Genomic DNA, 49,906 nt, shown 5'->3' with positions numbered 1-49,906 from the left:
TCCAGAGCTTCCAGGCGGATGCCGCTCGCGAAGCGGGTATCTTCCACCACCTGATCACCCTGCCGACTTACCACACCGCTGCGCTGTCGACTGACAACCTGGCGAAAGAGTACTTCGGTGAGCAGGGTATGCTGGGTTACGTGGCTGGCGTACAGCGCAAAGAGATTCGTCAGGGTATCGCCTGCGTTAAGCACCAGAACATGGCCGGTTCCGATATGGGCGATGATCACAAAGAATACTTCGCCGGTGAAGCGGCACTGAAAGCGGCGGGTGAAGACAACACCATGAACCAGTTCGGTTAATATCTGACCTGACCAGGTGATAAAAAGGGACGCTTCGGCGTCCTTTTTTTCGTCTGTTAATAGCGATTCTGGCGGCATCATTAAGTGATTATCAGAACAGTATTAATCCGCTACGCAGTTGAGTAAGCATCAGAGGATGCCTGTCTGGAATTAACCACACAGAATGAACTGCCTGGAATAAAGAGAGGGCTACAGTCCCCGTTGATCTGGATTAAACCGTCCTTAAACATTCTAAGCCAACTGCTTGTTGCAGCAACCTGAATGATGCTTTTGATGCGACAGCTATTCGCTTTTCAAATAAAAAAGCTCAGACATATTGCTGCCTGAGCTTGCTTCCTGGCACTGAAGCAGTACCGATTATTAACTCAGATTACCCGATGCTGAACAGAAACAGTTTCAACTGTTACTCTGTTGCCCGAGAATATAATCGCGGTATTTCATATCCTCCTCGAGAATATGCTGCCGCAGCCAGCGCTGAAGATAACCATTAACAGAATCACCGATAATGAATGGACTCTGGGGAAAGCGGGCATAGGTTGAGCGTATGGTTTCCAGCCACTCAACAAAGCTTTCATGCTGTTTCAGATGCTCCTCTAAACCGGGAAAGCCTGCGTTTTTCATATACACCTCCTCCCGGCTAAAATGACCACGGGTATAGGCCTTCAGACGATCCAGGATAGAGTTGATATAATCATGACTCATATCCGCTGAATCAAGCTCATCTATCAGCGCAAACAACCCTTTATGATCATCATCAATATTGTGATCCCCAACACTGAGATCACTGGTCCAGTTAACATTCATAGCTGATAACTCCTAAAGCAGGCCGAGAGCCAGCATGGGGAAAGCGATAATCAAACCCAGGCGCACGATATCTGACAACACAAACGGAAATACTCCCTTAAAAATATCCTTTATCGGGATATCGGGCGCAACCGATTTTATGACAAACACATTCATACCCACCGGAGGGGTAATTAACCCCAGTTCAACGGTAATTACCGCAATGATTCCAAACCAGATCGGATCAAAACCGGCTGCTTCAATCAGCGGGTAAACAACGGGAACGGTCAGCAGCAGCATGGCGATACTGTCCATCACACACCCCAGCAGAATGAATAGCAGCAGCACACAGAACAGCACCATATAAGGCGTCAGGTGCATACTATCGACAAACTCAACCAGCGAAAAAGAGATACGGGAAACCGAAAGGAAGTAGCCGAATATCTCCGCACCAATGATCATAAAGAAGATCATCGCAGACATAAACAGCGTTTCTTCAACCGATTCCTTAAACTGCTTAAAGCTCATTCCCCGCAACAATGCAATCACGAAGGTCCCGGCAGCGCCTACGGATGCAGCCTCTGTCGGTGTAAAGAAACCGGTATAGATACCACCAATTATCAGAGCAAACACGCCGGTAAATGGCACCAGACCTTTCAGGCCGATAATCTTTTCAACAAACGTAGTTTTAGCGCCTGGCTGCGCCAGATTAGGAAACAGCATCACCACAATGGCAATGGTTACACAGTAAAGACACAGCCCCAGCAGACCGGGAATCACGCCGGCAATAAACATATCACCAACCGACTGTTCCGTGATCAAAGCATAGAGCAGCAACGCAATTGATGGCGGAATCATAATACCCAGCGTACCACCAGCTGCCAGGGTGCCGGATGCCAGCGATTTGGCATAACCGTTCTTTTCCATTTCAGGCAATGCTACCCGCGACATACTCGCTGCAGTCGCCATGGATGAACCCGAAATGGCTGAGAAAATCCCGCATGAAGTCACTGCAGCCAGAGCCATCCCCCCTCTCCAGCTACCAAACAGAGTGCGGGCTCCTTCAAACAACTCCTGAGACATTTTTGCCTTGGAGGCAAACACCCCCATCAGAATAAACATAGGGATCGGGCTGAAACTATAGTTAGACAGGGTTTCGAACGGACCACTATCAAGAATAGAGAGCGCAGGCTCGAATGCAACGATCCAGCCAAAACCGACAAAGCCAGTCAGCGCCATCGCCAGGGCAATTGGCATACGCAGTGCAATCATTCCCAGCATGCTGAAAATACAGATTAAACCGATGATTGATCCGCTCATGACTGATGCACCTCTTTACGAAAGAAAAACAAACGAATGCTTATCAGGAGTGCCGCGAGTGCAAGAAACGCAGTCGCAAAAGACGTTATAGCGTAAAGATAACTCAACGGAATCAGCAGGTCCTGAGTGGTCTCTCCAGACATTTCCGCCTGTCCTATCGCATGATAAAAACGATAACTCATCCCCCCGCCCAGCATGACAAAGCCAAGCATATACAAGCCTTCAAGCCATGCCTTCATTCGGGACGATAAATTTTCGGTAAACAGATCAACAATTACCTGGGAACGACCCACTGAATATGGCAATGCAAACACCACCATCAGCAACAAGCCATACTTAATCAGCTCTACCCCACCGATAAAGGTCAGGTCTACTGAGCCTCCGGTTGCTTTAAACAACGCACGGGCCAGAACATCCGCGAGGGTGATGAACATCATTGAAACAAGAATAGCACCGCTGATCACATGCATGGCATGAGTAATACGATCAAACAGCCGGCTGAAAGCCATCATAAGGCACTCCATTTAACTGAATAGTAAGGCTGGGCTAACAGTTAAAGGCAGCTCCTGTCTGACTCATCCAGATGATAAGTCAGACAGGAATCGCACATTAATTACAGGTAGCAGCGAGTTCGTTCGCGCGGGCATAGACTTTGCGTGCTGGCAGCCCTTTGGCTTCCAGCTCAGACAGGTACTCTTCGATCGCGCCATCGATAACCGGTTTCCAGTCCGGGTTTGAGATGCCGCCTTCGACGGTATAAATCTTATCGCCATTCTCTACCGCCTGAGCACGCCCTTTCACATCCAGGTCATCAAACACCCTGGCTGCACGCTGCGCCCACTCAGCACCGGAATTATCATCCAGCACTTTCTGCAGATCAGCAGGCATGCTGTTATATACATCTTTGTTCATGGTCATCAGGAATGACAGCGTATACAGACCACCCACTTCGGTATGATTAGGCGTCAGCTCATTAATACGGAACACCAACTGACCTTCCCATGGCAATGAAACACCATCAATAACACCACGCTGAACGGACTGATAAGCCTGTGGTGCAGGCATACCAACAGGCTGCGCGCCTAGGCCTTCCAGAAGTTTTGCCACCACAGCTGTCGGGCGACGGATACGCAACCCTTCAAAGTCAGATGGTTTCTGAATCAGTTTTTCGGTGGTATGAATATGACCCGGGCCATGAGTAAAGAAGAACAGTGGGTGCGTTTCTTTATACTCACTGGCAATCAAACCTTCATCATAAAGCCCCTGAATAATACAGGAGCCATTTGCCGCATCTTTAGCAATCCCAGGCAGCTCAACCACCTGAGTCAGCGGAAAACGGTTAGCGGTATAACCCTGAATGGTCATGGTTACATCGGCGATACGGTTCTTAACCGCATCATACTGTGCCGGTGGCTTTGCCAGGGTTGATGAAGGGTAAACTTCAACCTCAATACGGCCATTTGAATCGGCTTTGACTTTATCCGCCCAGGCCTGAGCAATCAGCTTATGCTGACCTGCTACAGGAGGGAAGAAGTGCGCAAGACGCAGTGTGTATTCAGCAGCTTGAACAGGCGCCTGAATGATCAGGGCAGCCGTTAACGCCATTGCTGTTTTCAGCAGGGGCTTTTTCATTTTAGACTCCTCAGTAAAATTTTTATAAACGCTTTATATTTTTATTATGACGGCCACGCGGGCACAGAACCGTTTTGAAAAATGATTAAACGAACTCCTCGGTATCAATCTCTGTCTGGGTTGCCGGGTTATAACGACTCCCCGTGACGGTGTTCTGATTGATAATCTGGTCGAGTTGCAGGAAAGCTTCAGCGCTCAGCTGCAGATCCACGGCACTGATATTTTCTTTCAGATGATCAGGGTTGGTGGTTCCCGGGATCGGGATAATATTTTCATCACGCCCCAGCAACCAGGCGAGAGAGAGCTGCGCCAGGGTCATCCCTTCGGCTTTAGCAACGGTCTCTACGCGGTCCAGAAGTTGTAGGTTTTCAGCATAATTTTCCGGATAAAAGCGCGGCATTCCGCGACGGATGTCCCGCTCTTCAAGGGTATTCACATCCCGCAGCTTTCCAGTCAGAAACGCTCTGGCTAACGGACTGAACGCAACAAAGGTTGCACCCAGTTCGCGGCAGGTATCCAGCACAGCAATCTCTGCATTACGGGTCCACAGGGAATACTCAGTCTGCACCGCCGCAATGGGATGTGTTTTGTGAGCTTTACGCAGGGTATCGGCAGAAACTTCTGACAACCCGACATCACGAATTTTACCTTCTGAAACAAGATCTGACAGTGCACCAACACTGTCTTCAATGGGTACATTCTTATCCCAACGGTGCAGGTAATAGAGATCAATCACATCGGTTTGCAGCCGGCGCAGACTGTCTTCACAGGTCTTTTTGATCATCTTAGGACGACCATTAATTTCACGCACGCCCGCATCGTTTTTAAACATGCCGCATTTACTGGCCAGCACAAAATCGTTACGACGCCCTTTTAGCGCCTTGCCCAGTAAAATCTCATTATTACCGAAGCCATATAACGCTGCGGTATCGAGCATGCTGTACCCCATGTCGAGAGCCCGGAGCAAAACCTGCTCTGCGTCCTTCCTGGAGGGCGGCGTACCATAAGCATGTGACAGGTTCATACAGCCCAGCCCTATCGGCGAGCATTCGAAAGAACCGAGTTTACGGGTATTCATGAAGACAATCTCTCCTGCTTTAATCGTGCTTAGGGTTTACTCTGCCGCTGCCAGACATTTCTCCAACTGATCAAGAGTTTCCATCGCAGGATAGCACTGGCTCAGGCTGGAGTTAGGCTCACGACCCTCGCGAATAGCCGCAAAGAACTCACGATCCTGCAGTTCAATACCGTTGAAAGAGACCGCCACACCAGACAGATCAACCGGATTACCTTTACCATCTTCCAGATCATCATAGCGGGCGATATAAGTACCGTTGTCACAGATGTAACGGAAGAAGGTTCCGAATGGACCATCGTTGTTAAATGACAGAGACAGGGTGCACAGAGCGCCACTGGGTACTTTCATGCCGATGCTCATATCCAGAGCAATCCCCAGATCCGGGTGAATCGGTCCCTGCATAGCCTGAACCTGACTGGCGGTTTCACCAGTCTGATACTGGAACAGATCGACCGTATGGCAGGCATGGTGCCACAGCAGGTGGTCAGTCCATGAACGGGGCTCGCCTTTTGCGTTGGTATTCGTACGACGGAAGAAATAGGTCTGTACATCCATCTGCAGGACGTTAAGTTCGCCTGCCTGAATCTTATTGTGAATCCACTGATGGCTAGGGTTAAAGCGACGGGTATGACCCGCCATTGCTACCAGACCGGTCTCTTTCTGCAACGCAACAATCTCTTTGGCATCTTCAATATTATCTGCCATTGGAATCTCAGTCTGAACATGCTTACCCGCTTTCAGACACTGTTTAACCTGAGCGGCATGCACCTGAGTGGGAGTCGCCAGAATAACGCAGTCAACATCATCCCGGGCAAGACTTTCAGCCAGATCAGTCGTGTAATGAGGGATGTTATGTTCAGCAGCAAACGCTTTAATTTTCTCTAAATCAGAGCTGCCAACAACAGAAACAACCTCGGCATCTTCAATAGCACGGATCGCTTCCAGATGTTTCATACCAAAAGCGCCTGCAGCGCCGGCAATACATACTCTCATTGAACTTTCTCCAATTTTTGTCTTCTTTGCTTCTCAATGCAGAAACAGCACAAATATGATCAACAGAACTTCCTGAATCTATACGTAACAAGCTAACACTGGTTATCAGAGCAGGATAATTAAATAACCGGTAATATTATTCATTTTTTGCATAGAATCAGTTTTATCACTGATCATCAAGATCCACTCCATGGTCTGTATCGTTGAGCAGATTTATGAATACAGACTGCGTAGTTGTTGGCTTCCAGTTATTCCTGACACTGATACCTATAGGTCTGTATGCGTGCTCAACCTCATAAGGAACTGTCTTAAAAACGCCTGTAGAAAGCTCATGCTGAATCTGATGCTCGGAGATCATTGTCAGGCGATCACTGCCCATCAGCAGCGAGCGAACCAGAATCTGAGAACCGGTTTCCACCAGCCGGGAGGGAACGTCTAACCCCGCTTCGGTAAACGTCGACTCAAAGATAGCCCGTGTTGGCGTGCCTTTCCCCGGCACCACCCATGGATATTTTTGCAGCGTTTCCAATGACACATTGCGATCACTACAGAGAGGATGACCCGGCCTTGCGACTATCTCAACAGGGGAAGAAAACAGCTCCTCCTGAATCACATCATCAGCGGGTACAGGAAAGCGCAACGCACCAAGCAGCAGATCAATATCGCCATGCCGCAGATGGTATAAAAGATCATCATAGGGACCATCGTTAACCCGGATTCTGAAATCGGGAAAGCGCCGGGAAAACTCGATAATCGCCTTTGGCAACAATGAAGTCCGCGCCAGGGGCATACTACCGATCACTAACTGCCCCACTTCGCGGTTATGCAGCGCATCGACCTCATCCCGGCCCTGACTAATTTCCGAAAAGGCCAGTTTACAGGCGCGGGCTAATGCCCTGGCCGCTTTGCTTGAACTGATACCGGTGCTGGTCTTCTCAAATAAAACCACGCCCAGAAGCGCTTCCAGCTCTCGCGCAGCACGGTGTAGCGAAGATTGAGAGATACCCAGATTCCGGCCTGCAATACTAAAGTTGTGAGCCTCGGTTACCGCAATAAGCGCCCGCAACTGAGTCGTTGTCAACATCTGTAAAAGGTGCGCTGGCTGGGACTTACTGCCCCCCAGCCTGACGGCCCCACGCAACCCCTCAAGCACCATATCCAGCGCTCGCTGAACACGAAGCGCAAACACCTCACCGGACTCACTGACATACATACCATCACTGCGGCGACTGAACAGCGAAGCACCCAGTGCAGTTTCAAGCTTTGCAATCGCCTGAGTTATTGCAGGCTGCGACAGGAAGACACGCTCTGATGCTTTACTGATACTTTTGCACTCGACAACCTCCAGAAAAACCCTGAGATGCCTTATATTTGGTATTTCAAACACGTATACCGCCCTCTGAAAAGTGTTCACTAAAACATAGTCTATCTCAAAAACTAATACCATAACTTTAAAAACTGAATAGCCACAACCGGGTCGTTCAGAATACCTTTAAGCTATGTTTGCCCGTTTTGCTAAGTGGAACCATCCTGTCTGGTAATCCCCTTTCAGGTTTTTCCTATAGGTAAATCAGGCGCACCACTATAAACAAGGTATGAGAGAACCGAAGATGATTATCGACTGTCATGGACACTACACCACAACGCCCCCGGGCGTTGGCGAATATCGTGAGCAGCAAAAAGCGGCTATAGCTAAGGACCCATCATTCAAAGGTGAGAAAGGCAACGTCGTCGTCAGTGATGATGAGATCATCGAAAGTATCGAAAATAATCAACTGCGTCTGCAGCAGGAACGTGGCACCGACCTGACCATTTTCTCTCCGCGTGCCAGCTGGATGGGTCACCATATCGGCAATGAATACACCAGCCAGTACTGGACCGAGCATCAGAACGATCTGATCAAACGGGTCTGCGACCTGTTTCCGAAAAATTTTGCCCCGGTTGCTCAGCTGCCACAATCGCCGGGTGTCGATCCGGCCAAGTCAGTTGCGGAACTGGTGCGTACCGTTGAGCAGATGGGCTTCATCGGCTGCAACCTGAATCCGGATCCTTCCGGTGGTCACTGGCAGGATGCCTCTCTGGCGGACAGGTCCTTTTATCCATTGTATGAAAAAATGTGTGAGCTGGACGTACCCGCGATGATTCACGTGAGTGCCTCCTGTAATGACTGCTTCCACACCACCGGCTCCCACTATCTGGGGGCGGATACAACCGGCTTCCAGCAACTGGTGATGTCCGATGTGTTCAAAGATTTTCCTGAACTGAAAATCATCATCCCCCACGGTGGTGGTGCAGTGCCTTACCACTGGGGTCGCTTCCGTGGCCTGATGCAGGATCAGGGCTATGAACCGCTTGAGATCTCAGCGCTGAAAAACATCTATTTCGATACCTGTGTTTATCACCAGAAAGGGATCGATCTGCTGCTGGATATTATTCCAACAGAAAATATCCTGTTCGCATCCGAGATGATCGGTGCGGTACGCGGCATCGACCCGGAAACCGGTCACTATTTCGATGACACTAAGCGTTATATCGATAACAACAGCAAGCTCTCAGCAGAACAGAAACAGATGATATTTGAAGGCAATGCCCGCCGGGTATTCAGCCGTCTGAAAATTGTCGAGTAATCAAAGCGCGCCCGATACAGGCCTGATGATTTAGGAGAACAGTTATGCAAGAGAATGTTGTTGTACAAAATATTGAGCGCGCCGATCCCGCTGTTATAGAAGCGCTCGGCAAATGTGGCGTTGCGACCGTACATGAAGCACAGGGCCGCCGTGGTCTGCTGGCCGACCATCTGCGCCCGATTCAGATGGATGTCACTATTGCCGGTTCTGCTATTACCATCTCCGGAGCGGCAGGCGATAACTGGATGATGCACGTTGCGATTGAGCAGTGTCAGGCGGGCGATATTATGGTGTTTGCCCCGACCTCTCCGTCTAATTTTGGTTTTTTTGGTGATCTGCTGGCGACCTCTGCACAGGCTCGTGGAGTCGTCGGTCTGATCATTGATGGCGGTGTTCGTGATACCCGTGATCTGCGTAAGATGAATTTCCCTGTCTGGTCAAAACATGTTTTCGCCCAGGGCACCATCAAAGAAACGCTCGGTTCAGTCAATATCCCGATGGTCTGCGCTGATGAGATCATCAACCCGGGCGACATCATCATCGCCGATGACGACGGTGTGGTGGTGGTTCGCCGTGAAGAAGCAGAAGAGGTTCTGGCGGAAGCACTGGCACGGGAAGCACGGGAAGAGGAAAAGCGTGTCCGTATGGCAAATGGTGAGCTGGGACTGGATATCTACAACATGCGCCCACGCCTGAAAGAGAAAGGTCTGAAATATGTCTGATTCAGCACGCTGTATGTGGATGCGGGGGGGGACCTCCAAAGGGGCTTACTTCCTTGCAGAAGACCTGCCATCTGATACCACGAAGCGGGACAACTTTCTGCTTACCATCATGGGTTCGCCGGACCCGCGTCAGATTGACGGTATCGGCGGCGCTGATCCGTTGACATCGAAAGTGGCGGTGGTTAAAAAATCGCAACGCCCCGGCGTTGATGTTGATTATCTGTTTCTGCAGGTATTTGTTGACCAGGCCACCGTCACGGACGCCCAGAACTGCGGTAACATTCTCGCAGGTGTCGGCCCGTTTGCAATTGAGCGCGGTCTGGTCGATATCAGTGGGGATCAGACCTCCGTGGCTATCTATATGGAGAATACCGGACAGATCGCCATTGAGGAAGTACACACCCCCAATGGTAAAGTCAGCTATCAGGGTGATGCCTGTATTGATGGTGTTCCGGGAACCGCCAGCGCCATCCCGGTCACCTTCCAGGACACTGCAGGTTCAAGCTGCGGCGCCCTGCTGCCAACCGGCAATCAGGTCGATATCATCGATGGCGTAGCAGTGACCTGTATCGATAACGGTATGCCGGTCGTGGTCATGAGAGCTGAAGATCTGGGTATTAGCGGCACGGAATCCCGGGAGCAGCTGGAGCAGAATGAAGCGCTTAAATCCCGCCTCGAATCGATCCGCCTGCAGGCCGGCCCGATGATGAATCTGGGTGATGTCACCCACAAATCGGTACCTAAAATGAGCATGGTCAGCCGGGCGACCCAGGGTGGTTCAATCTCAACCCGCACCTTTATCCCCCATCGCTGCCACGCTTCGATCGGTGTACTGGGTGCAGTCAGCGTTGCGACAGCCTGCATTCTGCCGGACTCTCCGGCACATGCACTGGCGGACATACCCGAGGGCTCGACTAAAACGATGCCGGTTGAACATCCGATCGGTGAGATGACCGTGATTCTTAAAATGAATCAACAGGGCGATGCAGAAAGTGCTGCGATCTTACGAACCGCCCGTAAACTGTTTGATGGCGAAGTTTTTGCTAACTGAACCCTTAGCGAATCGCGCCTTTGCCAACTCAACAATAGGACTTAAAAATGGACGCAGATTACCTTCCATTCCATGCCAGCCCCAGCAAGCCAGAATTTAAAGTACCTGCCGGTGCGGTCGATGCCCACTGCCACGTATTTGGACCTGCAGATAAATTCCCCTATCATCCTAAACGCAAATACACCCCCTGTGATGCCTCTAAAGAGCAACTGTTTGCCCTGCGTGATTATCTTGGCTTTGCACGCAATGTCATCGTACAGGCATCCTGTCACGGCACTGATAACGCGGCCCTGATTGATGCGCTGAATACAGCCGGCGAGCTGGCACGTGGTGTAGCCGTTGTTGATCCTGCTATTAGCATGGAAGAACTGAAACAGATGCATGAGGCCGGTGTTCGTGCAGTTCGCTTCAACTTTGTTAAGCGGCTGGTCGATACCACCCCCAAAGAGGTCTTCCTCAGTATTGCTGAGAAGATCAAACAGCTTGACTGGCATATTGTTGTTTACTTCGAAGCGCCGGATCTTGAAGATCTGATCCCGTTTCTGAAACAGCTGAACACCACCATCGTCGTTGACCATATGGGTCGTCCGGATGTTGCCAATGGCATTGATCACGAAGACTTCCAGCGCTTTATCAGCCTGATGGCTGAAAATCCTAACGTCTGGACTAAAGTCAGCTGCCCCGAGCGTCTGACCCTGCAGGCACCGGATTACAGCGATGTAGTCCCCTTTGCCCGCACCCTGGTTGAGAAGTTCCCGGACCGGGTTCTGTGGGGCACCGACTGGCCGCACCCCAACATGAAATCCCATGTGCCGGATGATGGCAAGCTGGTTGACGTTATCCCACTGATTGCACCAACAGCAGAACTGCAACAGGCGCTGCTGATTGATAACCCGATGCGTCTGTACTGGGATAAATAATCTCTTTCAGCAAAGCATCAGGGTGACCGAATCATCCATGTCCCTCACTGATGCAATTGGTATCAGTGACAAAGGCCTCATTCAGAGGCCTTTTTATCACCTTCCCCTCCCCGCAAAACTGTTTATGGTGATGGTATTTCTCACTCCCCGAAAACACTGCAGGCAGCTATATCAAATTTATTCAGTAAACGGGTAAGGCAAAATCTATATCAGCAGCGGCTGAACACATGAGATGACCGGAGGCTGCCATAACGTAAGAAGCTGACAGTCTGCCCCTTTACTCAGCCGGTTCACGATGCGTTTCAGCAACGGCTTTGACCACAAACGCACTGCCCAACAGCCCAAGAAGGCCAATACTACAAGTAGCCACGGCCAGGCCAGCCAGCTTAACCATAAAACCAATGATTAACGGCCCTGAAGTTACCCCCACGTCAGCAAACAAACGCCAGATGCCGATAAAGCCCCCACGATTTTTCTGAGGCGCCAGATCCGAGCCCATAGTCATAATCACGCCTGCGGAAACACCATTACCCAGGCCCATCAGCGAAGCGATCAGGATGAGGCTCCACAACCCCTCGGCTAACGGCAACAGGCCGATACTCATACCCAGCAGCACAAGACTGGTGATAAAGATGGGTTTACGGCCAATACGATCACTCAGACTACCGGCCGGATAAAACAGCAGCGTGTCAATGATGGCTCCCGCTGAGATGGCGATACCGATGCTGGTTTCATCCAGCATCAGGGCCGCCCCTGTCAGAGGCAGCAGAAGCGCCCTTGAAGAGCGCACCAGCATGAGTGCAAATGAGGCAACACCCGCCGTCAGAAACACCTTACGGTTATCGACAAGGGCATCACGCAGTGCGATAACGCTGTGACTGTCATGCCCCTGAGGTTTTGTATAGGAAACCCAGCGCGCAACACACAACACCACCAGCAACGAGCAGATAGCGAACACTGCCAGTGTTACCTGATAGCCCTGTGCGGCAATTAGCATACCTGCCAATAACGGGCCGATAACATTACCCAGGCGAATGGTTCCGGCTGACAGGGCCATCACTCTGCCCCGCTCTTCGATAGACGAGGCGTCGGTAATGAAAGAGATACGCCCCACCAGCCAGCTACCGTGTGCCAGACCAAGTAGCAGTGCTGTTGAGATTAATACAGGCATCGTCGGAAACTGAGACATCAGCAGCAGTGCTACGACAGAGGCAAACGCGGCACCAAGCATCACCCGTTTATCACCGAAACGCGCCAGCAGCAATCCCGCAGGCAGATCCGCCAGCATCATCCCGATACCTTTCAGGCCAATAATCATCGCCGATTGTGCCAGTGTTCCTCCAATAGCCAGCACATAGAGAGGTAAAACAACCAGCATCGCCTGCTGCACAATGGACACAATAGCAGAGGGGCAAACCACTGGCAGAAAAAACTTACGCAGTATTCTGGTCACAATAAACCTGTCTTAAAGAGATTGAAGCGGTGAATGACAAAAGCGGAACTGAGTGACAATTATAGTGAGCTAATCAGGGGGAGACGAATCATTCTATGTCGATAGCAATAGAATAATTCGAATAGCTATCGTCCAGCCCTCTTCAACCCCACTACTATTGACTGGTTGACTGACCCACTGAAATGATGAGTTTTTCTAATCTATTCTTCAAAAAATACTCGTTTGTATGGTGTCAGACCAAAGTCTAAAATAGCCTCTATCTTAAACATTTAAAGGAATATGACCATGAGCAAGTACATATATACCGATCAATCTGCTGATTATGACCTGAATAAAATTGTTGCAGAAGCTGAGCGCATGCGTGCAGAATATCTGCTTGAAACGTTTTCTTATATCGCTAAACAAATGACCAACCTGTTTTCTGCTGAACTGCCTGAATTCATTCCAGGACCACTGGCTCACCGCTAAGAGAGCCAGTCGTCTTCATCGCTCAGCTGATAAACGCTCCACAATAATATTTAACTGTTCATCCGGCGCTATCGCCACATCCAGCGTGATATACGCTATGCCCTTTTTCTGCAGTTCTGAGACACAGTCACTGGCTGGCTGCCACCCCTTTCCAGTCAATTTAATAACAGCATCAGCCCTGCTTTTCTCTGCCAGCGCCAGCAACTCACTGGGATAGTGAATTTTTGCGCCGTTCATCAGATTGAGGTGATTCCACGGTTCTTCATCGATAAATGCCAATATGGAAAACCCACCACGTTCAAGCAGAGTCGTCGACAGATGATGGCTATGGTAGCCGGTATCGATCATGATCAGTTTTTTCAAGGTCTGTTTTTTCAGTCGACGGAACCAGCCTGACACAATGGAACTCCGCCTCAGCTCAGCCCATTAAGCGCTTCTATCCCTGCTTCAGCGCACTGCAGATCTTCTGGTACTTTGCCGCCGGCAACGCCCACTGCCCCCACCACACTGCCATCCACCAGCACCGGCAAACCACCGCCGAACAGTGCCACTTTTGGGTGCTGTGCTAAACCATTCGCTACAATGGGCCTGCCCTCCAGCAGTTCCGCCCACTTCTCCGTTGGTGATCTGAAATTTGCAGCGGTGTATGCTTTTTTCTCAGCGAAATCCATCGCCGGTAATGGCGCTCCTGGCTCCCGTAGTGACACCAGACGATTACCGGCACTATCAACTACCACCACATTTACCTTGATCCCCAGCTGATTACCGTGATTGATCGCAGCCTGGGCGATCACCATAGCGGCATCCAGTGTCAGTGATGCCTGCAGATAGGTTTTACTCATCATATTCCTGCTATTTCATTATTTTCGTGTTTCGGGAAACTATAGTGTATCGATCAGATCCGTTTGTATAGCATCTCAGATTGCACACTTTAACACCCATCTGTTTTCTTTGAGCACTATTCAGTTTTTCGATAACAATTGCTTCTGTAAAATGCTTTACTCTATTATCTGCAACGGCCAGAAACACAGGAATAAAGATGACTCAGGTAACGACAAAGATCACCGCCTATCATGCACACGTCTACTTCGATGCCAACAGTCTTAACCAGGCGGTTGAGCTGTGCGAAAAGGCCCACGATTCACTGGGGGTCGAGATGGGCAGGGTACACCAGAAACTGGTAGGCCCGCACCCTGAATGGAGCTGCCAACTCTCCTTCAGTGCGCCGGAGATCGGCAAGGTTCTGCCGTGGCTAATCCTTAATCGTAAGGGACTGACTGTCTTTATCCATCCGGTTACCGGCAACGACCTTGACGACCATACCAAATATATTATGTGGCTCGGCGACAGTAAGCCCCTCAACATCGAACAGTTCCTGCAATAACTTATTTCACCGGAACTGCAGATTTGTACTAGGCTGACCATACAGGGTTTAATTGTTAAATAAGCGATGAAAACGATAACAGCCGAGGACATCCATACCCGCCTGCCCCAGGAAAAAATACGTCAGGGGTCTCTATTTGGAGCGCTCACCGATGACTGTATTAACTTTATCCTCGAGCAGGGACGGATACTTGAACTTGCCAGCGGCGAGAAGGTATTTGACGCCGGCGATAGCGGCAATGCTTTCTATGTCGTTCTGGAAGGCAGCCTCAGCTTTGTCAAACTCCACGATGGCAAGCGTTATAACACCCGCGATATCGGTTTTGGTGAAGAAGTTGGCTTCGTTGCCATGATTGCCCTGCACAACCATGCAGGCTATGCCGTTGCCAATTGTGACAGCCGGGTACTGGAGATCAGTTCTGATCTGTTTGCCCGGGTTCATGAAAACTATCCCTTTGATTTTGGTATTATCACTCTGAATCTGGCTCGCGATATGGCCAGAAATATCCGCAAACTCAGCAATGCACTGGTTGAAAACGCGATCAAATACTGAGCGCCATAGAAAAGCCCCTGCAAACAGGAACTAAAGAATCGGTTTAAGAGCATGCGATAAAGCCCGATCGCGGTAAACAGGAGTGCTTAACTTCCCCCTTAATCGCAGCAACTTCAATTAAACTAAAATTTTATATAATCAATATAACTATTTAATTTAAAAGACAATTATAAATTTAGCTCGCTGTCTTCCGGTATACGCTGGGCTTCAATCTCTTCGGTAATCCGTTCTACCTGTTTTTCCGCTTCCAGACTGCTCGATTCGAAGCGGGCAAGGTGATACAGAGCATCCCCTTCATTAACGACCGGAATATTGTTCTGGCCGATAATAATACCGGAATTAGGTGCAACTACCTCCTCCTCATGGGCCCCGAAAGGCGATGCAACCACCCCCATGGTCTGTCCCTTGCTAACCCGTTGACCAACCGAAACCACCGATCTGAAAACACCATCGGAATTGGCCCGAATCCAGGCTGACGAGTGGGCAACCACAGGTGCCAGCACTTTTTTAGGTTTCTTTAACGGCGGCAACATTTTCAGGTAGCGCACAACGTTTAACACTCCGCGGATGCCTCCCCGGATGGCCCGGTCATCAAACCTCAGCGCTTCACCTGCCTCATAAAGAATCAAAGCGATATCTGCTTCATCAGCACACTGCCGCAGTGAGCCATCCCGTAGTTTTGAATCAATGATCACCGGGGCACCAAATGCATCCGCCATCTCTTTTGCCACCGGGTTGTCCAGATTTGCCCTGATCTGCGGCATATTGCTGCGGTGAATCGCCCCGGTATGCAGATCCAGCACATGGGTACAGTGACTCAGAACCTGCGTCCTGAAAATGTAGGCAATCCGACTGGCAAGAGAGCCCTTTTCACTGCCGGGAAAACAGCGATTCAGATCACGCCTGTCCGGCAGATAGCGGCTTTGGTGGATAAAACCAAAAATATTAACCACCGGTACAATAATCAGCGTCCCGGCGATGCGGTGCAAAGATTTATACTTCAATAACTGACGACAGATCTCTACACCATTGAGTTCATCTCCATGAATTGCCGCACATACCATTAGTGTTGGCCCGGCGCGGCGCCCATGAATCACCTCGATATCCAGATCCAGATGGGTATTGGTATACAGACGAGCCAGATCGACATGAATCGTTCGCCGTTCGCCCGGCTTTACAATACAACCGGCAATCTCAAGCGGTTGATTCAGTTGCGCCATAAAGTATTATCCTTTGCCCCGTGTGCGTGTGCGGGTCGCTTTTTTCTTTTCTGCAACACTTTTCTCAATAAACGTGATTATGCTGTGAGCCACATCCTTGCCGGTAGCCCGCTCCACTCCCTCAAGGCCAGGACTGGAGTTTACCTCCATCACCAGCGGCCCCCGCTCAGAGCGCAACAGATCGACACCGGCAACATTTAATCCCATGGTTTTCGCTGCCAAAACAGCTGTCGCACGCTCCTGGGGAGTGATTCTGACCAGTGAAGCCGAGCCGCCACGATGCAGGTTAGAGCGAAACTCACCCTCTTTGCCCTGACGTTTCATTGCCGCAACCACTTTATCGCCGATAACCAGACAACGGATATCCGCACCGCCAGCCTCTTTGATAAACTCCTGAACCATAATATTGGTTTTCAGCCCCATAAAGGCTTCCAGCACACTCTCGGCCGCCTTTCTGGTTTCGGCCAGAACCACACCGATCCCCTGAGTTCCCTCCAGTAGTTTCAGTACCACAGGGGCACCACCCACCATGTCCAGAAGATCGGGAATATCACTTGGTTTACTGGCAAATCCGGTAATCGGTAAGCCAACTTTCTTGCGCGATAACAGCTGCATTGAGCGCAGCTTATCCCGGGAGCGGCTGATCGCCACAGACTCGTTCAGCGGGTATACCCCCATCATTTCCAACTGACGTAGCACAGCGGTACCATAAAAGGTTACCGATGCACCAATCCGGGGAATAACCGCATCGAAGCTGCCCAGATCCTCACCTTTGTAGTGAATACTCGGTTCTTCAGAGTTGATGTTCATATAGCAACGCAATACATCCAGCACCCGGACTTCATGACCGGCAGCCTCTGCTGCCTCAATCAAACGACGCGTAGAATACAGAGACGGATTGCGGGATAAAATGGCTATCTTCATTATAAAACCTTACTGTTCAGGCGGATGAATGCCTTGTGAAATTAAATATGCGCCTTCAGGATCTATCAGGAAGCGGCCGTTCATCGCCGTTCTGCCCAGTAGCATTCTGAATCGCATTGTGTCTCTGTTAGTCAGTGTCAGCTCTATAGGGTATTGCTGATCACCAATTAAAATGTCAGTCAGTATGACATAGCGCTGACTCTGATGCCCCCCCGAGTCGGTAACAGTGCGTATATCCCGCACGGGAGCCTCACAGCGAATAACAGTATCAAGATCGTACTGATTTGGATGCACATCAAAGCTCACCCAATCCAGTCCCTCTTTCTGAAACGGCTCAAGCCTGAACGTATGTAGCGCAGAGGTGCGGGCGCCAGAGTCCACCTTGACCTTAATCTGATCAATACCAAGCCCCGGCAAAGACACCCACTCACGCCAGCCGATAACCGGTTTATTCTCGCTATTCAAGATCGCATCTCCTTCTCTCACCTGTAAGTTGAGCATAATCAGAGGTCTTAAAATCAGATCACCCGGTTACGTTAGCCCACCAGAACCTGGTACTAGCACGTTAGCCGGTGACGATATACACCATTATTCAGCAAACAGATAGCCCTCTGGTGAAAGTTATGAATAAACAGTGACTTTCCTGCCCCTCTATAAAACTTTATCTGCCTGGGCGGGTCAACCCATTACGTGTGACGGCTTTATGCTGCTCTGAAAAATACCTCAGGCGGACACGCGCACAGACTGTGCAATTGCAGTATGAATACCTGCGCCACCCGGTATAATCAAAACCTGTGTTTTTACCCGCGCCAGAATACGGACGACGATTTTAATGCGCCTGATACTCCTGCTCCTACTCAGCAGCCTCTCTCTACAGATTATGGCTGGCAATCTCTCTATCACCATTGAGGGCGTCAACTCAGTGCAGGAAGTCAATATCCGCAGCATGCTGAGTATCGAGCAGTTCAACAATAAAGAGGTCACCAACCCTAGTCGATTACGCTACCTGCATAGTCAGGCCGACAGTGAGATCAGGACGGCACTGCAGCCTTTTGGTTTTTACAGACCGCAAATTAAAAGCCAGTTAAACAAAACAGATCAGGACTGGGTCGCCCGTTACAGCATCACCCCCGGTAAACCGGTGCTGATATCAAAGCTGGATATACAGCTAAACGGTGATGCCAGCAACGACAAAACCTTTAAGCAGCTACTGGCAAATAGCCCCCTGCGCCAGGGTGAACCTCTGATTCACAGTCAGTATGAACAGCTTAAAAAACAGCTTAGCTCACTGGCCGTCGAGCGGGGATATTATCAGGCAACCCTGACGCGTCACCGGGTGGAAGTAAACCTGTCCGATTATTCGGCAACGATTATGCTTTATTTCGACAGCGGCCCCCGCTTCAATATTGGTGAAATATCTTTTGCCCCCAATCCCTTTGACGATGACTATCTCAGGTCCTATGCCTCTTTCTCATCCGGAGACCCGGTGCAGAACAGCAGCCTGATCGACCTGCAATCAGCGCTGATCGATACTGACTATTTTCAACGGGTAGAGGTCAGGCCGCTATGGAACGAGATGAGCGACACTGAAGTCCCCGTTTACGTTGATCTGCAGGCCAATAAGAGAACCAAATATCACCTGGGCCTGGGTTATGGCACCGATACCGGCGCACGGGCGAAGCTGGGTATGACAAAACGCTGGGTTAATCGCCAGGGTCATCAGTTCCATACCCAGTTGCTTACCTCAGAGATTATCACCAATCTCTCTGCTGAATATTCGATTCCGGGTAAAAACCCCCGTCAGGACCGTTACTCCATCCTCTTCAGCCTGCTGGATGAGAACTCCGACAGCGTTGAAACACGCAGTTACTCTATTGGCGTGTCGCGGCAGAAACAACTGGGAAGCTGGCAACAGGTAATGGCTCTGAATTATCAACAGGAGGAATCAACCTTTAGTGGCGAGACGGACACCTCCTACTTTCTGATCCCTCAGATCAACTACAGCACCCTGTCCACTGAAGACCGTTTACATGTCAAAAATGGCTACAGTCTCTCTGCACAACTGCGTGGCAGCAGCAAAGCGATGATATCAACCGAAGATTTTGTCCAGACCCGCCTCAGTGGCAAGGGAATCTATAGCTTTACCGATAAGTTTCGCCTGCTTACCCGGGCTGAAGCCGGTACCACCTGGGTCGATAACTTCGACGCCCTGCCCGCCAGTCTGCGTTTTTTTGCTGGCGGCGATAACAGCGTCCGGGGCTACGATTACAAAAGTCTGGGGCCACGCAATGACAGTGGTGATGTTATCGGAGGTCGCAACCTGTTAGTGGGCAGCCTTGAGGTCGATTATCGTTTTAAAGAGAACTGGGGAGTGGCGGCGTTTATCGATAGCGGAAATGCATTTAATGATACCCGACTCAGTCTGCATACCGGTACCGGCATCGGTTTGCGCTGGTTCTCACCGGTAGGGCCGGTTCGTTTCGACCTGGCCGTTCCTCAGGATAATGGTGACGATAACAGCATTCACCTGCATTTTAATCTGGGGACCGATCTGTGAGCCCGTCCGGAAAATCAGCTCAGTCAGAGTCTTCACCTGAACAGCAGCCTGCGCCATCAACTGATCAGCAACATCGGCCAAAGCGGATGCGCCGCCTGCTCAGGATGCTATTGATACTGCTCATGGTGTTCGGTCTGCTGACAAGCGCCACACTCCTCTATTTCACAGCAACGACCAGCGGTCTGCGGCAACTGATCGCCATAGGCCAACAGTGGCTGCCAGGCAGATTAGAGGTTCAGCAGATTGAGGGCTCAATCCTCAGCCAGCCCGATCTTAGAGGAATCGCCTATAGACAGCCGGACACAGAACTGAGTTTCAACCGCATCTCGCTGGACTGGCAACCATCGGCACTGCTTACCGGCCAGTTGCACATTATCAGGCTGGATATTGAACAGCCGGTCATCACAACGACAAGTCAGGCCACAACGCCCCCTGATAATAATCAAACGACCAGTGTGGCTCTGGAAGATATAACCCTGCCTTTGACGCTGCAGATTGATGCGCTAAATATCAGTCAGTTAAGCCTTATAAACGCAACAGAAGGGAGTGATCAGCCAGCAACCACGACTAACATTTCAAGCGCTTTCATCAGTGTCCATACCTCGGACGATGCACTGTTCATTGATCAGTTTAAGGTTGTCACCCCCCAGGCCCGGATGCGAATCAGCGGTCAGCTTCAACCCAATGGCCAGTTCCCGCTGGAGCTGAGCACCCAGTGGAGTTTAACCCTGCCTGAGCAACAACCACTGTCGGGCCAGGGCAACATAACCGGAACACTCAAGGGAGATAGCAACACCCTCAAGGTCGAGCAGAGACTCAGTGGATTAATCAGCACTGAGCTTTCTGCATCGCTGCAAAACCTGCTGAAAAAGCCACAGGGAGAGCTGACTTTACAGCACATAACAACTGATCTGGGGCAGTTTACCCCGCAGTTAAGCGATAGCAACCTGAGCGGATCGGTAACCGCACACGGCAGTGCTGACCAGCTCAAACTCAATAGTCAGCTACAGACAAAGTTGCCCGAAGTCGGTGCGATACAGCTATCACTTCAACTTCATTTTGCAGACAACACGCTGCAGATTGATCAGCTGAATCTGATCCAGACTGAGCCGCTACAGGGCAACAGCAGCAATCCGATAATGCTCCAGTTAACCGGTAAAGTGGCTGTAACCAGCGAGCCACTCAGCTTTAATATTAAGGGTCACTGGAATAATCTGCGCTACCCTCTTCAGGGGGAGGCAGCCTATTTAAGCCGCAAAGGCGAGCTTCAGGTCAGTGGTGATCTGCAGCACTATCAGTTTACCCTCAACAGCGCTCTTGCAGGTCCCGCCATCCCTCCTGGTCAGTGGACGCTGACAGGCAGCGGTAACAGTGAGAGGGCAGAGTCTCTACTCCTGACAGGCAAAACACTGGAAGGCAGTGTCAGGGTCAGCGGCAAAGTCAGTTGGCAGCCGCAACTGAACTGGAACCTGAAAGCCAGCGGAAAACAACTGAATCCCGGACAGTTCTGGCCGGAGTGGCCCGGTAAGCTAAACTTTCAGGCAGCGGTCACAGGCAGTCAGCCCGCAGCTGAACCGTTCAGGCTTGAGCTACTGCTGGATTCCCTCAGCGGGGTGCTGCGCAATGAAACCCTCAGCAGTCATGGCAAGGTCACGGTTAACGGTAGCGACATCAATATCGCCGATCTTCGTCTGAACATAGCCGCTACCGCCATTCAGGCCAGCGGAACGATAGATGAAGAGCTCAACCTTTCCTGGTCTGCTCACTCGCCCAATCTGAACCAGTTGCTACCCGGTCTGCAAGGCAGCCTGGATGGCAAAGGCACGTTAACCGGTAGCCAGAAAACGCCACACCTTATCGCCACCCTTGAGGGACAGAATCTGACATATGATACCTATCAGGCCAGCCACTTAAACGCAGACCTGGATCTGAACCTCAGCCCGGAAACCCGTTCACATATTCGATTCAGCGCTGCACAGCTCAATATCGCTGGCAACCAGTGGCAAAAACTTAATATCGTTGGTCAGGGGACTCCTGATAAGCACCAACTGACGCTGACAACCGATAAGGGGCCCGCCGAGCTTGAGCTGGCGCTCAGTGGCCAGTGGAAAGAGGAGCAGTGGCACGGAACCCTGAACAAACTTAACCTCATTCAGCCGCAACTGGGCGGCTGGCAGATTCAGCGCCCGGTGGCAGTGACTCTGAGTTCCACTGCGGCACACCTTGATAGCCTCTGCCTCAACTCAACCCTCAAAACCGACAGTTCCCTGTGTGCCTCAACCGATTGGTCAGCGACCCGGGGGCTTGAAGCAGCCATCGATACACAACAACTCTCGCTGACCCACCTGCAGCCCTGGATACCAACTCAGGCGGCATTACAGGGTTATCTGGAGTCTGATCTGAAGTTTTCACAAGCACCGGGCCTGGCACCAGAAATTAACGGCTATGCAGTTCTGAAAGATACCGAGCTACTGCTCGAGGAGGATGACCTTAAAATACGTGCTGACGATATTACCCTGCGTATCCAGGGTCAGAACAATCAACTCAGAGCAGATCTGAACCTGCCACTTCAGTATCCTACAGGAAAACTTTCAGCACAGATCACCGTTGATGATCCTTACCATAGCAGAAAGCTTAATGGCGATCTTAACCTGTCCGTGGATGACCTTAAATTCATCTCCTTGTTCACACCGCAGCTTCAGGCGATCACCGGGCAGATCAGTTCGCAGCTGGCACTGAGTGGGACGGTAGACAAACCCGGTATTGAGGGACACCTGACCCTCAACCAGGCCAGTGCGGACCTGCCCGCGCTGGGCATAAGCCTGCAACAGATCAACCTCGATGTAACTGGCGAGCCCGGTAACAACACGTTGCTGATTAACGGCGGAATGCAATCCGACAATGGGCCTGTTGAGCTGCATGGACAGTACAACCCGGTGGCCGATAGCGGAGAGTTAACTCTGGAAGGTACACGTTTCAAAGCCGTTGCCACCGAGGAGATTCAGGCGTGGATATCCCCCTCTGTTAAGCTGAACGTGACCCCGGATCAGATTGTATTGCGAGGCGAGATTAAAATACCGGAGGCCAGTATCAAACCACCCGAGATCGAAGCGACCTCGCCGGTATCTGATGATGTAGTGATTGTCGACCCGAATCACCCAGACACGCCCGGGGCGACCCACAAGCGCAATCTGGATGCCCAGATGAGAATCACCCTCGGAGACAAGGTCAACCTGGAAGCGCTGGGGTTTGAAGGACGCTTATTGGGCAGTGTACTGATTGAGGATGATGGCCGACAGGTCATGCGTGCCACCGGCGTTATGCAGGTAGCTTCGGGTCAGTACCGCCTCTATGGGCAGGATCTTAATATTGATCGCGGCAGCCTGGTCTACAGCGGAGGTCCGGTGGACAACCCCGGATTAGATCTGCGAGTGTCGCGACAGGTGGAGGATATCACTGCCGGTGCAAAAGTATCCGGAACCCTGAATGATCCCCGTCTCTCGCTGTTCTCTGAACCGGCCATGCCGGAAAGCAGCCAACTCTCCTATCTGATGTTTGGTCACGCGCCAGGCGCTGGCGGCAACTCGATGAGCGAACAGGAACTGCTGTTTAAAGCCGCATCAGCATTAACCCTGAAAGGCGGCAACACAATCGCTGAGCAGATCTCAGAAACCTTTAATATCGACGAACTGGGGGTTGCCGGAGGCGATACTGCGACCGATACATCGCTGTATATTGGCAAATATCTGTCGCCCCGCCTGTATGTTAAATACGGGGTTGGACTGCTCGAGCCGACGCATACATTCTTTATGCGTTATCGTCTCAATGATGCCTGGAGCGTGGAAACCCAAACCGCCACAGAACATAACGGCGGTGATATTATCTACACAATGGAGCGATAATCTGAGGAGCGTTAATCTGAAGACAGGATCCCTGGCGCAGGCGCCCTGCCCGCCGCAGGTTAGTCGGCGGCCAGATCGGAACGCAAGATTTTGACGTTCCCCCTATCGCCATTCCCCACGCCAAAAATCTCAGCATAACGTAATGCGGCATTGGCATGCTCACGCATCAGTGATTCGGCACGGGTGCCCTGCCGGTTTATCAGTGCATCGTAAACAAGGTGGTGCTGAACATTCGCAAACGTCAGGCGTAGGTACTCCCGGTCCATCGCGGAACTGTCGATAGCAATAGAGTGCACCGAGGCAAAGGGAATATGGTCGTTAAGCATAATGGCGCTCTTGACTGCACCATTACCGCAGTTATCGATGATGGTGTTATGAAATGTCATGTTCAGGTCGTGAAACGTGACCACATCCCCTTCATCAATAGCCCCTCGGGAAAACAGCTGATCACCCTGATCAAGACACTGTTTAAGCGTATCGCGAATGCTCTCTGTCAGCCCGGCCTCCGCTAGCAGACGTGCAGCCATCCCCTCGAGAACCCCCCGCACATCAACCGCATTCCTGATCTCTTCAGTGCTGATCTGACGCACAGCATAACCCCGGGCACCCACCGTCTGTAGCAACCCCTCCTGCGCCAATAATTTCAGTGCCACCCGGATAGGGGTGCGTGAAACACCTAATCGCTCAGCGAGCGACTCTTCCCGCAGTCGTTCTCCCGCCGCAAGATCACCGTTCACAATCATCTGTCGTAACGACAGAATAACCCGTTGCCCCTGCTTACTCATCCAGACTCCCGCTCAATATTCGGTCTACTTTCAACACCCGAGGCCCCTGAAAACTTGGATACAAATACCAAAAACTTACACCCAAAACAAAAAACAAATACCCGCCTATCTATATGTTTTTAAATAAATAAGCCGATAAAACAAACCTGATAAAATATATCACAAACAAAATAACTTTACATTTTTGAATCCAATAACCTATATTCGTTGAAGCATTGCCAGGGCATGCAAGACCTGTACATAAGAGTATAGGTCAACGACGCTGCCGACGAAGCGCTTAGATGCTGCAACGGATAGTCCGGGGGGCTGCATTAGAAAACTTAACCGATACACTATCATTAATACAAACCTATATAGCTAATAAAAATAAACAGATGCAGATCTGACCATCCCGCAATAGCTCAGCAACAACTCTTTCAGGGATAACGTAAAGCCCGGGTGACAGCTGAACAGATCTGCGCATCATGAAGATGATGAATTATAGGAGCAACATATGTGTAAACTTCTGACCCGTTTAACCGCGGCAGGCCTGCTATCGGCCGCACTTCTCTCGCCCGCCCAGGCAGCCGAATTCACTATCCGGCTGGGGCATCTCTGGCCAGCCGTCTCCGGCCCACATAAAAACCTGATTCAACCCTGGGCGGATAAAATTGAAGCTGAGTCCGGCGGGCGCATCTCAGTAGAAGTGTACCCATCAGGTACTCTGGCAAAACCACCGGCACAATATGACGCAGTCAAAAACGGCATAATGGATGTAACGGCAACGGTTCAGGGTTATAGTGCAAACCGCTTCCCTCTGACACAAATTGTCGAGCTTCCTGGCGTTGCTAAAGATGCGGTCAATGGCTCCTGCATTCTGCAAAGCCTGCTTGATGAGAAGCTGATTTCTGAAGAGTACGAAGATACCAAGCCTATTTTTCTCTATACCCACGGCCCCGGCCTTCTGCACACCCGGGATAAACTGATCAAAGTGCCCTCTGATCTGTCGGGCCTGCGCATTCGTCGTCCAACGACGGTTGTCGCAGAGCTGCTGACGGAGTTAAATGCACAGCCAGTGGGCATGCCGGCGCCCGGTTCATACACAGCGATGCAACGGGGCGTGATCGATGGTGTCGCGTTTCCATGGGAAGCGATGGCCTCTTTCCGGCTCAATGAGCTGACCAACACGCATACAGAAGTGGGGGGACTCTACACCATATCCTTTATCGTCACCATGAACAAAAGGGTCTATAACAGTCTACCAGCGGACCTTCAGGCCATTATCGACAAAAACTCCGGACTTTCATGGGCTGAGAAGGCAGGTGAAGTGTTTGACGCACTGGATGTGGTAGGCAAAAAACAGGCAGAGGATGCCGGCCACGAGATCTTCACCATTGAGGGTGGCGTAAACAGCCCGGACTGGAAACCGCTGCTGGATAAAGCATCCCAGAACTATATTGATAGCCTTGAAGCTAAAGGCCTGCCGGCGAAAAAAGTATATCAACGGGCCAGAGAGCTCGCCACAAACTGCCCCTCCTGAGACATTGTTGCCTCTGAACCTGAAAAGGTTCAGAGGCTTTCAATCAACGCTCTTCCCCCCTACTCTGACCTTGGCGTCCTATCAGCAGATAGCGACAGACTCCCTCTTCACATCAGCTCAACGCAGCCCCATCCCCTGAAGCATGCAGACGCATTTGAGAGAATAAGGCTGTCACTGTCATTTTGAGACCTATTTTTATTGATTTAAGTCATCTTCACGATAGCCTGAGCTTTACATTAAACAAGCAAGCAAACCACTACAGGTTGAGTAATTATGAAGTCCAACCCGTTTCAAAGCATTCGCGTCAAACTTTCAATCGCAATGGTCATACTGACCCTGGCGATCCTGATCATCGCAGTCTCCGGCAAAATTCTGACAGATGAGATGAAGTCAGGTGTAAACACCTTTGGTCAGAACTACCTGCCGGCGATTTCAAGCATACTTAACGCTGACAGAGACCTGTACCAGGCCAGAGAAGCCGAGCTGGAGTATCTGCTGGGCAATACCAGCGATAAAATTCTCAACGATTTTAATGAGAATGCCCAGCAGGCACTGGATCGGATGAATAAGTACAAAGCACTGATGTCAGAGTACCCCGACATCATCCGCAAACTGGATTCTTTTGATACCCGATTCAGTGACTGGAAAGAAAAAGCGGATCAGGTACTGACGCTTATAAAAACCGGTAATACCGGCCAGGCACGTGCGCTGAGCGATGGCGAGGCGCTAACAGCCTTCAAAAAACTCCGGAACCTATACAATCTGGCAGGTGAAGAGCTTGATGCACAATCGGTCCGCGAGCGTGACCGGCTGGAACAACAGATCTCGACCGTGTCTTTTGGCCTGGGAGTTTTCACTCTTATCGTACTGATTATTGCCGGCGCGCTCACTTACTTAACCCCGAAATTTCTGGTCACCAATATCCGCCGCCTTACCACAAGCATCCAGGAGATCAGTGAGGGTGATGGCGACCTGACACTCAGAATAAACTCCGAGCGGAAAGATGAACTGGGTGAATTAGCCGACACTTTCGATACTTTTATCAGCAACCTTGAAACACTGATATCTGACATCCGCCATCAGGCAGAGTCAATGAACAGCAGTTCAGCTCAACTGGGGGAATCAGCCGATAGCAGCATGAAAATTGTTAATGAGCAGAGCCAGGGGGTCGAGATGATCGCAACCGCGGTGGAGGAGTTTAGTACCGCCATCCGCGACGTCGCTGAAAACGCTCAGCGCACTGCGTCAGAAACCGCTAAAACCGTCGATATCTCCCACAGAGGCAGGGAGATAATCAATGATTCGGTAATTAAGTTCCAGAGCCTGACCCGCTCAGTTACCCATTCAGAAGAGGTGATCGGCAACCTGGCTAAAGAGTCTGAAAATATCGCTTCAGTGCTGGATGTTATCAGAGGAATAGCCGATCAAACCAACCTGCTTGCCCTGAATGCCGCAATAGAAGCTGCCAGAGCAGGCGATCATGGCCGTGGGTTTGCCGTTGTATCCGATGAGGTTCGTTCGCTGGCCAGTAAAACCCAGGCGTCCACCGAAGAGATACAAGCGATGATAGAAAAGCTGCAAACGGGTGTGAATCAGGCTGTCAGCTCAATTCGCGAAGGCTCTGAGCAGGTAAACTCCTCTGTCGAACTGGTTGAAAGCACTCAGGATCTTCTGAGCGAAATCGAAACATCCGCCACACAGGTAAACGACATGGCAATTCAGATCGCTTCCGCAACCGAAGAACAAAGCCTGGTGACGGATGAAATCAACCGAAATCTGGCCCACCTGAGTGATCAGAACCAGGTTTCCAATGAACTCACCCAGAACACCCAGACAATATCGATCTCGTTTAAAAAGCTTGCCAGTGATCTGTACGGAAAAATGAAGCGATTTAAAGTCGGCCATTAAGCAGCTACAAACGATCTGGTAAAAAAAAACGCCCTCGTCCGGGGCGTTTTTTATAGTGAGAAAATCTCGGTTAATCTATCAGTGTATCGATCAGGTCTATCATAAACTCAGTCTGCTCTGAGTCCATAGGTTCCCAGGTCTCGATATCCATGCTTTCGAGGACCCCCTTACCTTTCTCATCATCATGCATCGTTAGCAAAGCGGTCTGAATGGCAGGGATATGCTCCGCCATCCTCGGCCCCACCAGCAAGCTGTGATGTACTACACTGATCTGACTACTCACCAGAACACGCATTTTCGAACGGATCAGCTCAGACAACTCATCGTACGCATCTTTAAGGAAAAAACCGGCATCCGCATCGCCGTTTAACAGATTTTTCGCCACGACAACATAACTGCTGTGCTGCTTAATCTCAGTATTGTTTTTGTCCAGATCCGCCGACTCCAGCATGATCATCCCCATGGTATGTACATCCGGGTCATCTGTGGTTGCTACGCGACAGCCAGAGATAAGATCTTCTACCGTGTGAAATGGAGATTCAGCGTTAACAGCAATAATCGTTTCATCAGACTTACTGGCCGGCTTCACTACCGCCTGAAACCCCATCTCCCGCACCAGCATGGAGGCGTCGTAAGGGTTTGCGTAAATCAGGTCAAATTTTTCGGCACGAATATCTTCGCGTTGTGCGTCAAAACTATCATACAGTTCAAGATGAATACCAACACCCAGTTTACGCTGCAGCCAGGTATTGAAAAAATACCACCCTGAGATATGATCGGGGGCAAAATCAGGGCTGACCGTGAGATTAAATGTCATCTTTATCACTCCTCAGCCAACAATGTTTTGTACAACGCTTCGCTCTCAACAATCTTACTGCGTGAAGGCTTACGCCGAACCGAGGTATAACCAACCAACTGGCCATTACGAATGTTCGGAATCACGGTCGCTTTTACCCAGTAATAGGCACCGTCTTTACGTAAATTTTTAACATAACCGTGCCACTTTGTTCCCTGCTCGATAGTATCCCAGAGCCCTTTAAACGCCACTGCAGGCATATCGGGATGTCGTAAGATGTAATGATTGGTTCCGATCAGCTCATCTTCCGAGTAACCGGACATATCTATAAATGCCTGATTCGCATGGGTAATAATACCCTGCGGATCGGTTCGGGACACAATCAGCTTGCCATCAGGATAAGGAACTTCCCGATCAACAATGTCTGTTGTACGTTTCGTACCATCAAAATATGCTATTTCAACAGTACGTACTTCTCCTGTGTCTTGCTCAGACATACTTACAGCCTTCTTCGCTCAGGCACCGCACATCTTCCCTGATAGCTGTTAATCCATAACCGGTGCCGGATGTTTACGATTAAAGGATCTTACCGATCGCCTCTGCCGCACGCTTAACGTCCAGGAATATCAGACCCAGACGTGCATTCGGTTTAGCAACAACAGTCAGTACTGAGTCCTGATTCGCATGGGTCATCAGGATATAACCCTCATCCCCTTTGACCAGCACCTGCTCAAGTTCACCCCGGGCCAGCTCTTTCGCGGTACGCTCTCCCAGAGACAACATGGCAGCACTCATTGCACCAACGCGGTCTTCATCCATACTTGATGGCAGCAGCGCCGCAATCATCAGACCATCTGTAGAAATTACCGCAGAGGCTTCGATATCAGCAGATGTGCCGTTGAGATCACTCAAAATTGAGGTCAGCATCTCAGAACGCATAGAACACTCCTTCCATTTATTTTCCCTATATGGGAGTTCATTAAAACTATTAATTAGTAATCAAGGTATCGACGAGCCAGGCTCGCCAGTATTTCAGCAAACGCCTGCTGATTCAGTTTAGGCATATCAGATATAACCAGCGTGAAGCGCTGATGACCGATATAGATCACCCAAAAACCCAGCTGGCTTTGCCCTGCCGCGTTCATAATGCCCCAGGAGTCTCCGGCTAATTCCAGATCACTGGTTAAAATATGTTTATGACGTTCCTGCAAAGAGAGCAGATCGGCAGCCAGTGCCGCCAGGGTTTCTGATTGTTCAGCAGAATACCCCGTTGAAGAGAGGCAAAAACCCTGGTCATCTGCCAACAGCGCCTTGCCACTATCCGATATCTGTTGCAGAAGGTCGGGCAGAATATCTTCAAGCGGCCCCCGCTTTATCTCGGGAGGTGTTTCAGATAGTGCTACGAATCCCCGGTCGAGTAACTGCTGGAATAAGCCCATAGCCTGGGTCTCATCCAGATCAGCCAGCTCAGCCACCAGTTCCAGCGAGTAGAGCAGTTCAAAATCAGTAGAGAGCAACTGCAACAACATCGCCCTCGCGTCATCCGGGGCTGAATTTAATGTGGCAAAGTAAGCTCCGCTAGGGGTGATAGCGATATAACGAATGGAGTCCTGATTGTAATCTCCCACCAAAATATCTCCGGCTACATTTTTATTAGTTACTAAATAAATCCCTGAATTGCCACATTACTACAGAAGAAATTAAGGGCCATCAACTGCTGCTTATTACGACCTGAACGCACCCAGAGCATGGGCGGCCGTCATAAATGAAAACACATAACGCTGGTGAATCTTAAGCACTTTTACCACTTCCAGCGCTGACAGACTATGCCTTCCCCACAAACTGCTGATTGTAGTCGCATGAGGTATTGCCAGCAGACGGTCAAAATCGAGACGCTGTGTCAGCCGATGGGGCTGCTCCGGGTCTATATTGCGGTTAAGACGCCCTTTCGATGTCCAGAGTGCCAGTTTCCAGATCATCTCATCACTTTCCACCAGTAAAACTTTTGATCCAGTCATACTTGGTCGCTCAAGATCCAGATCCGGACGCACCTTCAGCGTAAGCTCCTGATAACCGAAACGGGTAAGCGCCAGAGGGATCAGAAGGTCTTCACTGAAATCAAAAAGAAACTTCTTATGTTCAGGAATATATGCCAGCGTTCCGGGTAATCCGGTAATCTCCACCGGCACCTTCTGCGCCTCACCTTCAACAATGGCCTGCTGCAAGATTGCCAGCAGGGTCGAATCCTCTTTAAAGAAAACCCTGCGCCGCTGATCCGGTTCATACATATTGACATCAGGGGCGTTGCCACAACATTCATAGACCATCTGATAGGAGAGTCTGGCTTTGACATCCTGAGGTTTCTTTTCTGCAGTTTTACGTCCAACCGGCACGACCACTGCTGACTCAACCTGCGCCTTAGGGGGAACAGCAACAGTATCAGCCTCAACCTTAACAACGTCGCCATCACTCTCCGGATTCACCGGGGCGGGCTGGCTACCAAGCTGAAACCGCTGTCGTACTTCAGAAGAGCTCTGATCACGGTCTGAGGTGATGGTTTTATAATCGGCCATTGCCTGACGCCCCGTAGCCAGGCGTTTCTGATAGGCCTGAAACGCTTTTTCGCCTTCATTGCGAACCTGATTATCAGGTTGCTGATCGCCATCAGCGGGAACAAAAGACTCAATTGCCTGGTTGATCGCTTTAATCAGACGTTTACCATCGAGGGGTTTGCGTAGCGTCTCAAATCCGGGAAACTGATTCTCAGTGGCAGTAACTGCAATAATTGGGCGGCTATTGCGATATTGCTCAACAACCGGTTTTACAGCCGGGTGCTCCATATCGATGATCAGAACATCAGCATGCTCAGTCGAGACCAGACTGTACACACTGCGGTGCTGCATAAAGAACAGATCCATCGCTGTTTTAGATTGCAACTCAAAGCCGACGATTCCCAGCTTAATGACATTGCTTGCAGCACGCTTATTCAACTTGATATGAGATACCCCCACAACTACGCCCACCCCGTTATAGTGAGAAATTAAAATAGAGATTAATGCAGTGAAAAGCTACCGTTACAGAGCACAGATTTCTGTTTGTTTAATTGTAACAATCTGTAATTATCGCCATCTGCCAGAGCTGCCTGAAACAGCTCAAGATCTTCTTTTCTGATCAGATCGGCCCCCTGCTCTAACAGCCGTTTACGCAACGCCTGCCCCTTACCTTCAAGGGTCAGAGACAGATCCAGCAGCGCACCGGTCAGTTCAGCCTCATCATGACATAAGATAGACAGATACACCCGCTGCACCTGATTACGCAGGTTATTGGGCCGGGAGGCTACCAAACGATTGAAATGATGCAATAAAACAGACTTGTGTGGCCCGTCATAGATTAGCTCTTTACCCTCTAATGCGGTAAAAAGAGTCTCAATGTTAAGAGCATTTAGCCCTTCAAGCTCAGCATTCAGTTCCCAGCCGGAAACTGCCGCCCAAATTGGTGAATTCACAAGCCCGCCCTCTACTACTAAGATTTACTGAATCCGACAACTGTTGATCACTCAACCGGACTAACTAGTAACTAACGTTAATATAAATACATGTGCTTGGGTAATGATAAGTACACATTTTAGTGACTTAAGTTGAATAATACATAAATCACTCAGGCTTTTGTAATTCGCAGGAGATAACGTTGATCTGCATCACATAGATCTCACCCACTATTTTAACTATGAATACATTAACTTAGCCGATTATCCACTATACCTGAATCAAAAGTATTAGCGGTAAAACTTCCTACAAATCTTAACTTTAGAGTGCATTTAGGCTAAAATTTATGCGCCAATTTAAGCTAGATTTAAGTTAGGCGTCTAAGATTACCGGTCGACTGTCAGACCGTTACATACCAATATTGTCTGACAGAGATAACAGATGAGGGGTATATCGTGCTTGAAGCTTACCGTAAACATGTAGAAGAACGCGCCCAGGAAGGCGTGCCGGCAAAACCACTGGATGCAGATCAGACTGCAGCGCTGGTTGACTTATTAAAAAACCCTCCTGCTGGCGAAGAAGCATTTATCCTTGACCTCTTGGAAAACCGTGTACCTGCTGGTGTTGACCAGGCAGCCTATGTTAAAGCTGGTTTTCTGGCTGCAATCGCAAAAGGTGAAGCCGAATCGCCACTGATTGACAAAATCAGAGCCGTTCAACTGCTCGGCACTATGCTGGGCGGATATAACATCCAGCCACTGATCGCGGCGCTTGATGAAGATGATCTTGCGCCGACTGCAGTAAAGGCTCTGTCCCATACACTGCTGATGTTTGACGCATTCCATGATGTAAAAGATAAAGCGGACAATGGCAACACGTTCGCTAAACAGGTTCTGGAATCCTGGGCGGCTGGCGAATGGTTCACCTCTAAGCCTGAACTGCCTGAGAAGATCACCGTTACCGTATTCAAAGTACCGGGTGAAACGAATACAGACGACCTGTCCCCTGCTCCCGATGCCTTCACCCGGCCGGATATCCCATTGCACGCCAATGCGATGCTGAAAATGGAACGTGAAGGTATCGAACCCGTTCAGCCAGGTTCGGTTGGTCCACTGAAGCAGATTGAAGAGGTAAAAGCAAAGGGCTACCCGGTTGCCTACGTAGGTGACGTAGTGGGTACCGGCTCTTCGCGTAAATCTGCAACCAACTCCGTACTGTGGTTTTTCGGTGACGATATTCCGCATGTACCCAACAAGCGCGCCGGCGGTTACTGCTTCGGCGGCAAGATCGCTCCTATCTTCTTCAACACCATGGAAGATGCAGGCGCCCTGCCGATCGAAATGGATGTAGACAAGATGAATATGGGCGATGTCGTTGACATCTATCCGTATGAAGGCAAAGCAGTCAATGCTGAAACTGGCGAAACTCTGTGTGAATTCGCATTGAAAACACAGGTACTGCTGGACGAAGTTCGTGCCGGAGGTCGTATCCCGCTGATCATTGGCCGGGGGCTGACTGACCGCGCCCGAGAGGCGCTTGGCCTGGGCCCGGTTGATCTGTTCCGCAAACCCGAACAGCCTGCTGATACAGGTAAAGGCTACTCTCTGGCTCAGAAGATGGTGGGTAAAGCATGTGGCGTGGCAGGCGTTCGCCCAGGCACATACTGCGAACCTAAGATGACCACAGTAGGCTCTCAGGACACAACGGGCCCGATGACCCGCGACGAACTGAAAGATCTGGCATGTCTTGGCTTCTCTGCCGACCTGACCATGCAGTCTTTCTGTCACACAGCGGCTTATCCTAAACCCGTTGATGTACAAACACATCACACTCTTCCAGACTTTATTATGAACCGCGGCGGCGTATCCCTGCGTCCAGGTGACGGTGTCATCCACTCCTGGCTGAACCGTATGCTGCTGCCTGATACTGTTGGTACCGGCGGCGACTCTCACACCCGCTTCCCGATCGGCATCTCATTCCCGGCAGGTTCTGGTCTGGTAGCCTTCGCAGCGGCGACCGGCGTTATGCCTCTGGATATGCCTGAATCGGTTCTGGTGCGCTTCAAGGGCACTAAACTGCAGCCGGGCATCACCCTGCGCGATCTGGTTAACGCGATCCCCTATTACGCGATCAAACAGGGCCTGCTGACCGTTGCAAAATCAGGCAAGAAAAACATCTTCTCCGGCCGTATTCTGGAAATTGAAGGTCTTCCGGATCTGAAAGTTGAACAGGCGTTCGAGCTGTCTGACTCCGCAGCTGAACGCTCTGCTGCTGCGTGTTCTATCAAGCTGGATGCTGAGCCGATCAAAGAGTACCTCAACTCCAACATCACCATGCTGAAGTGGATGATTGCTGAAGGTTACGGTGACCCACGCACAATTGAGCGCCGCATCAAGGGCATGGAAGAGTGGTTGGCGAATCCTGAACTGATGGAAGGCGATGCTGACGCAGACTATGCTGCCGTGATCGAGATCGATCTGGAAGATGTTAAAGAGCCCATCCTGGCCTGCCCGAACGACCCTGATGACGTTAAGCTGCTGTCGGAAGTTGCCGGCACCCACATTGATGAAGTATTCATCGGTTCCTGCATGACCAACATCGGCCACTTCCGCGCCGCAGGTAAGCTGCTGGAAGCATCTGGCGCGTCGATCCCAACCCGTATGTGGATCGCACCACCGACCAAGATGGATGCCGCTCAGTTGACCGAAGAGGGTTACTACAACATCTTCGGTAAAGCGGGTGCACGTATTGAGATGCCGGGCTGTTCACTGTGCATGGGTAACCAGGCCCGTGTCGGTGATAACACCACTGTTGTGTCAACCTCCACCCGAAACTTCCCCAACCGCCTCGGTACCGGTGCTAACGTCTTCCTGTCGTCTGCCGAACTGGCAGCGGTGGCAGCACTGATGGGTAAGATCCCGACGGTTGAAGAGTACATGAACTACGCGACTAAGATTGACAGCATGTCTGTCGATGTTTACCGCTACCTGAACTTCGATCAGATCGATTCTTATATCGACAAAGCATCTAACGTGATCGCCACGGCGTAATCGTAATATCACCTGATGAAACGCTCTAATGTTTATTTAAGCATTAGAGCGATAGAAGGACTTGATAAAAATCCGATGTTGATACCAGCATCGGATTTTTTTATATTCATCGCGCTTTATCGGCAAAGGATGCCAGCATATTTGATACGCTGTGGAGCGATACAACAGCCTGAAAGCAACTCACCACAGCGGACACGGAGAGCACAGAGAAAACCCTATAAATAGAGTTTCACCGCGCACTCTGAGGTAAATAGTTCCCTGATACTTTTCAGCACAACCTATCCGGGTTCCACCCGCCAGTTATAGGGCTGTTTTCTGCAACGCCAGACGTTCAGGCTTTTGACACGCTACATTTAGCGAAATCACGGCTAACGAAAAGCGGGTCAGAATGAAAACCAAACCGCAAACATAAAAAAAGCCCTGAAGAATCAGGGCTTTTTGTTAGTCACGTTATCAGTGATTAAAGACGCACAGCCGGGATAGCGGTATGCGCTACGCTCAGGTCCTGACTAGGCGGAACAAAAGAGGTCAGGTTGATACCATCAACGGCTTCTTTATACTCCTCCAGAGTCGGGAAGCGACCCAGGATAGTAGACAGAACAACCATTGGCGTTGACCCCAGCAAAGACTCACCTTTCTTCTCTGCACTATCTTCTACAACCCGGCCCTGGAACAGACGGGTAGAAGTGGCCAGCACAGTGTCACCAGGCGCTGCTTTTTCCTGGTTACCCATACACAGGTTACACCCAGGACGCTCTAAGTAGAGAATGTTTTCATACTGAGTACGCGCTTTTTCTTTTGGATGCTCATCATCGAAAGTGAAGCCAGCGTATTTCGCGAGAACCTCCCAGTCACCTTCTGCTTTCAGCTCATCAACGATGTTGTACGTTGGTGGAGCAACAACCAGCGGCGCGTTAAAGGTGATCGGACCTTTCTTCTCCAGGTTACGCAACATCGCAGCGATGATCTGCATATCGCCTTTGTGAACCATACAGGAACCAATGAAGCCCAGATCTACCTTACGGCCATCATAGTAAGAAGCCGGACGGATCACGTCATGGGTGTAACGCTTGGAGATATCTTCGTTGTTTACGTCTGGGTCAGCAATCATTGGCTCATCGATTGCGTCCAGGTCAACAACCAGCTCAGCGTAATACTTAGCGTTATCGTCCGGAGCCAGAGCAGGTGCTTCGCCAGATTTAACTTCAGCGATACGCTTGTCAGCCAGGTCGATCAGGCCTTGCAGCATGCCCGCTGCGTTATCCATACCTTTGTCGATCATGATCTGGATACGGGACTTAGCCAGTTCCAGAGACTTAATCAGCGTCTCGTCTGTAGAAATACAGATAGACGCTTTCGCTTTCATCTCTGCAGTCCAGTCAGTGAAGGTGAAGGCCTGGTCAGCCAGCAGAGTACCGATCTGTACTTCAATAACACGACCCTGGAATACGTTTTCACCACCAAACTTCTTCAGCATCTGCGCCTGAGTGGCGTGAACGATGTCGCGGAAGTCCATGTGAGGCTTCATGGACCCTTTGAAGGTTACCTTCACAGACTCAGGGATTGGCATAGCAGACTCACCTGTCGCCAGTGCAATTGCAACAGTACCGGAGTCAGCCCCAAAGGCGATACCTTTAGACATACGGGTGTGAGAATCACCACCAATGATGATAGCCCGGTCGTCAACGGTGATGTCATTCAGTACTTTGTGAATAACGTCAGTCATTGAGTGGTAAACGCCTTTCGGATCACGTGCTGTGATGACACCGAATGCGTTCATGAAGGCCATCAGCTTAGGCGTGTTTGCTTTAGCTTTGTTATCCCATACAGATGCTGTGTGACAACCAGACTGGAAGGCACCATCAACACTTGCAGAAATAGTAGAAGCAGCCATCGCTTCCAGTTCCTGACAGGTCATAGGCCCCGTAGTGTCCTGAGAACCGACAATGTTCACTTTAACACGAACGTCAGAGCCCGCGTGAAGAGGCGTAGAAGACGCCACACCAACAGCGTTGCGGTTGAAGATCTTTTCAACAGCCGTCAGGCCCTGACCCTCGTGAGAGATCTCTTTGGATTGCGCGTAAACAGCTGGCGCTTCAACGCCCAGAGTTTCAGCAGCGAACGTTTGCAGTTTCTTACCGAAGGTTACCGCGTAAGAACCACCCGCTTTCATGAATTCAACTTTTTGTGGCGTGAAAGCATCGGCTACGTCAACCAGCTCCTGGTCACCGTTGTACAGTTTTTTCGCTTTAGTATCGATAGTCAGAACGGTACCAGTAGCAACAGAATATGCTTCTTCCAGTACAGGATCACCGTTTTCGTCACGAACAACTTCGCCGTTTGCGTCAGTTTTCTTAACCCAGTTTTTCAGGTCCAGACCGATACCGCCAGTTACACCCACAGTAGTCAGGAAGATAGGCGCGATGCCATTAGTACCTGCAACGACCGGACGGTTATTGATGAATGGGATGTATGGAGACGTTTTTTCCCCCGCCCACAGTGCCACGTTGTTAACACCTGACATACGGGAAGAACCTACGCCCATGGTGCCTTTTTCAGCAATCAGCATCACTTTAGCGTCAGGATGCTGCTTGCCCAGCTCAACGATCTCCTGCTGAGCTTCTGGCGAAATCATGCACAGGCCATGCAGTTCACGGTCAGCACGCGAGTGGGACTGATTGCCCGGAGAGAGTAAGTCAGTGGAGATATCACCCTCAGCAGCAATGTAGGTAACCACTTTGATCTTCTCTGGAATATCATCCAGCTTGGTGAAGAACTCAGCTTTTGAGTAGCTTTCCAGGATATCTTTAGCGATCGCATTGCCCGCTTTGAAAGCATCAGACAAACGAGTGTAGTCAGCATCGTACAGGAATACCTGAGATTTCAGAACCTCACCTGCAGCAGCAGCCTGAGCGTCGTCAGACAGCGCAATATCCAGCAAAGCAGCAACAGAAGGCCCGCCTTTCATGTGAGATAGCTGCTCAAGAGCAAACTCAGGAGAGATTTCGGCAACCGTTTCTTTGCCCAGAGCGATATCTTTGAGGAAAGCCGCTTTAACGCCAGCCGCGGGAGTAGTACCAGGCAGAGTGTTGTAGATGAAGAAGTTCAAAGATGCTTCACGATGCTCATTACCAGCGTCTTTAATCTGGGCAATGATTTCAGAAAGTAGCTCTGCGCTATCAATCGGTTTGGGATTCAGGCCAAGGTCCTTTTTACGAACCTCAATTTCTTCTAGGTAGTCAGAATAGTAACTCATAGCGTAAAGCGTCTCGTCTCAGTTAATTCTAATTATGAATCTGCGGCAGATTATAAGGAAAAAGCAACAAACAGCTCAATGAAAACAGTTCAAATTGCGCTTATAGTCGGTATAAATAAAATAAATGGCAACAAAATCAATCTGTTCCTGATGGTATACATTGGTTGTAGATCTACATGTTTTTACAAATTTGGGATAGCAGCTCCTTTGCTGAAAAACAGTAATCATTCAGAAAGGATGCTTATTTTCAGGTTGGTCAATATAAGTCAGTCGTTATTTACGACACAGTTGGTTGACGGATGCTCGTGTCCATAGTGATTTAATCGATCGGTCAGAACCATCCCCCTCGCCTCTTGCCGGCTTCAGTTTAACAGCCCTGGTGGCTTCATATGCTGATTCTATTCCAGACCCTTTATTTATTCTTTTGACTAGCCCTCTCTGCCATTTTGCATTGCATAAACCCCGTCCGGCAGCACTTCAAAAATGTCAAAACAGTCTATGGGCACTAGCAAATAGTCGTAAATTGTATGAAATCAAGACAAAAATAGCGCTACCACCCTTGCCTTAAGACTTTAATCGGCTAACATTGTCGACAATCTTAATAATGTAATAATTTATGTTGCAGGTGATAGCGGTTCGTTTGACGGCTGAATATATGACTAAGCAAGGAGATCGGGCTACTCCAATGACCGGAGGCTCGTGCAAAGAGGCTATAGGTTCAGCAACGTCCCATCTGCGTGAGGAATAGAATATGACAAGTCCTATCGATTTTGATCCATCCCGTTCCATTAAAACTCTCCCCGGAACAGCACACCGCTACCATAGCCTTCCAGAAACCGCTGCACTCTTTGGTATAAAGCTTGATGAACTGCCCTTTTCTCTTCGCCCTATTCTGGAAGGTATCGCCCGAAATGTTGGCCAGAACGGCGTAACCGCTGAGCAGATTCTGGCGCTTGGAAACTGGACAGAACATCAGGGCACACAGCCGGTTGAAATACCTTTCACAGCAGGTCGCGTCATTATGCACGACCTGAGCGGCACACCAGCCATTGTGGATTTTGCTGCTATGCGCTCAGCGGTTCAGCGCATGGGCATGGACCCCGCCATCATTGAGCCGTTGGTACGTGCAGATCTGGTTATCGATCACACAGTGACAATGGACAACACAGGCAGCCCGGCCTCTCTGAGAATCAATGGAGAGCTTGAGGCGGCCAGAAACAGAGAGCGCTATGCCTTTTTGAAATGGGGCGCGCAGGCATTCAAAACCATCAGGATTATTCCTCCGCAAACCGGCATTGTTCATCAGGTTAACCTGGAGTATCTGGCACAAGGCTATCTCAACATTAATGGACTGATGGTCCCGGATACCCTCATTGGTATGGACAGCCATACGCCAATGGCGAACGCTTTAGGTATCGTGGGCTGGGGTGTTGGCGGGATCGAAGCCGGTGCCTCCATGCTGGGCCAGCCTATGCAGATGCTGGCCCCTGAAGTCGTGGGTGTTGAACTCACAGGGGCATTAAGAGAGGGAGTCACCGCGACCGACCTGGTACTGACGATCACGGAGATGTTGAGAAACTATCCGGGCGGTGTTGTAGGTAAGTTTGTCGAATACATCGGCGAGGGATGCGCCAGCCTTTCCCTGCCTGACCGGGCCACCATCGCCAATATGTCACCTGAATATGGCGCAACCATGGGCTTCTTCCCATTTGATGCGATCTCTGCCGACTACCTGAGAGCAACCGGCAGGGATGGTGATCTGCCACTCGCATTCTATAAAGCACAAAATATGGCCTGGACACCAGGCCAGCCGCTGCCACGCTATACCGATCTTCTTCAGCTTGATCTGGCCACGGTTGAACCGTCTGTCGCCGGCCCCAAAAGGCCTCAGGACCGGTTACCGCTGGCTGAGCTTGGCAACGTTTTCAGGAAAGCGGCGGCTGAAGGAGCGCGTAAGCCTGAAGTCGTTAATGTGACGCCAATGAAAGCAGACGATGCAGGTATTTTCGCACCGTTACCTGAAAGGGAGTTAAAAGACGGCGATATCGTGATTGCAGCGATTACAGCCTGCACCAATACATCCAACCCCGGCTTATTGATTGCGGCCGGCTTACTTGCCAGGAAAGCGAATGAGCTTGGGATGAAAGTACCCGATGGCGTTAAAACATCTCTGGCACCGGGATCACCGGTTGCAACCGACTTTTTAACCAGGGCGGGACTACAACAGCATCTGGATGCACTGGGCTTTAATACCGCCGGTTATGGGTGTACAACCTGCGTGGGTAATTCCGGCCCTCTGGCACCGAGCATTGAAGAAGCGTTGCAAAACCACGATATTATCGCAGCCTCTGTTTTATCCGGTAACCGAAACTTTGAAGGCCGTGTGCATCCGGATGTTGATACCAACTTCCTCATGTCACCACCACTGGTTGTTGCCATGGCCATTGCAGGCAACGTGAATATTGATGTGACCACTCAGCCAATTGGTCAGGATGCAAAAGGCAACGATGTTTTCCTTAAAGATATCTGGCCGAGCAACGCTGAAATCACTCAGACCATGCATGAATGTATGGATCCGAAAGCCTTCAGAGAAACCTATGAGAACGCCCTCGACGGCCCTGAGACCTGGCAGAACCTGGCATCGCCAACCGGTCCCGTTTATGACTGGGATCCAGATTCAACCTACATCCAGGAGATCTCTTTCTTCGACGGCTTCTCACTGGAAACTCCTGAGGACGCGCTAAACAATATCTCAGGGGCACGCATGCTGGTGATGTGTGATGACAATACCACCACTGACCATATTTCACCGGTAAGCCGCATACGTCCAGACTCCCCTCCTGGCGAATACCTGATCTCGCAAGGTGTTGCAGAGGGCGATCTGACATCACTTGGGGCGCGCCGGGGCAACCACCACGTCATGCTGCGCAGTATTTTTGGCAATACTAAAGCCAGAAACCTGATGCTGCCTGGCACCACGGGCGCTGTCACCCGTTATCACCCGGCTGCCGGCGAGCCTGTTCAGATGTCTATTTACGACGCGGCTGCACGTTACCGTGAAGAAGGCAGATCCACTGTTGTATTTGGCGGCAAACTGTATGGCACCGGATCGTCACGAGACTGGGCCGCGAAAGGACCTGCTCTGCTGGGTGTCAGAGCGATTATTGCTGAAAGTTTTGAGCGTATTCACAAATCCAATCTGGTAGGAATGGGTGTTTTACCGCTGCAATTACCGCAAGGGGTCACACGGGCATCTCTCAATCTGGATGGATCAGAAACCTTTGACCTGAATGGTATTGATACACTTGAGCCCAGAGGCTCAGTAGAACTGACCATTCACCGAGCGGATGGCTCATCTCAGCAGATCGAGCTGCTGTCGCGTATCGATACCTCATCCGAGCTGGATCAGATACGTCATAAAGGCATCCTGCCGATGGTGTTACGGGATATTATCACCGCGAATACATAACAGGACAGCGTAAGCGAAAGATACTGACTAAAAAGCCCGCAGCATGCGGGTTTTTATTTAACTAACGGCCTGTAGAGGACCAGGCCGGTCGGAAATTAAATCCCCTCAGCCTCTTTCAGCCGCTCCTGCCGCTCACGTTCCTCCTGCATAACCGCTTTGATCTCCTCCAATACAGAGTCAACATCAGCGCTATCGGCATCACCGTCATAGAGGCCGGTCAGCTCAGTTTCTGGCTTCAGCTCCCCCTCTTCGTACAGCGCCCACATCTCCTCACCAAAGCGGGACAGACTCAGCACCGGGGCAAACTGGGAATAGTAACGGGTCATATTATTGACATCACGCAACAGCATTGACCTCGCACTGTTATTCGCTGACGCATCAACCGCCTGAGGCAGATCAATCACGACCGGACCATATTCATCCACCAGCACATTAAACTCTGACAGATCACCATGAACAATGCCTTCACACAGCATCAGCTTTATGTAGTGCATCATCACGGCATAATCTTCCAGCGCCTGCTCTTCAGTGAGCAAGACATCACCAAGACGAGGAGCGACATCCCCCTCATCATCCACCACCAGTTCCATCAACAGAACCCCATCGATACAACCAAAGGTTTCAGGAACCCGCACTCCAGCCCGGTACAACCTTGCCAGCGCATCCACTTCAGCGTTCTGCCAGATCTCCTCCTGCTGTTTGCGACCATAGGCAGAGTTCTTTTCCATCGCCCGGGCACGACGACCGCTGCGAACCTTCCGGCCTTCCTGGTATTGAGCTGCATTCTTAAAGCTACGCTTCACGGCATCTTTGTAAACCTTGGCGCAGCGAATCTGACCGGCACAGTTGACGATATAGATGTCAGCCTCTTTACCGCTCATTAACCGGCTAATGACTTCGTCGATCAACCCCTCGTCGATCAGAGGCAGAAGAGATTTTGGTGCTTTCATGCAAACCTATATGTGTAAAAAACAGTTTTAGCCTAGAGTGACAAAACTAAGTCGGCAATACTAACACTTTTATAAATATTTTTAGCTGGAAGAGATTGGATTATTGATCAGGACCCGACAAAAAAAGCCCGCGATAATCGCGGGCTTTCAAAGATTAAAACCTAAACCATCGTAGGATCAGGCTCCATCCCCATCAGCGAGCGCCCCAGAATCTGTTTACAAACATCGTAATCAGTGTAAGCGTGTGCCGCTGTCATGTTGCAATCTCTCCACAAACGCTGAATCTCGTTGTCGTGGATCCAGGTTGAACCACCGGACACTTCAAACAAACGGTTTACCGCATCACAGCACATTTTCACCGCATAAGCCTGATTGGTACGCCAGAACGCCAGTTCTTCATCCGTTGGGTAACGATGCTGTTCACCAAACGCTTTGTGCTCATCCCAGGTTTTCTCCATGAATGCTCTTGCAGCGGCAACCTGATGGGTCGATTCAGCCAGACGCATCAGAGGGGCAACCTCTTTACCTGAAGCAGCAAGGGTGTAAGCACGGGTACGGTTCTTAGTCAGGTTCTTGTAGACCTCAAGCATCCGTTCTGCGATACCCAGGGCCATTGCGGCGAAACCACATGCGAAGTATGGGCGGTAGGGTGCGTAAAAAATCTTACTGTCGGGATAGAGGCCAAAACCGGAAGACTGTCCCGTCATCATCGCTTTAGCTTTCTCGATACGATGCTCTGGAATAAAGGTATTTTCTTTAATTTTAAGGGTCTTAGTGCCTGAAGATTTCATACCGGCAGAGTACCAGTCATCTTCAATTTCGTAATCGCTGGCAGGCACAACACCGAAACAGTAATCCTTTTCACCGGTTTCTGGATTATCACGCAGGAAGCCAAGAATCGCCCACTCAGCGTGATCACAACCGGAGCTCCACTTCATATCGCCGTTAAAGATAACGCCACCTTCGCACTCTTCGGTCTTACCAAATGGAGCGATGGAGCTACTGGCGACTGCATCCGGATTTTCTCCCCAAAACTCTTCCTGCGCTTCTTTTGAGAACATCGCCATCTGATGGCTGTGAGTGATCAGCAGGCTGAAAGCCCAGGCAGTACCACCACACGCCCCGGCAAGGGCTGCAACACAATCGGTCACTTCTGGCAGTGACAATTCTAAACCGCCATAAGCTTTAGGCTGTAAGGCGCGATGCAGCTTAATCGATTTTAACAGACGGATATTTTCCTCTGGCACTTGTCTCAGCTTCTCTGCCTCAACAGCATTTGCCGCGATAGCAGGGAGAATTTTTTTAAGCTCATCCAGCATCGGATTTGGTCTTTGCATCACTCATTACCTTTCTCATTATTGTTGTCGCAACAGCGGCCTACTGAACCCTATGTACTCACACCCCTGATTCAGGGCCATCTATCAAACTTCTGCATACATTATTGATGACACACCGGCAGAATAAAATGGATCTTTCACAGGCTAACTTGTACTTTTCATTGTTAATATGTGAAGTATATTTATACTATGACTACTATAAAAACAGGACAAAAAGCACATGAAATAGTACTTCAAGTGAAACCAGATCAAACAGAACCGGCTATTACCAGATAGAACTTGTACAAATCAACCTATAACATGACAGCCTCACAGATGCAGTTTCACAGCTATAATAAGGTGATACCCTGATATGGAAAACCTAACCGACAGAAGCAAAGCGATGAGCAGTCACTCTACACCACTTGCCCAAAGCAACAGCCCGTCAGCCGATATCCCTAATATCGATATCGGCAAGGCCTACGATCAGCATTACATCGATGCAGAGATACATTACGAACAACTGGAAAAGCTGGCGGATTTTTTCGGCCGTAATATGCCCGTTCACCACCATGATCGCTTTTATCAGATTCATGTCATTCTCAATGGCACGGTGCGGGTTCATCTGGATGAGACAAGCTACACCGTCGACGGGCCAATGTTTTTCCTGACTCCACCGACCATTCCCCACGCTTTCGTCACTGACAATGATGCTACCGGTCATGTGATTACCGCAAGACAACAACTTGTGTGGGAGCTGATGGGCGAGATGGGACCAACCCGCTGGGGTAACAATGGCATTATGAATAATCCCTTGTGCGTTGCCCTGTCACCCGATTATGATGCCACCGCAAAGAGAATGCTCTACATGCTCAGCCTGATGGCCGATGAGAACGATCATAACAGCATGGAACACTCGCTGGCACTGAAAGCACTGCTCCAACTGGTACTCATCGATATTACCCGGCTATCAGATCAAACCCAGAAAAAACAAAAAATACGTAAAGAGGATGTCCGCATATTTCACCGCTTCAATGAGTTGATTGAAGCCCATTTTCATGAACATCTCTCCCTGGCCCGCTATTCTGCAATGATCAGTGTGACTGAGGCTCGCCTGAATGAGATTTGCAGACGTCTGGCCGGACTACCCTCCAAGCGGCTGATTATGGAGCGACTGATGCAGGAAGCCAGACGCCTGTTAACATACTCTTCTGCACCGATCACGGAGATAAGCTACCAGTTGGGCTTCAAAGACCCGGCTTATTTCGCACGTTTTTTCCGCAGAAATGCAGGCATTACCGCCAGCCAGTACAGAGAAGGAAAAAATTAGCATATAATTTCAATCAGTTAAATCTTCTTTACAATGCTTACTATTCACAGCCACGGGTAAATAGCTTATGAAAAGTACAATTAAAGCAGTGAAAATTATATGTTAACCAGCAGATCTGCCTCTATAATTAATTAATATATTAAGTTTTGTCCTGTCCGGCATATCAACGACAGATACAATAATAACGACATCGCTACACTATTTATCAAAGGTGACCCTCCATGTCTCAGACAGAATTCGACCCAAAAGATTTTCGTCGCGCACTCTCACAGTTTCCTACCGGCGTAACGGTAATCACCACTCTGGATGCTGACGGCAAGCCGGTTGGCGTCACCGCAAGCAGTTTTAACTCGGTATCTATGGATCCGGTTCTGGTGCTCTGGAGCATCGACAAAAGCGCACACAGTCTGCCTGCCTTTGAACAGGCAAAGCATTTTGCTGTGAACGTTTTAGGTCAGGATCAGGTGTCCACATCCAACAATTTTGCCAGCCGGGGTGAAGACAAGTTTGCTAACGCGGCTTATACCGCTGGCCTTGGCGGCGCTCCTGTTCTGGATAATTATGCCGCGCAGTTTGAATGTAAAACCTGGGCGGTTTATGAGGGTGGCGACCACCTTATTCTGGTGGGAGAAGTGATTAATTACCGTTACAACGATAGCGTCGAGCCGCTGGTGTTTGCCCGTGGCAGCTATGCGATCTCTTCTCAACATCCGGAGATGAACAGCTCTCAAGCGGCAACATCACAGGAAGACGATTTCGTTGGCAGTTACCTGCTTTACCTGCTGCGTGTGGCTTACCAGGGCTTTAGTGCTCAGCTCTATCCGAAACTTAAACAACACCATGATATTACCCCGGAAGAGTGGCGCATTCTTGCCCGCATGATCTCCTCACCTGAGATCAATACCCAGGAACTTGCAGAGCGGGTTATGCAGCCCGAAGTAGCCCTCAATCAGACGATCAGCTGGATGGCAGAAAAAGGTCTGGTAGACCTTTCTGCAAACACCGCACGGATTACCACTAAAGGCGCTGAGATCGGAGAGAAGATGAAACAGCTGGCACTGGCTGAAGAAGCCCGGCTGTTGGCATCAATCTCTTCAGAACAATCTGACCAGCTCAAGCAAAACCTGAAGACGCTTATCGCAAAGCTCTGAATAAGCAACAAAAAAAAAGGCCCTGACAGAGTGTCAGGGCCTTTTATTTGAGCCGTGAAGCTACAAACTTATTCGTTGATCAGCAGCTGAATACCCGCAGCGGTATTAGAGATCGGCGCAACCAGGTTGCTATACCCTTCGGTCACCTTACCTGTCAGACAGCCACGCATAGCCATCCACATATTCAGCTCAACACCCTGACCACCCGCCAGTTCAACAATATCTTCCAGAGAGTACTTAGTCAGATACTCTGGATCGGATACGATCTTTTCCATGCACAGCAGATCAAACTCGGTATTGATGATACCTGCACGCTCACCATCCAGCTGGTGAGAAAGACCACCGGTTCCCATCACAACAACTTTCTGATCACCACCGAAAGACTCAATCGCACGGCCGATCTGCTGACCAAAAGCATAGGAGCGCGACAGCTTCGGCATCGGGTGACGTTCGCAGTTGATGCAGATAGGGATAACTTTAACTTTAGAGTAATCCTTAGCCGGATACATCAGTGTCAGAGGTACAGTCAGACCGTGGTCTACCTTAATCTCCTGACAAACGGTTGGATCGAAGTCGTTCTCAACCAGCTCGTTGACGATATGCCATGACAGCTCAGTCTCACCACGAACCGGTGGAATTGGGTTAATGCCCCAGCCTTCATCAGCATTTTCATACTCTGCTGCAGTCCCGACAGCAAAAGTAGGTTTCTTATCCAGAAACATTTCCAGACCATGATCGTTATAGAAGATCACCAGAATGTCTGGATCAACCTCATTAAACCATTTTCTCAGAGGCACATAACTCTGGAAGAAATCGCGCCAATACGGGGTGTCTTCCAGACCTTTGTCCATTGCAACGCCAATGGCTGGAATATGAGATGAACCGATACCGCCTACTATTTTAGCCATTGTTTTTACCTATCCCCTGACTGTCCAGATATGCTTGAAACTCTTCTGTGGTTTTACCTGTTTGCAGACCACCAAAATCCTGTACATTCAATCCAAGAATCGGTCCGATTTTAGCCAGGTAATAGATACTGCCGCCCTCACGGATCAGCCCCAGAACGTCGCGATCACGCACGCACTGCTTCTGAGCTTCGTTCAGCTTAAACTTCTCCATATAGGCTTCTTCATCCGCGACAAACGCATCACGGCCATCCTTGGAGTTAAAAGAGTGAAACATTTTATTGACTGGATAACCCTTCGTGGACATCGGTCCATCGAAAAAGGTAGTGCCTTCAATATCACGCATTTTTTTTATAGTCATTCGAGACTCCATCGAGTTGTGGGACTACCAAAACCCCGTTACCAATATGTAGGTGTTTTCAACAATTTGTATATTACGCACATTACCAATGGATAAAATGCAAATTTCATGCTTTATTATTGTACAAAACACAGATTAGCCAATATTCCTATGTCAGAACTCAATAATCACCACCAGATCCCTATTACTGATTTTTACGGTGAATCAACCTCCTGGCCGGTTGAAGATATGGTTCACAGCGAACAGTTAAGTCTGAGAAGTGCACTCAATAACTGGCAGATCAAACCGCACCGGCACAAAGATCTGATGCAGCTGTTCTTTGTACTTTGTGGTCAGGGTTCAGCTCAGGTCGATAACCGTTCACTGACGCTGAAAGCAGGTGATCTTCTGGTGATACCTGAGCAGTGTGTCCACAAATTTCATTGGGAGAGCGGTTCTGACGGTTTCGTTATCGCCGTTGCCAGCCCGCTACTTAAGCAGATAGAAAAGCTTCTCGATGCCCCCTCCTGGACTCACGGAGCAGCAACCCTGCTCTCCGCCGGTGAACATCAGCTCTATCTGACGTCACTGCTCAGCTCAATCAATGAGGAGTACGCTGGCGCAGATAGTTACCGCCAGTTACTGCTGGAGAACCGCCTGCTGACTCTGGCAATCTGGATAACCCGTCAAAGCACACGGCTTAATGAAGCGATCGCAAAACCTAAAAGCCGCTCAGAGCAGCACTTAAAGCGTTTTACTGACCTGTTAGAAAGTAACTTTAATAAGCAGCACAGTGTCGACTGGTACGCAGAACATGTCGGTGTAACCTCAGCACACCTCAATGAGATCTGTAAAAAGCTCAGACATCAAACCGCTCTAAGCCTGATCCACCAACGCCTGCTGACTGAAGCTCAGCGCACTCTGATTTTTACTGTTAAGCCCGCCTCTGATATCTCTCATCAGCTGGGCTTTTCCGATCCAGCCTACTTCAGTCGCTTTTTTAAGCGACTTTGCGGTGTCACTCCGAAGCAGTTTCGACAATCAAAATTAAAGGATTAGACCAGCCAACATTAACCATCCCGGTTTTTCGACAGGCTTTCAGTTGTGGCTAAACTTTAACGCCAAAGATGCGTAGAATACGGACTTGCTAACACATACAACCGGAGCCGTTATGAGTCTCGACGATATCGATAAGCCTTTAAGCAAAGAAGATGAAACCGCCCAGACCAAAAATGGCTTTCTGGCGCTTGTATCAAAACTGGTGTTTGATGAAAAGCTACCGGTACGTTTTATGTACAAAACCGTACCAGCCCATCTGAATGACACCGGCTGGCGTATGTTTACTGGCTATGAAACCCCGGAGTTTCTGGAAGATGAGGCAACCAACCTGCTGCCGGTGGATGTTGCCAGGATGACGCAACTGGACCCATCGCTAACCGAACTGGTCGAGTACAATGCCGGCACGGTCTGGGAACGCACCCCGGAATCTGAAGGTTGGGAGCGGGTTTATGACTTCAAAATACCCGCAGACACCGTTGAAGTCGAGATCACCAACGATCTTTCAGAGTTTAAACATCAAGAACTTAAACATTAAACCGCGCTGAAAAAATACAGCCTTTCCCTTGAAAGGCTCAGGTTACTGATAAACCCCAGTATTTTTGCTGGGGTTTTGTTTTTCTAAGGCTATTCCAGCGACGTTAGCAAAAACGAGGTAAAAGATTTATGGGACGCTTTGACTCGGCTTAGAGCCTTTCAGGC

42 protein-coding genes and 1 pseudogene are annotated in these 49,906 nt (G+C 49.9%); 18 read left to right on the top strand and 25 right to left on the bottom strand.

What is annotated here, in order from left to right; translation table 11 throughout:
• A pseudogene (locus JW499_RS18385) lies at positions 1-302 on the top strand (isocitrate lyase); the annotation flags it as partial.
• Between the two features lie 396 nt (positions 303-698).
• Here JW499_RS18385 and JW499_RS18380 read toward each other — a convergent pair.
• From JW499_RS18380 to JW499_RS18350, 7 genes are all read right to left on the bottom strand, one after another.
• Positions 699-1,106, bottom strand: coding sequence for a bacteriohemerythrin (locus tag JW499_RS18380; protein ID WP_205211955.1), 408 nt, complete (start codon positions 1,104-1,106; stop codon positions 699-701).
• 12 nt (positions 1,107-1,118) lie between these two features.
• Positions 1,119-2,405, bottom strand: a complete 1,287-nt coding sequence (locus tag JW499_RS18375) for a TRAP transporter large permease (RefSeq protein WP_205211954.1) — start codon at positions 2,403-2,405, stop codon at positions 1,119-1,121.
• Positions 2,402-2,917, bottom strand: coding sequence for a TRAP transporter small permease (locus JW499_RS18370; RefSeq protein ID WP_205211953.1), 516 nt, complete (start codon positions 2,915-2,917; stop codon positions 2,402-2,404). Before JW499_RS18370 ends, JW499_RS18375 begins: the two co-directional genes overlap by 4 nt.
• A gap of 97 nt (positions 2,918-3,014) precedes the next feature.
• Complete coding sequence (locus JW499_RS18365) at positions 3,015-4,037, bottom strand: TRAP transporter substrate-binding protein (RefSeq protein WP_205211952.1); 1,023 nt, start codon at positions 4,035-4,037, stop codon at positions 3,015-3,017.
• A gap of 85 nt (positions 4,038-4,122) precedes the next feature.
• The gene (locus JW499_RS18360; RefSeq protein ID WP_205211951.1) at positions 4,123-5,115 is read right to left on the bottom strand and encodes an aldo/keto reductase; all 993 of its coding nucleotides are present in this window, start codon (positions 5,113-5,115) and stop codon (positions 4,123-4,125) included.
• A gap of 36 nt (positions 5,116-5,151) precedes the next feature.
• Complete coding sequence (locus JW499_RS18355) at positions 5,152-6,108, bottom strand: Gfo/Idh/MocA family oxidoreductase (protein WP_205211950.1); 957 nt, start codon at positions 6,106-6,108, stop codon at positions 5,152-5,154.
• A 166-nt stretch (positions 6,109-6,274) separates the two neighbouring features.
• On the bottom strand, positions 6,275-7,495 hold the full coding sequence (locus JW499_RS18350) for a LysR family transcriptional regulator (protein WP_332874029.1): 1,221 nt from the start codon (positions 7,493-7,495) through the stop codon (positions 6,275-6,277).
• 223 nt (positions 7,496-7,718) lie between these two features.
• Between JW499_RS18350 and JW499_RS18345 the strand changes: the two genes are divergently transcribed.
• The 4 genes from JW499_RS18345 to JW499_RS18330 are packed head-to-tail and all read left to right on the top strand — an operon-like array spanning position 7,719 to position 11,428.
• Positions 7,719-8,735: an amidohydrolase family protein gene (locus JW499_RS18345; RefSeq protein ID WP_205211957.1), complete on the top strand. Its 1,017-nt coding sequence runs from the start codon at positions 7,719-7,721 to the stop codon at positions 8,733-8,735.
• A 44-nt stretch (positions 8,736-8,779) separates the two neighbouring features.
• Positions 8,780-9,457, top strand: coding sequence for a 4-carboxy-4-hydroxy-2-oxoadipate aldolase/oxaloacetate decarboxylase (locus tag JW499_RS18340; protein ID WP_205211948.1), 678 nt, complete (start codon positions 8,780-8,782; stop codon positions 9,455-9,457).
• Positions 9,450-10,508 carry a 4-oxalomesaconate tautomerase gene (locus JW499_RS18335; RefSeq protein ID WP_205211947.1) on the top strand — a complete coding sequence of 353 codons (1,059 nt, stop codon included), beginning with the start codon at positions 9,450-9,452 and terminating at the stop codon, positions 10,506-10,508. The genes JW499_RS18340 and JW499_RS18335 overlap by 8 nt, the downstream gene beginning before the upstream one ends.
• A gap of 47 nt (positions 10,509-10,555) precedes the next feature.
• A complete protein-coding gene (locus JW499_RS18330; protein WP_205211946.1) occupies positions 10,556-11,428 on the top strand; it encodes an amidohydrolase family protein in 873 nt (290 codons plus the stop codon).
• 277 nt (positions 11,429-11,705) lie between these two features.
• On the opposite strand, the gene JW499_RS18325 is transcribed toward JW499_RS18330, so the two are convergent.
• A complete protein-coding gene (locus tag JW499_RS18325; protein WP_205211945.1) occupies positions 11,706-12,881 on the bottom strand; it encodes an MFS transporter in 1,176 nt (391 codons plus the stop codon).
• Between the two features lie 285 nt (positions 12,882-13,166).
• On the opposite strand from JW499_RS18325, the gene JW499_RS18320 reads away from it, so the two are divergent.
• The gene (locus JW499_RS18320; protein ID WP_205211944.1) at positions 13,167-13,349 is read left to right on the top strand and encodes a hypothetical protein; all 183 of its coding nucleotides are present in this window, start codon (positions 13,167-13,169) and stop codon (positions 13,347-13,349) included.
• 15 nt (positions 13,350-13,364) lie between these two features.
• On the opposite strand, the gene JW499_RS18315 is transcribed toward JW499_RS18320, so the two are convergent.
• Positions 13,365-13,748 carry a hypothetical protein gene (locus JW499_RS18315; protein ID WP_205211943.1) on the bottom strand — a complete coding sequence of 128 codons (384 nt, stop codon included), beginning with the start codon at positions 13,746-13,748 and terminating at the stop codon, positions 13,365-13,367.
• Between the two features lie 14 nt (positions 13,749-13,762).
• On the bottom strand, positions 13,763-14,191 hold the full coding sequence (locus tag JW499_RS18310; protein ID WP_205211942.1) for a GlcG/HbpS family heme-binding protein: 429 nt from the start codon (positions 14,189-14,191) through the stop codon (positions 13,763-13,765).
• Positions 14,192-14,388: 197 nt separating this feature from the next.
• On the opposite strand from JW499_RS18310, the gene JW499_RS18305 reads away from it, so the two are divergent.
• Positions 14,389-14,733: a DOPA 4,5-dioxygenase family protein gene (locus JW499_RS18305; protein ID WP_205211941.1), complete on the top strand. Its 345-nt coding sequence runs from the start codon at positions 14,389-14,391 to the stop codon at positions 14,731-14,733.
• A gap of 66 nt (positions 14,734-14,799) precedes the next feature.
• Entirely contained in the window at positions 14,800-15,285 is a 486-nt protein-coding gene (locus tag JW499_RS18300) for a Crp/Fnr family transcriptional regulator (protein WP_205211940.1), read from the top strand.
• Positions 15,286-15,452: 167 nt separating this feature from the next.
• Here JW499_RS18300 and JW499_RS18295 read toward each other — a convergent pair whose 3' ends face one another.
• The 3 genes from JW499_RS18295 to JW499_RS18285 are packed head-to-tail and all read right to left on the bottom strand — an operon-like array spanning position 15,453 to position 17,894.
• Positions 15,453-16,505 (bottom strand): succinylglutamate desuccinylase/aspartoacylase family protein, encoded by a 1,053-nt coding sequence (locus tag JW499_RS18295; protein WP_205211939.1) that lies wholly within the window; start codon positions 16,503-16,505, stop codon positions 15,453-15,455.
• A gap of 6 nt (positions 16,506-16,511) precedes the next feature.
• The gene (gene rimK / locus JW499_RS18290) at positions 16,512-17,429 is read right to left on the bottom strand and encodes a 30S ribosomal protein S6--L-glutamate ligase (RefSeq protein ID WP_205211938.1); all 918 of its coding nucleotides are present in this window, start codon (positions 17,427-17,429) and stop codon (positions 16,512-16,514) included.
• 9 nt (positions 17,430-17,438) lie between these two features.
• Positions 17,439-17,894, bottom strand: coding sequence for an ATP-dependent zinc protease family protein (locus JW499_RS18285; protein ID WP_205214167.1), 456 nt, complete (start codon positions 17,892-17,894; stop codon positions 17,439-17,441).
• Between the two features lie 367 nt (positions 17,895-18,261).
• On the opposite strand from JW499_RS18285, the gene JW499_RS18280 reads away from it, so the two are divergent.
• The gene (locus JW499_RS18280; RefSeq protein WP_205211936.1) at positions 18,262-19,986 is read left to right on the top strand and encodes an autotransporter assembly complex protein TamA; all 1,725 of its coding nucleotides are present in this window, start codon (positions 18,262-18,264) and stop codon (positions 19,984-19,986) included.
• Positions 19,983-23,888, top strand: coding sequence for a translocation/assembly module TamB domain-containing protein (locus JW499_RS22880; RefSeq protein ID WP_205211935.1), 3,906 nt, complete (start codon positions 19,983-19,985; stop codon positions 23,886-23,888). The genes JW499_RS18280 and JW499_RS22880 overlap by 4 nt, the downstream gene beginning before the upstream one ends.
• A 59-nt stretch (positions 23,889-23,947) precedes the next feature.
• Here the strand turns inward: JW499_RS22880 and JW499_RS18270 are convergent, their stop codons facing one another.
• Entirely contained in the window at positions 23,948-24,673 is a 726-nt protein-coding gene (locus JW499_RS18270; protein WP_205211934.1) for a GntR family transcriptional regulator, read from the bottom strand.
• A 493-nt stretch (positions 24,674-25,166) separates the two neighbouring features.
• Between JW499_RS18270 and JW499_RS18265 the strand changes: the two genes are divergently transcribed.
• Complete coding sequence (locus JW499_RS18265; protein ID WP_205211933.1) at positions 25,167-26,192, top strand: TRAP transporter substrate-binding protein; 1,026 nt, start codon at positions 25,167-25,169, stop codon at positions 26,190-26,192.
• A gap of 273 nt (positions 26,193-26,465) precedes the next feature.
• Positions 26,466-28,100, top strand: coding sequence for a methyl-accepting chemotaxis protein (locus JW499_RS18260; protein ID WP_205211932.1), 1,635 nt, complete (start codon positions 26,466-26,468; stop codon positions 28,098-28,100).
• A 70-nt stretch (positions 28,101-28,170) separates the two neighbouring features.
• Here JW499_RS18260 and JW499_RS18255 read toward each other — a convergent pair whose 3' ends face one another.
• The 6 genes from JW499_RS18255 to JW499_RS18230 form a co-directional block, all read right to left on the bottom strand.
• Entirely contained in the window at positions 28,171-28,917 is a 747-nt protein-coding gene (locus JW499_RS18255) for a phosphate/phosphite/phosphonate ABC transporter substrate-binding protein (RefSeq protein ID WP_091355367.1), read from the bottom strand.
• A 5-nt stretch (positions 28,918-28,922) separates the two neighbouring features.
• On the bottom strand, positions 28,923-29,393 hold the full coding sequence (locus tag JW499_RS18250; RefSeq protein ID WP_205211931.1) for a PAS domain-containing protein: 471 nt from the start codon (positions 29,391-29,393) through the stop codon (positions 28,923-28,925).
• A gap of 79 nt (positions 29,394-29,472) precedes the next feature.
• Complete coding sequence (locus tag JW499_RS18245; RefSeq protein ID WP_019622314.1) at positions 29,473-29,835, bottom strand: roadblock/LC7 domain-containing protein; 363 nt, start codon at positions 29,833-29,835, stop codon at positions 29,473-29,475.
• A gap of 53 nt (positions 29,836-29,888) precedes the next feature.
• Entirely contained in the window at positions 29,889-30,524 is a 636-nt protein-coding gene (locus JW499_RS18240; protein WP_205211930.1) for a hypothetical protein, read from the bottom strand.
• Between the two features lie 96 nt (positions 30,525-30,620).
• Complete coding sequence (locus tag JW499_RS18235; protein ID WP_205211929.1) at positions 30,621-31,907, bottom strand: hypothetical protein; 1,287 nt, start codon at positions 31,905-31,907, stop codon at positions 30,621-30,623.
• A gap of 41 nt (positions 31,908-31,948) precedes the next feature.
• Entirely contained in the window at positions 31,949-32,401 is a 453-nt protein-coding gene (locus tag JW499_RS18230) for a hypothetical protein (RefSeq protein WP_205211928.1), read from the bottom strand.
• 435 nt (positions 32,402-32,836) lie between these two features.
• Here JW499_RS18230 and acnB point away from each other — a divergent pair, with 435 nt between their 5' ends.
• Positions 32,837-35,431 (top strand): bifunctional aconitate hydratase 2/2-methylisocitrate dehydratase, encoded by a 2,595-nt coding sequence (gene acnB / locus JW499_RS18225; RefSeq protein ID WP_205211927.1) that lies wholly within the window; start codon positions 32,837-32,839, stop codon positions 35,429-35,431.
• Between the two features lie 460 nt (positions 35,432-35,891).
• Here acnB and JW499_RS18220 read toward each other — a convergent pair whose 3' ends face one another.
• Complete coding sequence (locus tag JW499_RS18220) at positions 35,892-38,687, bottom strand: bifunctional aconitate hydratase 2/2-methylisocitrate dehydratase (RefSeq protein ID WP_205211926.1); 2,796 nt, start codon at positions 38,685-38,687, stop codon at positions 35,892-35,894.
• A 751-nt stretch (positions 38,688-39,438) separates the two neighbouring features.
• On the opposite strand from JW499_RS18220, the gene acnA reads away from it, so the two are divergent.
• Positions 39,439-42,156, top strand: coding sequence for an aconitate hydratase AcnA (gene acnA, locus JW499_RS18215; protein ID WP_205211925.1), 2,718 nt, complete (start codon positions 39,439-39,441; stop codon positions 42,154-42,156).
• A gap of 95 nt (positions 42,157-42,251) precedes the next feature.
• Here acnA and JW499_RS18210 read toward each other — a convergent pair whose 3' ends face one another.
• Positions 42,252-43,106 (bottom strand): PA4780 family RIO1-like protein kinase, encoded by an 855-nt coding sequence (locus JW499_RS18210; protein ID WP_205211924.1) that lies wholly within the window; start codon positions 43,104-43,106, stop codon positions 42,252-42,254.
• A gap of 161 nt (positions 43,107-43,267) precedes the next feature.
• Positions 43,268-44,443, bottom strand: a complete 1,176-nt coding sequence (locus tag JW499_RS18205) for a p-hydroxyphenylacetate 3-hydroxylase oxygenase component (RefSeq protein WP_205211923.1) — start codon at positions 44,441-44,443, stop codon at positions 43,268-43,270.
• A 352-nt stretch (positions 44,444-44,795) separates the two neighbouring features.
• Between JW499_RS18205 and hpaA the strand changes: the two genes are divergently transcribed.
• Entirely contained in the window at positions 44,796-45,752 is a 957-nt protein-coding gene (gene hpaA / locus JW499_RS18200; RefSeq protein ID WP_232846507.1) for a 4-hydroxyphenylacetate catabolism regulatory protein HpaA, read from the top strand.
• Between the two features lie 221 nt (positions 45,753-45,973).
• Positions 45,974-46,903, top strand: coding sequence for a flavin reductase (locus JW499_RS18195; RefSeq protein WP_205211922.1), 930 nt, complete (start codon positions 45,974-45,976; stop codon positions 46,901-46,903).
• Between the two features lie 68 nt (positions 46,904-46,971).
• Here JW499_RS18195 and JW499_RS18190 read toward each other — a convergent pair whose 3' ends face one another.
• Positions 46,972-47,811, bottom strand: a complete 840-nt coding sequence (locus tag JW499_RS18190) for a class III extradiol dioxygenase family protein (RefSeq protein WP_205211921.1) — start codon at positions 47,809-47,811, stop codon at positions 46,972-46,974.
• Positions 47,804-48,169 carry a protocatechuate 3,4-dioxygenase gene (locus JW499_RS18185; RefSeq protein ID WP_205211920.1) on the bottom strand — a complete coding sequence of 122 codons (366 nt, stop codon included), beginning with the start codon at positions 48,167-48,169 and terminating at the stop codon, positions 47,804-47,806. Before JW499_RS18185 ends, JW499_RS18190 begins: the two co-directional genes overlap by 8 nt.
• Before the next feature lie 150 nt (positions 48,170-48,319).
• On the opposite strand from JW499_RS18185, the gene JW499_RS18180 reads away from it, so the two are divergent.
• A complete protein-coding gene (locus tag JW499_RS18180) occupies positions 48,320-49,207 on the top strand; it encodes a helix-turn-helix domain-containing protein (RefSeq protein WP_205211919.1) in 888 nt (295 codons plus the stop codon).
• Between the two features lie 112 nt (positions 49,208-49,319).
• Positions 49,320-49,742, top strand: coding sequence for an immunity protein Imm33 domain-containing protein (locus tag JW499_RS18175; RefSeq protein ID WP_205211918.1), 423 nt, complete (start codon positions 49,320-49,322; stop codon positions 49,740-49,742).
• Positions 49,743-49,906 lie beyond the last annotated feature (164 nt).

The sequence above is a fragment of the Amphritea pacifica genome (assembly GCF_016924145.1).
GTDB classification, from domain to species: Bacteria; Pseudomonadota; Gammaproteobacteria; order Pseudomonadales; family Balneatricaceae; genus Amphritea; species Amphritea pacifica.
The sequence above is the reverse complement of the archived record's forward strand: the minus strand, read 5'-3'. Positions and strand labels throughout refer to the sequence as shown.

What these genes read in the sequence shown, in the direction of transcription:
- JW499_RS18370 (WP_205211953.1), bottom strand. Translation starts at nt 2,917, where the DNA reads ATGATGGCTTTCAGCCGGCTGTTTGATCGTATTACTCATGCCATGCAT.
- JW499_RS18320 (WP_205211944.1), top strand. Translation starts at nt 13,167, where the DNA reads ATGAGCAAGTACATATATACCGATCAATCTGCTGATTATGACCTGAAT.
- JW499_RS18295 (WP_205211939.1), bottom strand. Translation starts at nt 16,505, where the DNA reads ATGGCGCAACTGAATCAACCGCTTGAGATTGCCGGTTGTATTGTAAAG.
- rimK (WP_205211938.1), bottom strand. Translation starts at nt 17,429, where the DNA reads ATGAAGATAGCCATTTTATCCCGCAATCCGTCTCTGTATTCTACGCGT.
- JW499_RS18335 (WP_205211947.1), top strand. Translation starts at nt 9,450, where the DNA reads ATGTCTGATTCAGCACGCTGTATGTGGATGCGGGGGGGGACCTCCAAA.
- JW499_RS18190 (WP_205211921.1), bottom strand. Translation starts at nt 47,811, where the DNA reads ATGGCTAAAATAGTAGGCGGTATCGGTTCATCTCATATTCCAGCCATT.
- JW499_RS18360 (WP_205211951.1), bottom strand. Translation starts at nt 5,115, where the DNA reads ATGAATACCCGTAAACTCGGTTCTTTCGAATGCTCGCCGATAGGGCTG.
- JW499_RS18265 (WP_205211933.1), top strand. Translation starts at nt 25,167, where the DNA reads ATGTGTAAACTTCTGACCCGTTTAACCGCGGCAGGCCTGCTATCGGCC.
- JW499_RS18355 (WP_205211950.1), bottom strand. Translation starts at nt 6,108, where the DNA reads ATGAGAGTATGTATTGCCGGCGCTGCAGGCGCTTTTGGTATGAAACAT.
- JW499_RS18220 (WP_205211926.1), bottom strand. Translation starts at nt 38,687, where the DNA reads ATGAGTTACTATTCTGACTACCTAGAAGAAATTGAGGTTCGTAAAAAG.
- hpaA (WP_232846507.1), top strand. Translation starts at nt 44,796, where the DNA reads ATGGAAAACCTAACCGACAGAAGCAAAGCGATGAGCAGTCACTCTACA.
- JW499_RS18185 (WP_205211920.1), bottom strand. Translation starts at nt 48,169, where the DNA reads ATGACTATAAAAAAAATGCGTGATATTGAAGGCACTACCTTTTTCGAT.
- JW499_RS18365 (WP_205211952.1), bottom strand. Translation starts at nt 4,037, where the DNA reads ATGAAAAAGCCCCTGCTGAAAACAGCAATGGCGTTAACGGCTGCCCTG.
- JW499_RS18310 (WP_205211942.1), bottom strand. Translation starts at nt 14,191, where the DNA reads ATGAGTAAAACCTATCTGCAGGCATCACTGACACTGGATGCCGCTATG.
- JW499_RS18195 (WP_205211922.1), top strand. Translation starts at nt 45,974, where the DNA reads ATGTCTCAGACAGAATTCGACCCAAAAGATTTTCGTCGCGCACTCTCA.
- JW499_RS18260 (WP_205211932.1), top strand. Translation starts at nt 26,466, where the DNA reads ATGAAGTCCAACCCGTTTCAAAGCATTCGCGTCAAACTTTCAATCGCA.
- JW499_RS18250 (WP_205211931.1), bottom strand. Translation starts at nt 29,393, where the DNA reads ATGTCTGAGCAAGACACAGGAGAAGTACGTACTGTTGAAATAGCATAT.
- JW499_RS18270 (WP_205211934.1), bottom strand. Translation starts at nt 24,673, where the DNA reads ATGAGTAAGCAGGGGCAACGGGTTATTCTGTCGTTACGACAGATGATT.
- JW499_RS18205 (WP_205211923.1), bottom strand. Translation starts at nt 44,443, where the DNA reads ATGCAAAGACCAAATCCGATGCTGGATGAGCTTAAAAAAATTCTCCCT.
- JW499_RS18255 (WP_091355367.1), bottom strand. Translation starts at nt 28,917, where the DNA reads ATGACATTTAATCTCACGGTCAGCCCTGATTTTGCCCCCGATCATATC.
- JW499_RS18175 (WP_205211918.1), top strand. Translation starts at nt 49,320, where the DNA reads ATGAGTCTCGACGATATCGATAAGCCTTTAAGCAAAGAAGATGAAACC.
- JW499_RS18330 (WP_205211946.1), top strand. Translation starts at nt 10,556, where the DNA reads ATGGACGCAGATTACCTTCCATTCCATGCCAGCCCCAGCAAGCCAGAA.
- JW499_RS18380 (WP_205211955.1), bottom strand. Translation starts at nt 1,106, where the DNA reads ATGAATGTTAACTGGACCAGTGATCTCAGTGTTGGGGATCACAATATT.
- JW499_RS18340 (WP_205211948.1), top strand. Translation starts at nt 8,780, where the DNA reads ATGCAAGAGAATGTTGTTGTACAAAATATTGAGCGCGCCGATCCCGCT.
- JW499_RS18375 (WP_205211954.1), bottom strand. Translation starts at nt 2,405, where the DNA reads ATGAGCGGATCAATCATCGGTTTAATCTGTATTTTCAGCATGCTGGGA.
- JW499_RS18300 (WP_205211940.1), top strand. Translation starts at nt 14,800, where the DNA reads ATGAAAACGATAACAGCCGAGGACATCCATACCCGCCTGCCCCAGGAA.
- JW499_RS18345 (WP_205211957.1), top strand. Translation starts at nt 7,719, where the DNA reads ATGATTATCGACTGTCATGGACACTACACCACAACGCCCCCGGGCGTT.
- acnA (WP_205211925.1), top strand. Translation starts at nt 39,439, where the DNA reads ATGACAAGTCCTATCGATTTTGATCCATCCCGTTCCATTAAAACTCTC.
- JW499_RS18180 (WP_205211919.1), top strand. Translation starts at nt 48,320, where the DNA reads ATGTCAGAACTCAATAATCACCACCAGATCCCTATTACTGATTTTTAC.
- JW499_RS18210 (WP_205211924.1), bottom strand. Translation starts at nt 43,106, where the DNA reads ATGAAAGCACCAAAATCTCTTCTGCCTCTGATCGACGAGGGGTTGATC.
- JW499_RS18245 (WP_019622314.1), bottom strand. Translation starts at nt 29,835, where the DNA reads ATGCGTTCTGAGATGCTGACCTCAATTTTGAGTGATCTCAACGGCACA.
- JW499_RS18305 (WP_205211941.1), top strand. Translation starts at nt 14,389, where the DNA reads ATGACTCAGGTAACGACAAAGATCACCGCCTATCATGCACACGTCTAC.
- JW499_RS18280 (WP_205211936.1), top strand. Translation starts at nt 18,262, where the DNA reads ATGCGCCTGATACTCCTGCTCCTACTCAGCAGCCTCTCTCTACAGATT.